The organism is Amphritea atlantica (genome assembly GCF_018860855.1).
Lineage (GTDB): Bacteria > Pseudomonadota > Gammaproteobacteria > Pseudomonadales > Balneatricaceae > Amphritea > Amphritea atlantica_A.
On the sequence record NZ_JAHKQE010000012.1, the window covers coordinates 1 to 57,671 of the forward strand.

At 49.3% G+C, this 57,671-nt stretch carries 56 protein-coding genes and 1 tRNA gene (1 of these 57 running past the window's edge); 34 read left to right on the forward strand and 23 right to left on the reverse strand.

Annotation, left to right across the window (positions count from 1 at the left end):
- From KO512_RS04380 to KO512_RS04390, 3 genes are all read left to right on the forward strand, one after another.
- Window positions 1-180: hypothetical protein (locus KO512_RS04380; RefSeq protein ID WP_215951129.1), on the forward strand; the 180-nt coding region annotated here is incomplete at its 5' end.
- A complete protein-coding gene (locus KO512_RS04385) occupies window positions 177-353 on the forward strand; it encodes a hypothetical protein (RefSeq protein WP_215951130.1) in 177 nt (58 codons plus the stop codon). The genes KO512_RS04380 and KO512_RS04385, both read left to right, overlap by 4 nt.
- Before the next feature lie 8 nt (window positions 354-361).
- A complete protein-coding gene (locus tag KO512_RS04390) occupies window positions 362-502 on the forward strand; it encodes a hypothetical protein (RefSeq protein ID WP_215951131.1) in 141 nt (46 codons plus the stop codon).
- A 16-nt stretch (window positions 503-518) separates the two neighbouring features.
- On the opposite strand, the gene KO512_RS04395 is transcribed toward KO512_RS04390, so the two are convergent.
- Window positions 519-2,126, reverse strand: coding sequence for an NAD(P)/FAD-dependent oxidoreductase (locus KO512_RS04395; RefSeq protein ID WP_215951132.1), 1,608 nt, complete (start codon window positions 2,124-2,126; stop codon window positions 519-521).
- A 316-nt stretch (window positions 2,127-2,442) separates the two neighbouring features.
- On the opposite strand from KO512_RS04395, the gene KO512_RS04400 reads away from it, so the two are divergent.
- The 5 genes from KO512_RS04400 to KO512_RS04420 all read left to right on the forward strand — a co-directional run bounded on the left by KO512_RS04400 (window position 2,443) and on the right by KO512_RS04420 (window position 10,507).
- Window positions 2,443-6,420, forward strand: coding sequence for a CHASE domain-containing protein (locus tag KO512_RS04400; RefSeq protein ID WP_215951133.1), 3,978 nt, complete (start codon window positions 2,443-2,445; stop codon window positions 6,418-6,420).
- A 132-nt stretch (window positions 6,421-6,552) separates the two neighbouring features.
- Window positions 6,553-7,521, forward strand: coding sequence for a diguanylate cyclase (locus KO512_RS04405; RefSeq protein ID WP_215951134.1), 969 nt, complete (start codon window positions 6,553-6,555; stop codon window positions 7,519-7,521).
- Entirely contained in the window at window positions 7,514-9,703 is a 2,190-nt protein-coding gene (locus tag KO512_RS04410; RefSeq protein WP_215951135.1) for a two-component system response regulator, read from the forward strand. Before KO512_RS04405 ends, KO512_RS04410 begins: the two co-directional genes overlap by 8 nt.
- 3 nt (window positions 9,704-9,706) lie before the next feature.
- A complete protein-coding gene (locus tag KO512_RS04415) occupies window positions 9,707-9,916 on the forward strand; it encodes a hypothetical protein (RefSeq protein ID WP_215951136.1) in 210 nt (69 codons plus the stop codon).
- Window positions 9,917-10,507: a dimethylsulfonioproprionate lyase family protein gene (locus tag KO512_RS04420; protein ID WP_215951137.1), complete on the forward strand. Its 591-nt coding sequence runs from the start codon at window positions 9,917-9,919 to the stop codon at window positions 10,505-10,507.
- A gap of 13 nt (window positions 10,508-10,520) precedes the next feature.
- On the opposite strand, the gene KO512_RS04425 is transcribed toward KO512_RS04420, so the two are convergent.
- The 6 genes from KO512_RS04425 to KO512_RS04450 form a co-directional block, all read right to left on the reverse strand.
- Complete coding sequence (locus tag KO512_RS04425) at window positions 10,521-11,459, reverse strand: LysR family transcriptional regulator (RefSeq protein ID WP_215951138.1); 939 nt, start codon at window positions 11,457-11,459, stop codon at window positions 10,521-10,523.
- 237 nt (window positions 11,460-11,696) lie between these two features.
- Window positions 11,697-12,452 carry a hypothetical protein gene (locus KO512_RS04430; protein WP_215951139.1) on the reverse strand — a complete coding sequence of 252 codons (756 nt, stop codon included), beginning with the start codon at window positions 12,450-12,452 and terminating at the stop codon, window positions 11,697-11,699.
- A 555-nt stretch (window positions 12,453-13,007) separates the two neighbouring features.
- Window positions 13,008-13,083 (reverse strand) — tRNA-Phe (locus tag KO512_RS04435).
- Between the two features lie 117 nt (window positions 13,084-13,200).
- Window positions 13,201-13,473 (reverse strand): oxidative damage protection protein, encoded by a 273-nt coding sequence (locus tag KO512_RS04440; RefSeq protein ID WP_126157021.1) that lies wholly within the window; start codon window positions 13,471-13,473, stop codon window positions 13,201-13,203.
- Window positions 13,474-13,518: 45 nt separating this feature from the next.
- Window positions 13,519-14,571 (reverse strand): A/G-specific adenine glycosylase, encoded by a 1,053-nt coding sequence (mutY, locus tag KO512_RS04445; RefSeq protein ID WP_215951140.1) that lies wholly within the window; start codon window positions 14,569-14,571, stop codon window positions 13,519-13,521.
- Window positions 14,571-16,724: an AsmA family protein gene (locus tag KO512_RS04450; protein ID WP_215951141.1), complete on the reverse strand. Its 2,154-nt coding sequence runs from the start codon at window positions 16,722-16,724 to the stop codon at window positions 14,571-14,573. Before KO512_RS04450 ends, mutY begins: the two co-directional genes overlap by 1 nt.
- A gap of 293 nt (window positions 16,725-17,017) precedes the next feature.
- On the opposite strand from KO512_RS04450, the gene hisB reads away from it, so the two are divergent.
- Genes hisB through hisF form a run of 3 tightly spaced genes read left to right on the forward strand, consistent with a single transcriptional unit; the run spans window position 17,018 to window position 19,074 of the window.
- Window positions 17,018-17,611 (forward strand): imidazoleglycerol-phosphate dehydratase HisB, encoded by a 594-nt coding sequence (gene hisB, locus KO512_RS04455; RefSeq protein ID WP_215951142.1) that lies wholly within the window; start codon window positions 17,018-17,020, stop codon window positions 17,609-17,611.
- On the forward strand, window positions 17,612-18,259 hold the full coding sequence (gene hisH, locus KO512_RS04460) for an imidazole glycerol phosphate synthase subunit HisH (RefSeq protein ID WP_215951143.1): 648 nt from the start codon (window positions 17,612-17,614) through the stop codon (window positions 18,257-18,259).
- Window positions 18,260-18,300: 41 nt separating this feature from the next.
- Window positions 18,301-19,074 (forward strand): imidazole glycerol phosphate synthase subunit HisF, encoded by a 774-nt coding sequence (gene hisF, locus KO512_RS04465; RefSeq protein ID WP_215951144.1) that lies wholly within the window; start codon window positions 18,301-18,303, stop codon window positions 19,072-19,074.
- A gap of 82 nt (window positions 19,075-19,156) precedes the next feature.
- Here hisF and KO512_RS04470 read toward each other — a convergent pair whose 3' ends face one another.
- Window positions 19,157-20,137, reverse strand: a complete 981-nt coding sequence (locus KO512_RS04470; RefSeq protein ID WP_215951145.1) for a DMT family transporter — start codon at window positions 20,135-20,137, stop codon at window positions 19,157-19,159.
- A 146-nt stretch (window positions 20,138-20,283) separates the two neighbouring features.
- Here KO512_RS04470 and KO512_RS04475 point away from each other — a divergent pair, with 146 nt between their 5' ends.
- Complete coding sequence (locus KO512_RS04475; RefSeq protein ID WP_303491909.1) at window positions 20,284-21,228, forward strand: LysR family transcriptional regulator; 945 nt, start codon at window positions 20,284-20,286, stop codon at window positions 21,226-21,228.
- Window positions 21,229-21,244: 16 nt separating this feature from the next.
- Here KO512_RS04475 and KO512_RS04480 read toward each other — a convergent pair whose 3' ends face one another.
- From KO512_RS04480 to KO512_RS04510, 7 genes are all read right to left on the reverse strand, one after another.
- Complete coding sequence (locus KO512_RS04480; protein WP_215951146.1) at window positions 21,245-22,420, reverse strand: GGDEF domain-containing protein; 1,176 nt, start codon at window positions 22,418-22,420, stop codon at window positions 21,245-21,247.
- Window positions 22,421-22,642: 222 nt separating this feature from the next.
- On the reverse strand, window positions 22,643-24,382 hold the full coding sequence (locus KO512_RS04485) for a putative bifunctional diguanylate cyclase/phosphodiesterase (protein WP_215951147.1): 1,740 nt from the start codon (window positions 24,380-24,382) through the stop codon (window positions 22,643-22,645).
- A 101-nt stretch (window positions 24,383-24,483) separates the two neighbouring features.
- Window positions 24,484-25,137 carry an isoprenoid biosynthesis glyoxalase ElbB gene (gene elbB, locus KO512_RS04490; RefSeq protein WP_215951148.1) on the reverse strand — a complete coding sequence of 218 codons (654 nt, stop codon included), beginning with the start codon at window positions 25,135-25,137 and terminating at the stop codon, window positions 24,484-24,486.
- Window positions 25,138-25,373: 236 nt separating this feature from the next.
- Window positions 25,374-25,916, reverse strand: a complete 543-nt coding sequence (locus tag KO512_RS04495; RefSeq protein WP_215951149.1) for an IS630 family transposase — start codon at window positions 25,914-25,916, stop codon at window positions 25,374-25,376.
- A complete protein-coding gene (locus KO512_RS20450) occupies window positions 25,917-26,042 on the reverse strand; it encodes a winged helix-turn-helix domain-containing protein (RefSeq protein WP_354667733.1) in 126 nt (41 codons plus the stop codon).
- Window positions 26,043-26,498: 456 nt separating this feature from the next.
- On the reverse strand, window positions 26,499-27,944 hold the full coding sequence (locus KO512_RS04505; RefSeq protein WP_215951151.1) for a YiiX/YebB-like N1pC/P60 family cysteine hydrolase: 1,446 nt from the start codon (window positions 27,942-27,944) through the stop codon (window positions 26,499-26,501).
- Window positions 27,941-28,282 carry a hypothetical protein gene (locus KO512_RS04510; protein ID WP_215951152.1) on the reverse strand — a complete coding sequence of 114 codons (342 nt, stop codon included), beginning with the start codon at window positions 28,280-28,282 and terminating at the stop codon, window positions 27,941-27,943. The genes KO512_RS04505 and KO512_RS04510 overlap by 4 nt, the downstream gene beginning before the upstream one ends.
- Before the next feature lie 244 nt (window positions 28,283-28,526).
- Between KO512_RS04510 and hemB the strand changes: the two genes are divergently transcribed.
- The 6 genes from hemB to KO512_RS04540 all read left to right on the forward strand — a co-directional run bounded on the left by hemB (window position 28,527) and on the right by KO512_RS04540 (window position 35,187).
- Entirely contained in the window at window positions 28,527-29,537 is a 1,011-nt protein-coding gene (gene hemB / locus KO512_RS04515; RefSeq protein WP_215951153.1) for a porphobilinogen synthase, read from the forward strand.
- A gap of 152 nt (window positions 29,538-29,689) precedes the next feature.
- Window positions 29,690-31,816 carry a polyphosphate kinase 1 gene (gene ppk1 / locus KO512_RS04520; RefSeq protein WP_215951219.1) on the forward strand — a complete coding sequence of 709 codons (2,127 nt, stop codon included), beginning with the start codon at window positions 29,690-29,692 and terminating at the stop codon, window positions 31,814-31,816.
- Window positions 31,817-32,102: 286 nt separating this feature from the next.
- Entirely contained in the window at window positions 32,103-32,876 is a 774-nt protein-coding gene (locus KO512_RS04525) for an ABC transporter ATP-binding protein (RefSeq protein WP_215951154.1), read from the forward strand.
- Window positions 32,877-32,915: 39 nt separating this feature from the next.
- Window positions 32,916-33,677: an ABC transporter substrate-binding protein gene (locus KO512_RS04530; RefSeq protein ID WP_436792263.1), complete on the forward strand. Its 762-nt coding sequence runs from the start codon at window positions 32,916-32,918 to the stop codon at window positions 33,675-33,677.
- 68 nt (window positions 33,678-33,745) lie between these two features.
- On the forward strand, window positions 33,746-34,438 hold the full coding sequence (locus tag KO512_RS04535; protein ID WP_215951155.1) for an ABC transporter permease: 693 nt from the start codon (window positions 33,746-33,748) through the stop codon (window positions 34,436-34,438).
- The gene (locus KO512_RS04540) at window positions 34,435-35,187 is read left to right on the forward strand and encodes an ABC transporter permease (protein ID WP_215951156.1); all 753 of its coding nucleotides are present in this window, start codon (window positions 34,435-34,437) and stop codon (window positions 35,185-35,187) included. The genes KO512_RS04535 and KO512_RS04540 overlap by 4 nt, the downstream gene beginning before the upstream one ends.
- Before the next feature lie 9 nt (window positions 35,188-35,196).
- Here the strand turns inward: KO512_RS04540 and KO512_RS04545 are convergent, their stop codons facing one another.
- Complete coding sequence (locus tag KO512_RS04545) at window positions 35,197-36,051, reverse strand: SDR family oxidoreductase (RefSeq protein ID WP_215951221.1); 855 nt, start codon at window positions 36,049-36,051, stop codon at window positions 35,197-35,199.
- A gap of 62 nt (window positions 36,052-36,113) precedes the next feature.
- Between KO512_RS04545 and KO512_RS04550 the strand changes: the two genes are divergently transcribed.
- The 4 genes from KO512_RS04550 (at window position 36,114) to KO512_RS04565 (ending at window position 40,688) form a co-directional block, all read left to right on the forward strand.
- Entirely contained in the window at window positions 36,114-37,019 is a 906-nt protein-coding gene (locus KO512_RS04550) for a hydrogen peroxide-inducible genes activator (protein ID WP_215951157.1), read from the forward strand.
- 1 nt (window position 37,020) lies between these two features.
- Window positions 37,021-39,099 (forward strand): ATP-dependent DNA helicase RecG, encoded by a 2,079-nt coding sequence (gene recG / locus KO512_RS04555; protein ID WP_215951158.1) that lies wholly within the window; start codon window positions 37,021-37,023, stop codon window positions 39,097-39,099.
- A gap of 75 nt (window positions 39,100-39,174) precedes the next feature.
- Complete coding sequence (locus tag KO512_RS04560) at window positions 39,175-40,143, forward strand: succinylglutamate desuccinylase/aspartoacylase domain-containing protein (protein WP_215951159.1); 969 nt, start codon at window positions 39,175-39,177, stop codon at window positions 40,141-40,143.
- A gap of 32 nt (window positions 40,144-40,175) precedes the next feature.
- The gene (locus tag KO512_RS04565) at window positions 40,176-40,688 is read left to right on the forward strand and encodes a DUF501 domain-containing protein (RefSeq protein WP_215951160.1); all 513 of its coding nucleotides are present in this window, start codon (window positions 40,176-40,178) and stop codon (window positions 40,686-40,688) included.
- Between the two features lie 112 nt (window positions 40,689-40,800).
- Here the strand turns inward: KO512_RS04565 and KO512_RS04570 are convergent, their stop codons facing one another.
- A complete protein-coding gene (locus KO512_RS04570) occupies window positions 40,801-41,049 on the reverse strand; it encodes a YfhL family 4Fe-4S dicluster ferredoxin (RefSeq protein WP_215951161.1) in 249 nt (82 codons plus the stop codon).
- 35 nt (window positions 41,050-41,084) lie between these two features.
- Window positions 41,085-41,564, reverse strand: coding sequence for a pantetheine-phosphate adenylyltransferase (coaD, locus tag KO512_RS04575; protein WP_215951162.1), 480 nt, complete (start codon window positions 41,562-41,564; stop codon window positions 41,085-41,087).
- A 186-nt stretch (window positions 41,565-41,750) separates the two neighbouring features.
- Between coaD and KO512_RS04580 the strand changes: the two genes are divergently transcribed.
- Complete coding sequence (locus KO512_RS04580; protein WP_215951163.1) at window positions 41,751-43,010, forward strand: M48 family metallopeptidase; 1,260 nt, start codon at window positions 41,751-41,753, stop codon at window positions 43,008-43,010.
- A gap of 482 nt (window positions 43,011-43,492) precedes the next feature.
- Here the strand turns inward: KO512_RS04580 and rsmD are convergent, their stop codons facing one another.
- Both rsmD and KO512_RS04590 read right to left on the reverse strand, forming a co-directional pair.
- The gene (gene rsmD, locus KO512_RS04585; protein ID WP_215951164.1) at window positions 43,493-44,104 is read right to left on the reverse strand and encodes a 16S rRNA (guanine(966)-N(2))-methyltransferase RsmD; all 612 of its coding nucleotides are present in this window, start codon (window positions 44,102-44,104) and stop codon (window positions 43,493-43,495) included.
- 40 nt (window positions 44,105-44,144) lie between these two features.
- A complete protein-coding gene (locus tag KO512_RS04590; protein ID WP_215951165.1) occupies window positions 44,145-45,374 on the reverse strand; it encodes a hypothetical protein in 1,230 nt (409 codons plus the stop codon).
- Window positions 45,375-45,539: 165 nt separating this feature from the next.
- Here KO512_RS04590 and ftsY point away from each other — a divergent pair, with 165 nt between their 5' ends.
- From ftsY to trmB, 9 genes are all read left to right on the forward strand, one after another.
- Window positions 45,540-46,853 carry a signal recognition particle-docking protein FtsY gene (ftsY, locus tag KO512_RS04595; protein ID WP_215951166.1) on the forward strand — a complete coding sequence of 438 codons (1,314 nt, stop codon included), beginning with the start codon at window positions 45,540-45,542 and terminating at the stop codon, window positions 46,851-46,853.
- Window positions 46,854-46,896: 43 nt separating this feature from the next.
- On the forward strand, window positions 46,897-47,559 hold the full coding sequence (gene ftsE / locus KO512_RS04600; RefSeq protein ID WP_215951167.1) for a cell division ATP-binding protein FtsE: 663 nt from the start codon (window positions 46,897-46,899) through the stop codon (window positions 47,557-47,559).
- Window positions 47,549-48,568: a permease-like cell division protein FtsX gene (ftsX, locus tag KO512_RS04605; protein ID WP_215951168.1), complete on the forward strand. Its 1,020-nt coding sequence runs from the start codon at window positions 47,549-47,551 to the stop codon at window positions 48,566-48,568. The genes ftsE and ftsX overlap by 11 nt, the downstream gene beginning before the upstream one ends.
- Window positions 48,569-48,579: 11 nt before the next feature.
- Window positions 48,580-48,756 (forward strand): hypothetical protein, encoded by a 177-nt coding sequence (locus KO512_RS04610; protein WP_215951169.1) that lies wholly within the window; start codon window positions 48,580-48,582, stop codon window positions 48,754-48,756.
- Window positions 48,757-48,850: 94 nt separating this feature from the next.
- The gene (rpoH, locus tag KO512_RS04615) at window positions 48,851-49,708 is read left to right on the forward strand and encodes an RNA polymerase sigma factor RpoH (protein WP_126157049.1); all 858 of its coding nucleotides are present in this window, start codon (window positions 48,851-48,853) and stop codon (window positions 49,706-49,708) included.
- A gap of 121 nt (window positions 49,709-49,829) precedes the next feature.
- Window positions 49,830-50,207 (forward strand): DUF423 domain-containing protein, encoded by a 378-nt coding sequence (locus KO512_RS04620; protein ID WP_215951170.1) that lies wholly within the window; start codon window positions 49,830-49,832, stop codon window positions 50,205-50,207.
- A gap of 19 nt (window positions 50,208-50,226) precedes the next feature.
- Window positions 50,227-50,427, forward strand: a complete 201-nt coding sequence (gene thiS / locus KO512_RS04625) for a sulfur carrier protein ThiS (protein ID WP_215951171.1) — start codon at window positions 50,227-50,229, stop codon at window positions 50,425-50,427.
- 60 nt (window positions 50,428-50,487) lie between these two features.
- Entirely contained in the window at window positions 50,488-51,285 is a 798-nt protein-coding gene (locus KO512_RS04630; protein ID WP_215951172.1) for a thiazole synthase, read from the forward strand.
- A 120-nt stretch (window positions 51,286-51,405) separates the two neighbouring features.
- Complete coding sequence (gene trmB / locus KO512_RS04635; protein ID WP_215951173.1) at window positions 51,406-52,140, forward strand: tRNA (guanosine(46)-N7)-methyltransferase TrmB; 735 nt, start codon at window positions 51,406-51,408, stop codon at window positions 52,138-52,140.
- An 84-nt stretch (window positions 52,141-52,224) separates the two neighbouring features.
- Here the strand turns inward: trmB and KO512_RS04640 are convergent, their stop codons facing one another.
- Both KO512_RS04640 and KO512_RS04645 read right to left on the reverse strand, forming a co-directional pair.
- The gene (locus tag KO512_RS04640) at window positions 52,225-53,646 is read right to left on the reverse strand and encodes an aldehyde dehydrogenase family protein (RefSeq protein ID WP_215951174.1); all 1,422 of its coding nucleotides are present in this window, start codon (window positions 53,644-53,646) and stop codon (window positions 52,225-52,227) included.
- A gap of 89 nt (window positions 53,647-53,735) precedes the next feature.
- The gene (locus KO512_RS04645; protein WP_215951175.1) at window positions 53,736-55,415 is read right to left on the reverse strand and encodes a thiamine pyrophosphate-dependent enzyme; all 1,680 of its coding nucleotides are present in this window, start codon (window positions 55,413-55,415) and stop codon (window positions 53,736-53,738) included.
- A 159-nt stretch (window positions 55,416-55,574) separates the two neighbouring features.
- On the opposite strand from KO512_RS04645, the gene KO512_RS04650 reads away from it, so the two are divergent.
- Together KO512_RS04650 and KO512_RS04655 are read left to right on the forward strand one after the other, a co-directional pair.
- Window positions 55,575-56,525, forward strand: coding sequence for a LysR family transcriptional regulator (locus KO512_RS04650; protein ID WP_215951176.1), 951 nt, complete (start codon window positions 55,575-55,577; stop codon window positions 56,523-56,525).
- 55 nt (window positions 56,526-56,580) lie between these two features.
- Complete coding sequence (locus tag KO512_RS04655; RefSeq protein ID WP_215951177.1) at window positions 56,581-57,105, forward strand: gamma carbonic anhydrase family protein; 525 nt, start codon at window positions 56,581-56,583, stop codon at window positions 57,103-57,105.
- Window positions 57,106-57,143: 38 nt separating this feature from the next.
- Here KO512_RS04655 and KO512_RS04660 read toward each other — a convergent pair whose 3' ends face one another.
- Window positions 57,144-57,671, reverse strand: partial view of an efflux RND transporter permease subunit gene (locus KO512_RS04660; protein WP_215951178.1) — the 3' portion only. 2,562 nt of this gene lie beyond the right edge of the window; only the last 528 of its 3,090 coding nucleotides appear in the window; its start codon lies off the right edge, out of view — the gene reads right to left on this strand; the stop codon is at window positions 57,144-57,146.

Sequence of the window (57,671 nt, forward strand, 5' to 3'; positions counted from 1 at the left end):
GGTGTTGGCGTTGTCTTCGGCGGCGATGGCTGCTCGGGTGTGTTGGTGGGTTTATACCTCACTCGTAGGGTGCTTGGTGAGCTTTGCGAACCGCACCATCGACATCAGCGCCAGCTGCATTATTGTCAATGGCACCAGCGATGCGATGTATTCTTCATTGTCACCAACGGTGCTTGGTGAGCTTTGCGAACCGCACCATCGACATCAGCGCCAGCTGCATTATTGTCATTGGCATCAACGATGCGATTCATTCTTCATCGGCACCCTATGGGGAGTCCGCTGAAGATGTGGGCGTTGTCTCCGGCGGTTATGGCTGCTCGAGTGTGTTGGTGGGGTTTATACCTCACCCGTAGGGTGCTTGGTGAGCTTTGCGAACCGCACCATCAACATCAGCGCCAGCTGCATTATTGGCATCAGCGATGCGATTCATTCTTCATTGTCACCAGCGGTGCGATTTATTCTTCATCAGCACCCTACGGGAAATCCGCTGATGGGTATGTAGCGGCTAGTTACCGTTCTTAGCTTTGCTGCTCATTTATGCTCAATGCGATCGCTTCGGCGATTTTAATACCGTCGATGGCTGCCGACATGATGCCGCCGGCATAACCTGCGCCTTCACCGGCTGGGTATAAGCCGCGGGTGTTAATGCTTTGCATATCGTGGCCACGTTTAATCGAAATCGGTGAGGACGTGCGGGTTTCGACGCCGGTGAGCAGGGCGTCATCTTTGGCGAAGCCTTTGATCTGTTTATTAAACTCGGGGATCGCTTCGCGAAGTGCTGCAATACAGAAATCCGGCAGGGCTTTAGATAGATCGGTTAGTTTTATGCCGGGCTTAAATGAGGGTTGAACGTCGCCAAGCTCTTCTGAGGATTTGCCTTTTAGGAAATCGCCCACTTTTTGTGCCGGAGCGTCGTAGTTTTCGCCGCCCATCAGGTAAGCGTTGCTTTCCAGTTGCCGCTGAAAATCGACACCCGCTAAAGGGTTGCCGGGGTAATCCGATGGATCAATACCAACCACAATTGCGCTGTTGGCGTTGCGCTCTTGGCGGGAATATTGGCTCATACCGTTTGTCACGACACGGCCCTCTTCTGATGAGGCTGCCACTACGGTGCCGCCTGGGCACATGCAGAAGCTATACACCGAACGACCACTCTTACAGTGATGTACCAATTTGTAATCCGCCGCACCGAGAATAGGGTGGCCGGCGTTTTTACCGAAACGGGCGCGATCGATCAGTGATTGTTCGTGTTCGATACGAAAACCCACCGAGAACGGCTTGGCTTCCATATAGACGCCTTTATCAAACAGCATCTGGAAGGTATCACGAGCACTATGGCCGATCGCTAGGGCGACATGTTTTGAATGAATGGTTTCGCCGCTAGATAGGGTGACGCCGGTTACTTGGCCGTCTTCGATATGCAGATCATCAACCCGGGCGCTGAAGCGGATCTCGCCGCCCATCTCAATAATTTTGGCGCGCATTTTTTCCACCATCGATACCAATCGAAAAGTACCGATATGGGGCTTACTGACATACATGATCTCTTCTGGGGCTCCGGCTTCAACGAACTCGGTCAGCACTTTGCGGCCATACTGTTTGGGGTCTTTAATCTGGGTCGATAGCTTGCCATCGGAAAAGGTACCCGCTCCGCCCTCACCAAACTGAACGTTGGATTCCGGGTTGAGCTTTTTTTGTCGCCAGAAACCAAAGGTGTCTTTGGTACGGTCGCGTACGGCTTTACCTCGTTCGATAATGAGTGGTTTATAACCCATTTGAGCCAATACCAACCCGATTAGCAGGCCACAGGGACCAAAGCCGATCACCAGTGGGCGTTCCTGCAAATCGGTAGGCGCTTGAGCCACAAACTTGTATTCCATATCCGGCGTTAGGCGGATTGATTGATTACCCGCGTGTTTTTCCAGTAAGGCGTCATTGATGGTGGTGTCGATATCGAGGGTATAGATCAGAAAGATAGTGTTCTTTTTACGTGCATCGTAGCCACGCCGGCGGATCTCAACGGTGGTTAGTTGGTCAGCGGTAATATCGAGGGTGGTTAAAATCGCATCGGTAAGGGCCTGCTCATCATGATCAAGGGGCAGTTTAATATTTGAAACACGTATCATTTGATAAAAATCCGGAGTTAAGAGCAGCGCCAACAGCTCAGTGGTTACTTAGTTATAGTAAAGGAGGCATTTTACTGTATTTTGGAAAGTGATGCCGAACAGTTTACTGGCTTGAATCACTGCTTAAAGAAGTGCTTAATTTTGATCATTAAGCTGACATCGCTCGAGTTTATGGATAACTTGTTAATGTGTTCTAGTCTTAAAATGGTATATGTATTGACTCGACCTTTTAATCTCAGCGAATAGGTTAGGTATCGAGCGTTTTTATCGTGAAATCGAAGGTTAGGGCCTAGTGTCCATTTAGGAGTCATCGTCTATGCCAACAGCCTCGCCAGCCAAATCGCGCATCAGTATCCGCCAGCTTTTAGAGCATCGTCCTACCATCGCTTGGGTTATCCTCTTTGTCTCTTTGTTATTAACCGCGGCGGCTTGGTATATCTCGGATAGTGCCGTAAAGCAGCGTGCCGGTGAACGGTTTTCGTTTCAGGCGCAGGATGTGCGTAAAGCGATGGAGCAGCGAATGGCCGAATATGCGATGGCGCTGCGCAGTGGTAGCGGACTATTTAATGTTGCTAATGATTTGGACCGCGGTGACTGGAAAGCCTTTACCGAGACGCTTGATTTACAGGAACACTTCCCCGGTATTCAGGGGTTAGGTTACTCGGTTATGGTGACGCCGGAAGATCTTAACGCACATCAGAAAGCGATTCGTAGTGAGGGTTTTCAAAACTACAGCATCAAACCACCAGGCCCAAGAGACCTCTATAGTGCGATTGTTTATCTTGAGCCGTTTGATTGGCGTAATCAGCGGGCGTTTGGTTTTGATATGTACTCGGAACCCACCCGTCGACAGGCTATGAATATCGCCCGAGATACGGGTAAGCCGGCGGTGTCTGGTCGGGTAACGCTGGTGCAGGAGACAGAGACCGATACGCAATACGGTTTTGTGATGTATTACCCGCTGTATCGTAGCGGAGAACCCGTGGAGACGCTGGCACAGCGGCGAAAAGCCATCTTCGGTTATGTTTTTAGTCCTTTTCGGATGGGCGATTTTATGCGTGGACTCTTAAGGGCCGATCAGGATTATATCGACTTTGAGATCTACGATGGTTCAAAAGCCTCTGCTGGAAATATCCTCTATAACAATCGGGCGGATATAGCGCCTAAATACGGGGCCAAAGAACATGCCCCCGAGTTTGATGGCCTGTATGTACTGGATATGGGCGGTCATAATTGGAGTCTTTATCTCTATAGCCAGCCAGGTTATCTCACGGGGGCTGAAGCGAGTCAGCCGATCATTGTTGCGATCTGCGGTTTGGTGGTTGATTTATTGCTGTTTTGGATTGTCGCCAACCTGTCTTTCTCGCAAAAAGCCGCTCAGCGTTTAGCTCGGGAGATGACCGATGAGCTAAGTGTCAGTGAGGAACGGCACCGTTTGTTATTCAGCAATGCGGGAGTGGCCATGCTGTTAAGTGATCCGGCGGATGGCAGTATCTTCGATGCCAACTTAGCGGCATTGGAGTTTTACGGTTATGACATCGCTGCCTTTAAGCGGATGACCTTAGATAGTCTGATTTCGACGAAAAAACTGTTGCCCAGCAATCAGGAAAAACTGATTCGTCTGACCCACGTCTTGGCAAATGGCGAAGAACGTATTGTTGAGCTGCGTAACGGCAAGATCGAGATGGCACATCGGACCTTAATTCTCTCGATTATCATCGATGTTACCCGACGCCAGCAGGCGGAAGAGGCCCTCAAAGCGAGTGAGCGGCGTTATCACGAAGTCTTTGAACTAGCGCCGGTACCGATGATGCTGCTCGAACGCGCCAGCGGTCAGTTTTTGATGATCAACCATGCGGCGGAAGTTCACTATGGCTATAACCGTGATGAATTCACAAACATGATGCTGAAGGATGTGGCGGTAGATGGCTGCACCTTACTCTCATTAACCGCTACGGACCAATCTCAGGAATCGGTGCATCGCAAAAAAGATGGCAGTGAGATTCGTGTCGAGCTTACCGCTCGGCCGATTATCTATCAGGATCAAGAGGTGATTATTGTCGCGGTAGTTGATGTGACTGAGCGGGCGAAAGCGTCTGAAATTCTTGAGCAAGCACGGCAACAAGCGGAGGCTGTCAGCCAAGCGAAAAGCGAATTTGTGGCGAATATGAGCCACGAGATCCGTACACCCATGAACGCCATTGTGGGCCTGAGTCAGTTGCTGACAGAGTTTGATCTACCCGATACGGCGCGTGATTACATTATGCGCATGTTTAATGCGTCTCGAGCACTGCTTAGTTTGCTTAATGATATTCTTGATTATTCAAAAATGGATGCCGATCGACTGGAGCTGGAGCATACGGAATTCATGCTGGAGGAGGTGGTCACCCGTTCAATCGACCTGTTTGCTATTGATGCCCATGAAAAGGGTTTACGCCTCTATCTCGATCTGCCGGCTTACCTGCCTGCACGAGTGATCGGTGACCCACTGCGGCTGGGGCAGGTATTAAATAATCTGATTGGTAATGCGGTGAAATTTACCGCGCACGGTGAGATCGTACTCACGGTTGATGCCGTCAGTGAAGCTGACCACATCCGGCTTAACTTCCGTGTTAGTGATACTGGCCCTGGCATGCCGGAAGATCAGATTCACTTATTATTCGACTCCTTTTCGCAGCTGGATGCGTCAACTACGCGCAAATATGGCGGCACCGGGTTGGGGTTGGCGATCTGTCGTTCGTTAGCGGAGTTGATGGGCGGCAGTATTGAGGCGAGCAGTGATTTTGGCAAGGGCAGTGAATTTCGTTTTAGTGCCATCGTTGGCCGAGTGCCCGAGAGTGAAAGTTTACTTGAGGGAGAATTGAGGGGCGTGACGGTGTTGATGGTTGATGCTCAGCCTACCGGTCAGCGTATCACCTGCAATCTACTCAGCTCACTGGGGGCGAACGTGACGGTTGTCAGCAGCGAAGCCGAGGGGCTTGATTCACCTGAGCTACTGCAAGCTGATCTGATTATGTTTGATAGTAGTAGTCGAAGTCATTGGCCCGCGTTGTCTGCTGAGCTTGAGCAGCGCGGCAGGGCACGGCATGTGTTGCTAATGATTAATTCAGATGAGAGCGCGGCGGAATTAATCGGCAATACTTCACAGCCGGATGCGGTGATCATCAAGCCGGTTACTCCCCGAAGGCTTTATAACGGAGTACTCCGTAGCTTAGGGCGGGGACCTAAACCGCTGGCTGTTAGTCATGTCGATCAGGGGCAAACGCTGAAGGGTAAAAAAATTCTATTGGTGGAGGATCAAGAAACTAACCAGCTAGTGGGTAGCGCCATGCTGAAAAAATTAGGGGTGACCGTTGATCTGGCAAGTGATGGGCTGCAAGCGTTGGATCGCTTAGCAACAGAGCAATATGACTTGGTGTTGATGGATTTGCAGATGCCAAATCTCGATGGCCTAGCGGCGACCAAACGTTATCGCGCTTCGGAACCTGATGGACAGCACCTACCTATTATTGCGATGACCGCCGCTATTCTCGATGAGGATAAAGCCGCCTCAGCTAAGGCGGGTATGGATGGTTATATCACCAAGCCGATTGAACTAATGCAGCTTTCCTCCACGCTGCAACGCCATATCAAAACGCCTGAAGCGGTCGCTTCGGACCCCGTCTCGACTGCAGAGATTCCGCAGGACTGTAGCCAAACGGAGCAACTTTGGATCGATTTTGACAAACTGCAGCAGCGCCTTGGCAATGATCAAGCCTCGCTGCAGGGGTTGTTGCGGGCGTTCAATGATGATCTACGTAAGCTGGATGGCCAATTGCTACCGGCGGTTGTCGCTGGCACTTCGCTTAGTCTGCTGCGGCAAACACTGCACTCGCTAAAAGGGATCGCAGCTAATGTTAGCGCTCTCCCTCTGGAGCAGGAAGCGGCTGCGCTAGAGCTGCAGATAGTAGATCTGAACCACTTTGATGCCGCATCATTGGAGCAGTTACAGCAGGTAATTAGCTGCACCCTTGAATGTTTACAGCCCTATTTGAAACAGCCAGAAGCGAATAATAGTGACGAGCTTAGCGAGGACGATGCGGCCGAGCTGGAGTTGTTATTACAGCAAATGGCCGACCTAGTCGACCGGCACCGGTTAGTCCCCGCAGAATTGATCGCTAAACTGGACGGCTATAAACAGTTTAATAGTAATCACTGGTTGCAGGGTTTGATTCGAGCGATTGATGGTTTTGATTATCCGAATGCGCAGCAGATAATTGAGACCCATTGGAAGCGAAAAAAGGACGTTGAATAGAAGACTAGAAGCTAAGGCGAAAAGCGCGGAAAATCATGTGCTTTGTAAACGGCCACTGGGCTGCTAAAGTGGTTGTTGCACGTAAAGAACAGTCCTAACTTCATGGTACGCGTACGGGTAGAGTAGAATTATATGGTTAAATCGTTTATTCAGGCAGGGTATCAACAGCAAAACCAGCCTGATTCGCCGGCTAGGGTGCTCGTTGTTGATGATGAGCTGACAAACCTGCGGTTGATGGGCGATCTGTTAAACCCTCACTATGAAGTATTGATTGCTCGAAGTGTCGCTGAGGCGAGAGAGGTGTTGAGCGCACAGATTCCCGACCTTCTCCTGTTGGATGTGATGATGCCAGAGGTGGATGGCTTCAGTTTTTGTCGTGAGCTTAAAGAGAACGACGAGACCCGTGATCTACCGGTTATCTTTGTTACCGCTTTGCATGAAGAGATCGATGAATTGAAAGGGTTTCAGATAGGCGCTGTGGATTTTATCCATAAACCCATCTCTTCTCCTATACTACTAGCAAGAGTGCGGACTCACTTAGAGCTTAAGCGTCGCACCGATATGTTGGAACAGCGCACGCTCATTGACGCCCTTACTGGGGTTGGTAATCGGCGTGCTTATGATCTTATTTTGGCGGCAGAATGGCGGCGTTTGCAGCGTAAAGACAGTTGTTTGTCCATGTTGGTCGTGGATATTGATCAGTTTAAGTTATACAACGATTTTTTCGGTCACCGACAAGGTGATGAGTGTTTGCAGAAATTGGCTGCTTCTTTGAGTAAATGTATCAACCGAGCATCTGATCAATTAACGCGCTACGGCGGTGAGGAGTTTGTTTTTTTGCTCCCACATACCCCGCTAAAGGGTGCTGTGGCGGTGGCTGAAAAGTTAATGGCTGATATTCGGGCATTAAACCTTCCTCAGTCCCCTGATGCCGACCATAACCAAGTGACGGTTAGTGTGGGTGTTGCCTGCCTGCAGCCAAATAACCAACACCCCCCTGAAACGCTGTTTCTGTTAGCAGATAAGCAATTATATGAAGCCAAAGGCTCTGGTCGTGACCGAGTCTGCTTTAGCGAAGAACCACGGAGTTTTGATGAATAGGACGTTATCAACCGCAAGACCACTGTTATTGATGGTTGATGATGTTCCAAGCAATATTCACGTGTTGGCGCAATCGCTGCAAGCTGACTTCGATATTATGATTGCTACCGATGGCCCATCAGCTCTCGCCTTGATTCATAAAGAGCGGCCAGATCTTATCTTACTCGATGTGATGATGCCCGGTATGGATGGTTATGAGGTTTGTAAGCAATTGCAGCGAGATAGCGCAACCAGTCATATTCCCATTATTTTTGTCACCGCGAAAAGTGAAGTCACTGCCGAAGAGTACGGTTTTAAGCTGGGGGCGGTGGATTATATTACAAAACCCTTCACCGTCTCGCTCGTAAGGGCTCGGGTGAATACCCATTTGAAACTGAAAAGCCTGATAAGACAGTTAGAAGAGGCTAATCAGCGGTTGCATTACAAGCTATGCCTATTAGAGAAACAGCACACCCAGATGCTCAATTATTCGACTGAGCTGGAAGAGGTGCGTGAGCGTCAGAAGCTATTCTCTCAAGTGTTTGAAAGTACCAACGATGGAGTGATGATTACCGATCCTAAGGGTAATATCATCGCCGTAAACGGTGCTTTTACTCGGTTTTCCGGTTACTCCGAAGAGGAGGTATTGGGGCAGCCTCCACGAATACTCAGGTCAGAGCGCCATGATGAATGCTTTTATCGCGAGATGTGGCAATCCATCAAAAGTACAGGCCACTGGACAGGTGAGGTTTGGAATAAAAACAAGAGCGGTGAACTGTATCTCGAATTGTTGACCATCAGTGCGGTCCATGATGAGAATGAGACAATTAAATGTTATATCGGTGTGTTTAGCGATATCACTCAGTTGCGTGAAGTCCAGCAACGGATGGATTTTCTGACGTGGCACGACCCATTAACCTCACTCCCTAATCGACTTTTGCTGACTGATCGTCTATCTCAACTGTTGGGTAATACCTGCCGGCAAGAGGGCTTTGGAGCACTCTTGGTTTTTGGGCTACAGGGGTTTAGTAATCTCTGTGTGACTCGAGGTTCGGCCTTGGGTGATAAAGTTCTGGCTGATCTGTCACAAGTGCTGATCGGTTCTCTAGCGGATGGTGATTCCCTCGCTCGACTGGAGGGAGATCAGTTTGCGATGTTGTTGTCCCAAGTGCATGAGCGTTCTGAGCAGGCTAGTGACGCCGCACACCAACATGCAGATGGTATTCGGGCGCTGGTTGCTCAGTTTTCAGGGACCATCGAAAGTGATCTGTTTCAATTACGGGCCGCCGTGGGCGCTGCGATCTATCCGGATAGCTCGGAAGAGGCGGTTTCTTCAGTGATCAGTCGCGCTGAAACCGCTTACTTTCGGGCGAAAAACACCGGCAGTGATGGAGCGGTGGTCTTCTTTGAAACCCATATGGGCGAACGTATTGAACAGCGTCTTACCGATGAGCACCGTTTACGCTTAGGTATTCAGCAGGGGCAGCTGCGTGTTTATCTGCAATCACAGGTTTATTCCGACGGTCAGGTGCATGGTGCAGAAGCATTAGTGCGTTGGGAACATCCCGAAGAGGGTTTAATTAGCCCCGCAGCTTTTATTCCACTCGCGGAGGGATCTGATCTGATTGTTCAGATCGATCGCTGGATGATTGATCAAGTCACTGCTCTATTAGGTCCATTGCGAAAGAGTCATCCCAAACTCAAATTGTCGGTCAATGTCAGTTCCCGATGTTTTCAGTGTGATGACTTTGTTGGTTACACGGAGCAATGCCTACAGCGATACAACGTGGCACCTAGTCAGCTCGTGATCGAAGTGACCGAAAGCACGATGCTGGATAATATTGATCGGGTGGTTGGCAAGATGATTGCGCTAGCCGACTCCGGCGTTAGCTTTTCCATCGACGATTTCGGCACAGGTTATTCCAGCCTCTACTATCTTAAAAGCTTGCCTTTAACCGAGCTTAAGATAGATCAGAGTTTTATCCGAGATATGCTCAATGATCCGAACGATGCTGAGCTGGTTAACGTGATTATGCAGATCGCTTCTCGTTTTAAACTGAGCGTGGTGGCCGAAGGGGTTGAGACAAAAGAGCAAGCCGATTATCTACGCGAGAATGGTCAGCCATTGATGCAGGGGTATCTATTTTCGATACCAGAGCCGGCAGCTCAGTGGCTTAAGCGGATTGAACCTAGGAAAGGATAAACATTGAAAAAGTTTGAATTACATCTTGATGCGTTGATCGTCATTGTCTTACTGTTTGTTTTATCCTTAGGGGTGAATTTCGTTCTTTATAAACTTTATTCCAGTGAAGCCAAAGCCAATGTGAAAATGCAGGTTCAGAGTCAGGTGGATCAGCTCAACTTGGCATCGATGGAAGCCTACATCAAAAAAATTGAGAGGGTTGAGAATAAATAGGTGCACGATTCAGACGACGTTATAGAGGCGCTGCATTATTTTCGTACTCAGTTGCGGCAGTTGTTAACCACCACTGGTCTGTCTGATCAGGGGATCAAGGTGGCTGAGGATATTCAGCAGCGATTGATGGTGCAAGGGGTTCCATCTCGACCCGCATCATCGGCTCGTTTGTGTGCTTTGCGCGATGAGCTGATCGCAACGATTCCTCAAGTGCCGCCGGCTTTCGGTTCATTAGTTGATGCTTGCTTTACGCTTGTTGACCATCTGTTCTGGTTTCAGCGTTCGGCACCGCATCGGCCTGATTTTATGGCGGGTCATGTTAATGCCGAGATTATCGGTCCTCGGGGGCTAGAAGTGCGTGATGATATAACGATCGGGATAAGCTTGATGCGCCCCGGTCTAATCTATCCGGACCATCACCACCTGCCTGAAGAGATTTATATTGTTTTGAGTAAAGGTCTTTGGCGTCAAAATGATCATCCTTGGTGGTCACCCGGTATCGGGGGCTATGTCTACAACCCATCCCATATCGTTCATTCAATGCGCGCTGTCGACACACCCCTATTGGCACTCTGGTGTTTGAAGCATTAATCGACTGTTTGGCTTAACGGTTGGCCGTTAGCTCGGTATCTAACGCGGGCTGATCCAGTGTGCGGCATAAGTTAATGATCTGCTCGCGTAACCATTGATGCGCCTTAGAGTGATGGGTCATTTTGTTCCAGTACAGGTAGAGTTCAAAATGACAGTCAAAGGGTGGTTTCTTAATCGACATTGAGCCGCCAATCAACTGTGCTAAGCGTTCCGGTAGTGTCATCACTAAATCCGTATTAGCGATGACCGGGATGAAATTGGCGATGCTTGGCAGCCCCAGTGCGATATTTAAATTGACGCCCTGTAGTTCTGGAACGCTTAGATACAACGGTTTCCAACCACCTTCATAGCGAACCTCTACATGCTTCGCCGCTAAATAATCGGTCCGCTTAAGTTGTTGTTTGGCCAGCGAGTGTTCTGCCGACATTAGACAAACATAACGATCATTAAATAGTTTCCGTTGATAGAGTGCCTCGTAATTCCCAACCACTGGGGAGAGCAGTAGATCACACTGGCCGCGTTGCAGTTGCTGGTGGCCATTCACTTGGGATTGAATAAAGGTCATGCGAATATTTGGGGCTAGAGTGTTTAACCGCTGAACCAGCGCGGGCACGATCACCTGAAGTTCATATTGGTTGCAGGAGAGGGTGACATCCAGCTTGGCATCGGCCGGATCAAAGTCCTCCGGCTGGAGTAATTCGGCCATCCCCCTGAGCAAACTGTCGACTTCCGGCATGATCTGATGACAACGGTGGGTTGGTGCTACGCTGCGGCCCGAGCGTACAAACAGTGGATCTTGCAGCGTGACACGCAGTTGATCGAGGGTGTAGCTTACGGTTGGTTGGTTTTGCCTCAGCTCAATGGCGGCGGCCGTTAGCGATCCCAAATCATAGATCAGCTTTAAGGTTTTGAGGCTTTTGAAACTTAGCGCACTGTAATCAATATTTTCCATAATAGGTATCAAGTTTATCGACTAAATCAATACTATTGATAACGCTATAGCTCGGTCAACAATAGATCTAAAAGGTAAGCAACACAGCACAGCGAAACCTGGCTGTACCGAGTAAGTTGATAACTTTTACATCGTGTTCTCTGTGGTCACGAATCCAACAACAATTCCAACAATAATTCACCACAGAGAACCTAGAGATAAAACACTTAACGAAAGAACGAGTCCTTTGTTAGTTTTTTAATCGTGTGCAAATCTGGCATTCAGCCCGTAATAGCGACGAATGGACTTCTCATATTCGGGATCGCTGAACATTTCTGCTGAGAATAGCGGACTGTCTTCAATTTTTTGAGTACTTAAATTAACGGTAATGGAGCGGTCAGCCCAATTGATTGCTTCTATGGATTCATGGCTGATCAGTACTTTTCGGCCACCGGGAAGCCAGTTGTTGGTATCGATAACGATATAGGGAATCGTCCAGTTGTCATCATCAACAATGAAGTCGTCAATATGACCAAATTTGGTATCGCTGGATTGAATCCCGTACCCTTTGACCGCCTCTGCTGAGCGTAAATGCCGGTCTTCCGGTTTAAGGTTTGTGGCATCTTCAAGGACGTTGTCATCGACTAAAGGGGTTGGCCGCGGATAGGTTCCCCACAAACCATCGCCCGTCCAGTAGAAACCATAGCCGTAGTATTTAAACAGTTCCGATTCATATTGATGGGATATAGGTTGATGATCGTCGAGCGAAGGGCTGTTCTCAACCTCTTCCCGGGTTAGGTTGACGGGAAATCGATTCTGCTCCCAATCAGGCTCGCCCACTGAGATTGGGCTAATCAGCACCTTGCGTGCACCGGGTAGCCATTTGTTGGTGTCCGCCACGAGGTAGCGTATAACCCAGCACTGATCTTCAAAGAGAAAATCTTGGCACTGGCCTATCTCTTCATCGGTGCCCTGTAATTGAAACCCCGATATATCATTTAAACTTCGTAACATGGTCATAACTCCTTTTAATTTAACCGTTTGCAGAAATTTAGAAGCGGTAGCAGGCGCGTATCAAAGCCTTGTTCGTTCATTCTGAACGAGCATTCGACCAAGGGGCATCCAAGATGCTTTTCGTTCCAAAAGAGCAGTGCTTGAATTGCGGTCTACAGTTCCGCTCGAATAGTCTATCTATAAAATACACCTTTACGGCCGTTCTTGCTGTGTTGTAGGTAGTATTAAACGCCTTCGGTGAAGATTTACAGTAGAGGGTACCGAGGGCAGAGAGGTAGAGTTAGAGCCTGAAAGGTTTGATAAAAGCGCTGCGATAGTCCAGACGCAAAAAAGCCCCACTATGAAGTCAGGCTTTTTCAACTAAATAAATGGTGCCCGGACTCGGAGCGATGGCCGAAGGCCATAACAACATCGCCGCTTTTAGGCGATGGCCCGAAGGGAGAGGAGCGTAGCGACGAATAATCGAACCAGGTTCGTGTTCCGAGCTGCGGTAGCCCAGACATAAAAAAGCCCCGCTTCTCTTAACGAGATGAACGAGGCTGATTTATTCTTGAATGGTGCCCGGACTCGGAATCGAACCAAGGACACGAGGATTTTCAATCCTCTGCTCTACCGACTGAGCTATCCGGGCAAACAAGAGGTGCGTATTAAACTGATTTCAGGTCGCGCTGTCAATCATATTGCGGCATTAAATCGGTTATTTTTGCTGTTTCTATCTCTTTGTTTATTTTATGTACTGATGTTGTGCTTATTTCGACGGTGGAACATAGCCTTCGGCTTTTTCGTAGTCGTCGCCATCCATAAATTTCTGCATCTCTTGCTGAAGAAACTCACGGGTCGATGGGTCCATTAGGCTGAGGTGTTTTTCGTTGATCAGCATGGTCTGGTGGTTGGTCCACTCGGTCCAAGCTTTTTTCGATACGGTATCGAAGATCAACTGGCCCTTGGCACCCGGATAAGGGGGCTTATCGAGTCCTTCCAGTTCCTCTTTGTATTTGCGGCACATTACGGTGCGGGTCATGGTGTTCTCCAAGGTTAGTCTGATCGTTTGCTTTGAGACCGGTATTTAGCTCGTTTTTAGTTTACCCAGTAGCTTTTTTACTGGGGCGGCCAGACCGATCTTCTGTGGCTGGCGTAAGTTATACCAGAGAGTGGCGGGCTGTTCCATGACACTGTTTGTAAGGTCTTTATCCCGCAGCTCAATGTGCACTGGGGTGATATCGAGATGGAAATGGCTGAAGGTGTGACGTACAGGCGATAGGGCTGAGGCGCTGTCAGCATCGAGAGGCAGGCCCGTTTCCTGTTCGGCATCACGTAGGTCAGATGTTTCCGGAAGGCTCCATAGACCGCCCCAGATGCCGCTAGGGGGACGTTGGCGGAGCAATATCTGTCCCTCTTCATTCTGAATCAACAACATCATGGTCTGTTTAACGGGAATGGCTTTTTTCGGCTTAGAGATAGGCAGCTGGTTCTCGCGCCCCTGCTGATGGGCCTGACAGCCGGTTACCAGAGGACAGAGTAAGCAGGCTGGTTTGCTGCGCGTACAGAGGGTCGCGCCCATATCCATCATCGCTTGGGTGTAATCAGCAACTCGCTGATGGGGAGTGTTGTGCTCGGCAAACTGCCACAGTTGCTTCATGTTTTCGGTGGTACCGGGCCAGCCTTCAATGGCGTAATAACGGGCCAATACTCGTTTGACGTTGCCATCGAGAATCGCGGCTCGCTTGCCGGTAGAGATCGATAGAATTGCCCCAGCGGTGGAGCGGCCAATACCGGGTAGCTGCTCCAGCGCATCGACGCTGTCAGGAAATTGACCACCAAAATCATGACTGACGATCTTAGCGGTTTTATGTAGGTTGCGGGCGCGGGCATAGTAGCCAAGGCCGGTCCAGAGGTGCAGCACTTCATCTTGCTCTGCTGCCGCAAGATTCTCCACCGTGGGAAACTGCTCTCGAAAACGCTCGAAATAGGGGATCACCGTGCTAACCTGAGTCTGTTGTAACATGATCTCAGATAGCCAAGTGAAATAGGCTGTTTTGTTAGCCTGCCAAGGCAGGTCATGACGGCCGTGCTGATCAAACCAATCGAGCACGGCGGTGGAAAACTGATCGGTGGTCATTAGCTTCCAAACAGTCCTTTCAGTAACTTTTTAGCGCCTTCGACTTTGCTGTCTCCATCGTCGCCGCCGAGTTTTTCCATCAACTTGCTTTCGAGTTCCTTCTTCGCTTTTTGTTTCAGCAGGTCTTTTAGCACACTCGTATCGGGGCGACACAGTTGTGCCGGTGGCGTATCGAAGCTTCCTTTACAGTTAACGGGCCACTCAACTCCTTCGAGGCTGTTATTCACCGAGCAGGTTTTCTTAAACAGGTTTTCTTCAATGGTCAGCCCAAGGCGGTAATCCATATCCTGAGCGGGTAGGCTGACGTTACCTTTGCCTCGTAGGGTAATGGCATCCAGCTTGGTAATCAGATCCTGATTGCTGATTACGCCGTTAGTGAATTTGAAGTTGCTGCTAAGGTCGGCAAAGGGTGTGGAACGATCAACCTGATCGGTGTCAATACCGAGAGAGCCAACATTGTTAAACCCTTGGCAGATTGTCTGGGCAATATCGATCCCTTTGACGGCGCCATCCGGCATGGTGACTTTCGCGTAACCGTTCAGGCTGTTGATGATGGAGTACACCGATTCACCCTGGGCGGTAACCTTGCTCTGGGTGTTGAAAGTACCGGTTAGGCGATCAACCTCGGCCATATCCATCAGTAGGTCGCCGATCTGGATATTGCTGATATTTTCAGTGATGGTCAGCTTGGTGGGTGACTTGCGGGCATCGATGATCGCTGAGTTACGCAATGTTCCGCTATACATATCCGCATTGAGCTTGCTGATGTTCACCAAACCACCGTGGGCGCTGGTAGCCAGCTGTAGGTTAGTCAGGGTAAGGTTATTGATCAGCAGTTTTTGCAGCCCCAAATCAACATCCATATTTAGCCCTTGGAGCAGCTCAACGGGAATAATAGCTTCTTTAGAATAGCCAGTAGATTTAGTTTTCGTCTCCGAAGAGGCTTGGGCAGGCTGCTCTGATGCGGGTGGCAGATAGCGGTCGGCATTGAGTTCATCACCCGTTAGGTTAAAGGCGATTGAACCGGTAGCCAGATTCATTGCGAAGCTGCCATTGAAGTTGGTGTCATCCAATTTCAGGCTCATCTTATTCAGCCCGAGGGTGTTGGCGGCACCGCCGAGTTGAGCATTGAAGCTGATTGCCTTGAGTACATCGGAATCGGTGGTTTCGATTGCCGGTTGGCCCAGTGCTGCTAGTAACTCTTGCAGGCTAAATTGGGCAACATTGAGATTGCCGCTGATAACGGGTTTGCTAAAACTAGCAACCGAAACATCGCCGTTGGCAACTAGGTTAGCTGCGCTCAGGCTCATGCCTTTCAGCGTGGCGGTTTCGTTGGCCAAGTTAGCTTCGATGTCGCTATTCAGTTTTACCTGTACTGTTTTGTCATTGAAGGGCACACCACTGAGGCCTAAGGTGCTCTCTAGTCCCTTGATATTGTATTGCTGGTTAGCTAAATCGAGGAAAAATTCAGCAGTTAGGGCTGCGTCGACGGTTAGCTGTTTTTGATCTGCTTGATATTGTTCCGCTTGAAAGCTTAGTTCAGCGGGGAAGTAGGCACCGGTAGTGACTTTGCCCGAGGTCATGGTGAAGTTTTTCAATAGCACTTTGCTGCCGGTGGTCGTATCGGTATAGCTGATATTACCGTTGGTGATCGCGATGCTTTCGATATCCAGCGCAATGGCGGCGCCGTCACTGGCTTCGGCTTCGGCGGCTTCGGCGGCTACGGGTGTTTCCGTGGAGGCCTCACCAGAGGCGGGTTGCGCTGCGCTAGCGAGGGCCCAGTTGCTACCCTGTTTGCTTTGTTCAAGGTTTAGCGTCAGGCCATCCAACAAAATGCTACTCATTTTTACATTGCCGGAAAGCAGTGCAGGGAGTTCAACCGAGACCTGTGCTTGATTAAGCTCAGCCAGTTGAGGTTTGCCGGGATAGTTCACCTTAATCTGGTTGATTTCGATGCCGAGCCATGGGAAGACTGACCAGCCTAGATCGCCATTGATCTGTAACTGAACACCGCCTTTTTCAAGGGCTAGCTTTTGGATTTCAGGTTTGTATTCGTTGGGATCAAAGAACATCCCCAGTAGGACTCCGCCGGCAACCACTACGATGAGTAGTAGAGCAATCAGGCCACCAAAAATCTTTAACAGCGTTTTCATGTCTTCTCCTTGGATCATGCATCGGTAACAGATATATCAATACAGCAGATCTGTTAGTAAAACATGCCATTTGTGTCACATGTTTTTGTAAAGTTAATTATTAACAGCATAGTAGCAGATCGATTTTACAGACCCTAGATTAACCGTAAATGAAAACAGTAAGTTGGTCAGGGCTTTTTACGCGGCTAATCGCCCTGAATGCTACGCATTAAGGTGTTATTGGTTGTATAATGGCGGCTTATTTTTACGAATGTTTTTACAAACAGTTCTGTTAACTCATCGCGGAGAAGATCATGGCCGAACGGAAAGCCACCGTCACCCGTAATACCCTGGAAACCCAGATTACTGTTTCTGTGAATCTGGATGGCAGCGGTAAGCTGAATGCTGACACCGGCGTCCCTTTTCTTGAGCACATGCTTGATCAAATTGCTCGTCATGGCCTGATTGATTTGGACATTGTTGCCAAGGGCGACAATCACATCGATGATCACCATACGGTCGAAGATATCGGTATCACGCTTGGCCAAGCTTTTGCGCAGGCGGTTGGGGATAAAAAAGGTATTTTGCGTTATGGCCATGCCTATTGCCCACTGGATGAAGCGTTGTCCCGTGTGGTGATCGACTTTTCCGGTCGTCCAGGGCTGGATATGAATGTTGAATTTACCCGTGGCAATATTGGCCGATTTGATACTCAGCTGTTTTGGGAGTTTTTCCAAGGATTTGTTAATCATGCCGGCGTGACGCTGCATATCGACAACCTGAAAGGCTTTAATGCTCACCACCAAGCCGAGACTATCTTTAAAGCTTTCGGTCGGGCGGTGCGGGGCGCGTTGACGATTGATCAACGGGCTGCAGATCAGATGCCATCGACTAAAGGGTCGCTGTAAATGAGTAGTGTGGCAGTCATTGATTACGGTATGGGCAACCTGCACTCGGTTGCTAAAGCGTTAGAACATGTAATGCCCGATGTTGAGGTGTTGGTCACCGCCGATCCTGAACAGGTGCGTAATGCCGACCGGGTATTGTTGCCGGGTGTGGGTGCGATTCGCGACTGTATGGCTGAAATTCGCCGCTTGGGCGTTGATCGTGAAGTTGCCGAAGCGATCAGTTCGGGCAAGCCTTTCTTGGGTATCTGTGTTGGCTATCAGGCTTTAATGCAGCGCTCTGAAGAGAATGGTGGCGTTGATTGTCTTGGGCATTTCGACGGCACCGTGCGCTTCTTTGGCGATGACCTTAAAGAGACCGATGGCGAGCGCCTTAAAGTGCCACACATGGGTTGGAACGAGGTGCATCAGCGCTTCGATCACCCTCTCTGGCACGGCATTGATGATGCTAGCCGGTTCTACTTTGTCCACAGCTATTATGTTGATGCGGTGGATAAATCGCTGGTAGCGGCCGGTTGTCACTACGGTGTCGATATCGATGTGGCCATTGCCCGAGATAATGTTTTTGCTACACAGTTTCACCCCGAGAAGAGTCATACGGTGGGGCTGCAGTTGCTGAAAAACTTCCTTAATTGGGATGGCAAACGTTAATCTGTTTAATAGTTGTATATGAGTTCTTATAGGTAAAAATCATGGCACTGGCAAAACGTATTATCCCCTGTCTGGATGTAGAGAACGGCCGCGTTGTAAAAGGGGTTCAGTTTGTCGATATCCGCGATGCCGGTGATCCGGTGGAAGTGGCCAAGCGTTACGACGAACAGGGTGCCGATGAGATCACCTTCCTAGATATTACCGCGACCCATGAGGGGCGGGATACCATGGTGCATACGGTTGAACGGATGGCCTCTCAGGTGTTTATTCCGCTGACGGTGGGCGGCGGTATTCGTACCGTTGAAGATATTCGCACCATGCTCAATGCTGGCGCGGATAAGGTGTCTATCAACAGTGCGGCGGTTTTTAATCCTGACTTTGTTCGCGAAGCGGCCGATAAGTTTGGCTCTCAGTGTATTGTGGTGGCTATCGATGCCAAAAAAGTCTCTCAGCCAGGTGAAACCGATCGTTGGGAAATTTTCACCCATGGTGGACGTAAGCCAACCGGACTGGATGCGGTTGAGTGGGCGAAAAAGATGGTGCAGTTAGGTGCCGGTGAAATTTTGCTGACCTCAATGGATCAAGACGGGGTGAAAAACGGCTATGATCTAGGCGTTACTCGGGCGATCAGTGAGGCGGTGAATGTGCCGGTGATTGCGTCAGGCGGCGTAGGTAATCTGGATCATTTAGTGGCGGGCTGTATTGAAGGTAAGGCGGATGCGGTATTGGCGGCGTCTATCTTCCACTTTAATGAATACAGTATTCCCGAAGCGAAGCAGTATATGAAAGAACGGGGTATTGAAGTGCGGCTATAAGTAGTTCGCCTCTCCGTTTGAGCCGGCACTTGCTACCGGCTTTATGAATCCGCTATCAGTCTCTGATAGCGGATTTTTTATTTCAGTCGTTAGTTAAGGGGGGTTTTAGGACTGAAGCTTGTTCTAGCCTTGATTGATGGCGCTTTGTCAGAATCGGGCTGAGTAGTTGTACGGTGATGGCCGCCGCGATGACTAAGGCCATCCCCAGTAAGCTTAGTTGATCGGCTTGGGCCGAGAAAATCACCTCACTGAAGAGCCCATAAGCGACACAAACCTCGGAGAGTATAAAGGTGACCACCGGTGTCATTGCTACACAGGCGCTTACCTGTACCGTCTGCCAATACCGCATTGCTTGCGCGAACGCGCCGTAGGCGACAACGGTGTTAACACAGCAGAACAGTGCCACCCAGTAATCTTGGCTATTCAGTTCTAGCAATGTTGCTGGGTGAGCAAAGGGTAGCATGATGATCAGCGCATAAAGGTAGATGCTCAACAGAATATTAGAGGGTGATAGCACCTTAAATAATGATTTTTGTATCAGTGCATAGGCGGTCCAGCCGAGGGCCGAGACCTGAACAATTAAAAAGCCGATACCGGTGAGTCCGGTACTGCTTTCAATCGCCGGGTGAAAAAACAGCAGCATGCCACTCGCCATCAGCGCAAAGCAGGCCCAGTGTTGCCAAAACACCCGCTCTTTGAGAAACCACCAACCGCCCAGTGTTAGAAACAGCGGTGCTAGCTGAAAGCTAAGTTGTGCCGCACCGGGGTGAAGGTAGCTTAACCCCCAGACCATAAAGGTGTAGTTCACTATCAACATGGTGCCGGCGATGAGCAGGCTGATGATATGTTTTCTTGATAGATGGCGAAATTCAGCCAGTTTTCCTCTATTTAACTGCCATAAGAGCATCACGATACCGGCAAAGGTAAACCGTAACCACGTGAGGGTGATCGGGTCGATAAAGCCGGTGGAGAGCTTTAGCGCAATCGGTAGCATGCCCCAGAACATCAGGGTGATGCAGCAAAAAAACAGGCCATATAAAAAGCGGCTACGATCCAGTGTCATATAAGTGCTCGTGAGTGAAAATAGCAGAGCCTCTAGCATGGCGTTTATTCTATTCTGTTTCCAATGCATAATAGTTCATATCTTTATGCATAAATCGGGTAATGGTTTGAAAGGATTCACGAGAGTAGGACGAATGAGGACGAGCGGTGAATAATTTGGTATTGCCGGGGCAGTTTCAACAGTTAGATATTAAGAGTCTTACGGGACTGCTATATCTACTGGAGGAGCGCAATGTCGGGCGGGCCGCAGACCGCTTGTTTATTAGTCAGTCGGCGATGAGTCGAGTCTTGCAGCGTTTGCGTGAAGCCTTTGCTGACCCGTTGTTTGTCCGTACGGCCAGAGGGATGCTTCCGACCTCAAAGGCTATTGCACTTGAAAACCCCGTGCGGCAAATGTTGGAACAGATTGCTAATGTTATGTCGGCGCCACCGTTTGAACCACAGCTGAGCGATCGTACTTTCCGTTTGCAAACAACCCATTATCAGGCTCAGGTATATGTGCCAAGTATCGCGGAACGCTTTTATCGTGAAGCACCAAATGCGTCTCTGGATACGACGACGGTGACTGAAACCAGCTTATTAGAGGAGCTTGATCAGGTCTGTGATATGACCCTGTGTAGTAGCTTTATCAGGATTCCCCATCACTTTGAACGGTTGCTGCTTGGGCGAGAGAAATATGTCCTGATTATGGCCAAAGATCACCCTTTGGCGGCACAGGCGGAGGTGTCAATCGAGGATTATCTGGCTTACTCTCACGTACTGGTCAACTTGGGTGGACGGGCCAAGCTGCCCGGTAATGACCCTTTGGGTAAGCTAGCGAGAGAGAAGCATTTTGCGCTGCGAACACCCTATTTCATGGCGGCTTTAGAGGCGGTAGGGCGAACACAGTTGTTGTTTAGTTCCAGTGGTTTGCTGGCATCCCGTTACGCCGAACGGTTTGGCTTAACGATTAAACCGCTTCCCTTTGAATCAAAAGATACCGATTATTATTTAGTTTGGCCGAAAGCGGTCGATCAAGATTCGGGCAGTATCTGGCTGCGTAATTTATGTCGTGATGTGGTGAAAGAGCAGATCCCTTTTCCCGCCGATTAAGTGTGTTGTCAGAGACTTAGGTCGCTGCAGGCCATAATAGTTTGGTTTGAGTGACCCCAAGACTACGGGCACGCCCTTGAGTTTTCGCGGTATACATTCGGTGATCTGCCAGTTCGATCATCGCTTTCCAATCATTAACGGCATCGGCCTGAACTTCTGCGACCCCAATGCTGGCGGTTACGGGCGCGCCATCAGGGCGTAAACCGAGCCCAGCGTGCATCAAGCGACGAATTACATCATCGGCTTCGCTAGATTCTGCGGTCGGCAGAATGACAATGAACTCTTCGCCACCCCAGCGAATCACGCTATCCCCCTTACGTACCAGAGCGTTGAGCTGCTGTGCGGCGGTTCTGAGTACAACATCACCAGCATCATGACCATACACATCATTGATGGTTTTAAAGTGGTCGAGATCCAGATAAAGAATCGATAGATTGGCGCCGCTCATGGTGGATAAACGAAACTGCAGATCCAGCATTTCGATGCCTGCTCGGCGGGTCAGCAAACCGGTTAACACATCATAACTGGCGCGGTTGACCTGCGAGAGCATATAACGCAGTTGATTCAGGGAGGCGAACATTGCTACGCCGAGAATCAAAGAGAAGAGCCAGATAGTGGAAACTGCTTGAGGAATATCACTGTTAACCTGAGGAAGGGATGAGAGCACCACCACGGCCAACATCGGTGTGGCAAACAGTAGTAGCTCTTTTAGGGTTAATGGAAACAGCGTTAACCCAGCAATCATCACAAAAGGCAGCAGGGCGTAGAGTTCGGCGATGACCTGTTCGGTGCCGCTTAGCTCATAGGCTTGTAGCCAGTGATCGGAAACCAGATAAAACAGCGGTGTTATCGAGAGCATCCCCGCGAGTAGCCAGCGGGCGCGCTGTAGATCTGGTTCTTTGCGTGCTTGCCAAGCCAGTAGCGTAAACGCGGCGGCCGAGAGCATGCGGATTAAGAGCAGTTCAGCCCAGAGCGTGCGGGGTAAAAAGAGCAGATCGATCAATGACCAAGTGGGCACTAAAACGGCAAAAATAGCACAGAAGAAGAATACTCGGCTTTGCATGATAGCTGCACGATGGCGGGAGATCGGCATGCTGTGTTGTTTGTTAGTGAATAGCTCATAGAGTTGATCCGGAGTATAAATGCCCAGCGATTCACTTAATGAGATATACATAGCGGTTAAGTATTTCATCCTGTTGCTTCCGGTTTTGACCACGGACCCAATTGCACAATATAAGAGGATCTTCAGGAATCACGACTGTTATTTGGAAAAACTGGCACAGAGCTGATGCAGGTCAAAAAAGTTACAGCCGCTGTTATCCACAGGCTATTTGGCGGCGGTTTGTCTGAGTTTGGTCGGCTGAAAGTGACTCATTCGTTGTTCTGTATAACGCTAGCAGCCGGACTACTTGGGTTAATCTTGTGGCGTCAAGGAGAGGTCTGGTGCGACAGGCTGGTGCTCTAAATATTCTCTAAGTTGATCGATAGAGAGTGCTTCTGAGAAGAGGAACCCTTGGGCAAATTTACACCCTAGACGGGTCAGTGATCGTTGCTGCTCAATGGTTTCTATGCCCTCGGATATGGTTGAGAGGTTCATGGTACTCGCTAGCGCGAGAATCGCCTCAATCACCGGTTTTGAGTGATCAAAGTCACGGATAAAACTACGGTCAATTTTTACTCCGTCAATGGGCAGTCGAGCGAGGTAGCTTAGAGATGAGTAGCCCGTCCCAAAATCATCGATCCAGATATGGTAACCCGCGGCTTTCCACTGCATCAGCAGAGGTAGGGTGTTGTCGATGTTCTGCATCAGACTGGTTTCAGTGATCTCTAAATATAGTTGATGATTGGCGTTTCCCACCCGAAGTAGGGCTTCATTCACCCGCTGTACCCGTTCTGGTTTATTAAAGATGGCTGGCGATATATTGATCGAAAACTTGCACGGCTTTGACTGACGCTGCAGCGTTTTGAGCTCAGCAGCCACGGTGTCGATTAGCCAGACGGTTAAGGCACCGATTTGATCGGACTCCTCGATGATGGGGATAAAGGCTTCTGGCCCGAGTCGGCCTCTTTGTGGATGCTGCCAGCGAATCAGGGCTTCAGCACCAATCAGTTGATGCTGTTGTAGGTCGACAATGGGTTGATACTCAATAAATAGCTGATGGCTGGCAATGGCGGTACTGATGCCCTGTTGAATCATGACCCGTTCTTCTACCTGGCGGTGCATTGCCGGGAGAAAATAGCGGGCCCGATTACGGCCTGCACGTTTGGCTTCATACATGGCAATATCGGCGTGTTTTAACATCCGTTCGGCGCTGTTAGCGTCATCTGGGTAGAGGGTGATGCCGATACTGCAGGACAGCTTAAACGCCTTATTGTTGATGCTATAAGGCAGTTGTAAAGCCTCGATAATCCGGTCACTGAGCTGCTCGGTTTCATCGACATGCAGAATATCGGGGAGCATCACCGCAAACTGATCACCGCCGAGGCGGGAAACTAGTAGCTCCTCAGGGAAGGGTAGCTGCTGCTTCTGGGTTTGTACTTTGATCACATCGAGCAATCGTTGGGCGATGATTTGCAGTACCTGATCGCCATAGGCATGACTGGATGAATCATTGATCTGCTTGAAATGATCGAGGTCGATATACAGCAGCGCCATCCGGCTCTCCTGTTTACGTGCCCAGCGAATCAGTTTGCTTAACTCCTGATGTAACCCGAGGCGGTTATTGAGGCCGGTTAAGGCATCTCGATAGGTCATCCGTTGCAGCTGAGTATCGCTGTCACTGAGGCGTTCCTGCATCTCTTGCAGGGCTGTGCCGAGTTCACTAAATTCGTTATCGCTGTGTAGTTCAAAATTGACCGGCGGGCCTTCGCGGTTGTAGGTCCGAGTTTTCTCAGTGAGTTGATAGAGAGGCTGTAGCAACTGTTTACTCAGTTGTCGGGCAAGTATGAGCGTCGGTATGAGTAAGAGAAGAAAACCCGCCAGCCACAGGCCTAACAGGTTTAAGGGGTTGGCGCTGTGCTGCCAGAGTTGAATAATTGAGACGTGATGAATGAGGTTAATCAGATAACCACCGAGCAACAGCAGGCTGGTGGTTAGTACAATAGATAGAAGTGTGATGCTGAAGCCGATACGGCGTGATAGTGAGTGAGCCATTAGTCGCTCTGTGCTGGCAAGGTTAAACTGGGGCAATTGATAGACAACATAACCTTACTCACTACCCGCTTACGTATTCTGGGCGCCAATCATAACAGCGATTAGGAAAGTTGCAGCACCTTATTTACTAGCTTATTAATACCGCTAGCGGCTTCACTGATGCTGCCCGCGAGCATATACGCTGGGGTTGTCACTAGATTGAATTTCTCATCAAAGACAATGTTGTCAACATCACAGTCTTGATGTTGACCGCCCATCGCTTCAATCGCAGTGACGGTTTCTGGGTCATTGCCGATGGTGCAGGTGGCGCCTTCGCCGAATAGTAATGGCGTCATCGCGGGTGCAATACAGATAAGGCCGACCGGTTTGCCACTCGCATGGATCGCCTGAGTGAAGGCGAGTAGATCGGGATTAACTTTTGCTGTGGCACCGGCAACGGCGAAATCGCTGAGGTTTTTGGCTGCACCAAAGCCGCCAGGGATGATCAGAGCATCATAGTCGGCTGGGTTGGCGTCGGCGAGATCGATAATCTCCCCGCGGGCAAGACGGGCCGCTTCGGTGAGGACATTGCGCTGCTCGCCAGCCATCTCTTCACCACTTCGATGGTTGATGACATGCATCTGATCAATATTAGGGGCCATACACTGGTAGCTGGCGCCGCCCTGTTCAATCGCTAGTAATGTCAGGACAGATTCATAGATTTCAGAACCGTCGTAGACACCGCAGCCGGATAATACTACTGCAACTTTTTTCATTATGGGTACCCCTTATAAGGTAAAGATTGAAAGCGGCTGAACCTTACCGCACAACGATTGGACCAGCAATTTCACTCGGTGTTTCATGGTGTTTAAAATACTTAGATTTGCCGTCGAGTATCATACCGACGGGGTTGAGTGTGTTAACCATTCATTATTTCAGCCATTTATAATCTAGGGAACCTATGGTTAAGTAACCAAGTTTTACTGATTAAACTGGCGGGTAAATACATCAACTAAGCTGCATATTTTATATGTTGAGAGTTTAAGTAACTTTTGACTCTCATCGGTCTTCTTTGAAGCGTCAGCATGCATGAGCGTAGCTCCTTCACATTTCGAACTGCGGCACCACTGTGCAGCATGTTCTTCAAATCACAATTTAGATACTCGTCCGGGTTGAGTTCTGGGGAATGCGCTGGCAAAAAGAAGACTTCCAGATAGCTCTTAACTGTTTGGTTTGCCAACCATCGTTTAGCTTTCTTAGCATGGTGTACGCGCAGATTATCAAGAATTAGGAGTACTTTACCGGGCGTCGATTCAATTAATTCACGTAAGAATATAATGAGCACTTTTGCATTCATCGTTGACTCATACAGCATAAAACGAACTTCTCCTTGGTTTGCGATAGCGGAAATCATATTTAACGATACACGCTTGGCTGGAATAGGTTGCACCGGCGTTTTGCCTTTGGGTGCATAGCACCTGCCGTGCTGCTTCGTGTTCTTTATACAGGTTTCATCGCCCCAGAATATCGTTGCATTCTCTTGCTTTACACGCACTTAATCTGTGGATATTTCTCCTTCAGCCTTTACAGGGGTCTGTTCCCACGCCTTTTTGACAGGCTTTTGAGGCGTGAGTCCCCAGCGTTTAAGGTAGTCACCCATGGTGCGTACTGGGATTTCTATCCCCCAGAGCTACTTAAGTCAGTTGCGCCACCAACCGCCGCGTCCAAGGCGCAAAGCCAAGCTTGAATTGGTCTGGCATATTATCCTATAATTTTTTGTTCTTGAGCCTTGGTGAGTCGACGAGGTTTATTTTTTTGCCCTTCTTACGAAATGTGATGGCTTGCTGCCGTAAAAATTCTTGTTGCTCTGTGCTGAGCTTGCGTGTATCTGTAATCATAATTACATTATATTAGATGTAAAACTTCACCGGATTAATGGCCCGCCAGTTGCTGCGTTTGTAGATAGGGTTTATTGATCGTTTACCCTTAGCTTCTATTTTTAGCTCCGGATAAAAAGGAGGATTATCGTTACATCGCAGATTTTTTCAAAATGAAGGAATTATTCGCAATTCTCTTACCAGCGTTGTAGTTCGATTTTATATATCAAATGTCGAATTAATCATATGAAAAGTGTTGCTTAAAGGGATAAGGTTCGAGTTTCTTTTACGCATTTCCTTCTTTTTGCAAAGGGTCCTTTTCTATTTATTCTATGAGAATGAATGCATTTTTTATATCGTTGAACATACGACCCATTACTTAATCTAGAAAAATTCATTAAATCTCCAAATTCTTCTTTAGTCAGAAATTTAGCTCCATTTGAGCTATTTCCTATAACCGATGTAATGTATTCAACTGGGGAGTTATCATAAAAAACAGCTTCAGCGATTAGACTTGGAGTTATTATCCTTCTGTTTAATATGTAATCTAAAGGCCAGCTTATATCTCCATAAGCAAAATAAACAATTTCAGCACAAGTGATTCTTGATGCAGAGTCTACATCAAATGAAAAATCATATTTTTTATCAATCTGATCAGCAAGTATTTTATATATTTTTAGTAGCTCTCTGTTTGAGCGCATTTTAATGTTTTTCACTCTGACTTGAGCGAAGTTATCTAAATTCATCCATTTTTGATAAGAGGCAAAGGTTATACCCTTTCGTCTCACGTCAAAGATTGAATTTCCGCTTTCTATTTGCTCTCTAAATGGTTCTAGTTCTTTTGCTTTCCATAAGCCTCTTTCAAGTAGTTGCTGTTTTGTTCCAAGCCAAATAGCATTGTGTCCCCAGAAACCAGGAATGACATAGTTTGTTAATTTATAAGACTTTTTTTCAAAAATTATGTCTAGAGGTTGAAGGTTGCCCAAAATTCGACCTGCTGCTTTATGGTCATCATTTAATTGTCCATTGTCTCTCCAGTGAATTGGCCCAGCAATAGCACCAAAAACGGAGCTTAAGCCTGAAGTGGCGATTGATAATGCACTATCAAAATGATCACTAAAATAGTGATTTGTATTTACAAAATCAGAGATGTCTTTGCCTTGTGCTCTATGCTGTAAAATTACTGAGCGGCTTTTATTAAATGAACTTAGAGTTGCTGTTTTGTTGACTATAATAAAAAGTGTTTTTTTTGTTTTTTCCGTTAGAACTTTATTAAATAATGTGGCTATTTTTTTTCTAAAACTAAGAGGTTGCCGAAGAATTAATTTTCTTAATTCTGGGTTTTTCATATAAATATCATATAGTGCTTGTGTTCTTTCAATTATAAACAGAGCGTGAAGTGATTCAGTCGCTGTTGCTTTGTTATTTGATGATTTATCTAATTTATTTATTAGTGGTTGGCTTTCGTCTATATATTTTAGCCAGCTCTTTTTGAATAGTTCTAGAAATAATCCATTCCCTTGAGATTTTTTTTGTAGTTTTTTAAGACTGTATATGCCTAGATTTAACGTATGTTGATAGACAATAAGATGTAGATCTTGAGATTTTTTTGTTGAAAATATGATGTCTATATTTTTGTCAAAACGAGCTAGCTCAGTGCTTAACGCATTTGTAGATATTATTAGTAGGAGTAATATTTTTTTCATTTTTTATTATTGTTGGTTTTTAATTTTTTACTGAAGATGGTGTAAGCTCTATTTGATATTAGTGGTTTTATAGGTGTATTAATGTGGGATTGCTCTACGAAATTACTATTTTGGAATTTCACTGGGCTAGAGCTGATGATATCTTTTTTTAGTTTAATGGTGAAGTCGTAAGTGCTGAATGCCGTGTGGTGTTGATCGCTCATACGAGGGAAGAGCATGCTTTGCTGACGGCCAAGTTTCTTATGCGATGGCTGATAAGCCTTATCGATACTTGAATAGTTACAAATGTTGCGATCAGAGAAGATTGCTGTGCTCCTTGCTAGTATAACTGAAACCATTTTGCTTTCTTTCTCTATAAAAAGAGTCCGTTGCTTGTGGTCTGATCAGTTCCTTCATTTTGCATCTAAATTGGAATATTTTACATTTTAATCTTGATTTAACGGCTGAGTCATTAAAAATTTACGCCACTTGTAATCTAGGTCACTAAGTATGATGCTTTATCTATAGTCGTCAGTAAGCGGCTTCTGTCATAATAATGTCATTGTTTTCCGGTCCAATACCCGCTTCTAAAAGGAGTTTTCTGTGTCATTTACTAATAGTCAGCGTTTTTTCCCTGAAACCCGCATGCGTCGTATGCGTGCTGATGATTTTTCCCGTCGTCTGATGCGTGAAAATGTTTTAACGCCCGATGATTTGATCTACCCCGTGTTTGTTATTGAAGGCACAAACCAGCGTGAAACCATCGCCTCAATGCCGGGTATCGAGCGGATGAGTATCGATCTGCTGGTTAAAGAGGCCCGTGAGCTGGTGTCTTTAGGCGTGCCTGCGGTGGCGCTTTTCCCGGTAACGCCTGCGAGTGCTAAGTCGGAATTTGCTGAAGAAGCTTATAACCCAGATGGTTTGGCTCAGCGTGCGGTCAAAGCGCTGAAAGATGCCTGCCCAGAGCTGGGGGTGATTACCGATGTTGCGCTGGACCCGTTCACGACCCACGGTCAGGATGGCATTATCGATACCAATGGCTATGTTTTAAATGACCGCACAGTGGATACGCTGGTTCGTCAGGCGCTGTCCCATGCTGAAGCGGGTGCCGATATTGTTGCTCCTAGCGATATGATGGATGGCCGTATCGGCAGTATTCGTGAAGAGTTGGAGGTGAACAACCGAGTGAATACCCGCATTATGGCCTATTCTGCGAAGTATGCGAGTGCCTACTACGGTCCTTTCCGTGATGCTGTGGGATCATCTGCTAATCTAGGTAAGAGTAATAAGTTTAATTACCAGATGGATCCAGCCAACAGCAATGAAGCGTTGCATGAGGCGGCTCTGGATCTAGCTGAGGGTGCTGATATGGTCATGGTGAAGCCTGGCATGCCTTATCTGGATATTGTTCGTCGAGTTAAAGATGAATTAAAAGTGCCTACGTTTGTTTATCAAGTGAGTGGTGAGTATGCGATGCATATGGCGGCATTCCAAAACGGTTGGTTGGATGAGCGCAGCGTGATGATGGAATCGCTAACCTGTCTTAAACGGGCCGGTTGCGATGGCATTTTGACCTACTTTGCGAAACGGGCTGCACAAGTATTGAATGAGTGATATTCAGCCGTGATGGAATAAATTGATAAAAAGTTAAGGGGGCGGTAATGAGCGAACAGATTCAAGAACAAGGAACGGAAGAGGTTGCTGAACAGGGTGTTGTGCAAAGTACCTTGTCAGATACTGAGCAGGAACAAACCGCTGAACTAATGATGGACGCCGATGAGGCCTCTATCGCATTGGTTGAAAGCCGAGAGGCGATCGCGGTGACGGAGCCGGTTGAAGAACCGCCGCTCGATTTGAAAGCCCCCGAACTCTATATCAACCGAGAGTTGAGTCATCTACAGTTTAATATTCGGGTGCTGGAACAGGCCTTAGATGAAACCCATCCGCTGATGGAACGGTTGATGTTTCTGTTGATCTTTTCCAGTAACTTGGATGAATTCTTCGAGATTCGTGTCGCCGAGCTGATGGCGCAGTTGAAGTATGGCCGTGAGTCGGTTGGCCCTGATGCGATGCACCCTCAGGTGGTGATGAACCGGATTGGTGAGATCTGTGGTGCGCAGGTTGAACGGCAGTACAAAATTCTTAATGAAACGATCTTTCCGCAGTTGGAAAAAGAGAACATCCATTTTAAGCGTCGGCGCGATTGGACCGATGAGCAGAAAGAGTGGATTCGCGTCTTCTTCGAAGAGAAAGTGCAGCCTGTTGTCAGCCCTATCGGGTTGGACCCATCACATCCATTTCCTCGCTTAGTCAATAAAAGCCTTAACTTTATTGTCGTGCTGGATGGTAAAGATGCCTTCGGTCGTGAAAGTGGCTTGGCGATCATTCCTGCCCCTCGTTCTCTACCGCGTTTGATTCGTCTGCCGGATGAGCTTTGTGAGGGTGGCGATAACCTGATCTTCCTTTCATCGGTTATTCACGAATATGCCGATGAGCTATTTCCAGGTATGACAGTGGAAGGCTGTTATCAATTCCGCATTACCCGAAATGCCGATCTGACGTTTGATTCAGAAGAGGTTGAGGATTTGGCTCGCACGCTGCTGGGTGAATTGCACTCCCGTAAATATGGCGCGGCAGTTCGCTTGGAAGTGGATCAACGGACCCCAGAGGTGTTGATCCGTTTTCTATTGCGTGAGTTTAACCTCGACGAAGCCCATACCTATCGGGTCGATGGTCCGGTTAACCTGACCCGTATGATGGCCTTGCGCGACTTAGTCGATTGCAAACACCTATGCTGGAAACCCTTTACACCGGGAATGTCTGGACGCTATAAGCAGAAAAATATTTTCGATGTGCTGCGCCATAAAGATCAACTGTTGCATCATCCGTTTCAATCCTTTTCGCCAGTCGTCGATCTGTTGCGGCAGGCGGCGAAAGATCCGAAAGTATTGGCGATTAAGCAGACGCTTTATCGTACGGGTGTTAACTCCGATATTGTTGATGCGCTGGTGGATGCGGCGCGCAGTGGTAAAGAGGTGACCGTGGTAATCGAGCTACGGGCGCGTTTTGATGAAGAATCTAACCTGCAACTGGCGGGGCGGCTTCAAGAAGCGGGTGCACTGGTGGTCTATGGTGTGGTTGACTTTAAAACCCATGCCAAAATGATGCTGGTGGTCCGCCGTGAAGATAATAAGTTGGTGCGTTATGCCCACTTAGGCACGGGTAATTACCATTCCGGTACGGCACGGCTCTATACCGACTATAGCTATATGACCAGCGATGCGGATGTCGGCGAAGATGTGCATAAAATCTTCCACCAGCTAACCGGCATGGGCAAAATTCTGCGGCTGAAAAAGCTGCATAATGCGCCGTTTACACTGCATGCTCGAATGCTGGAGATGATCGAGCGAGAAGCTAAGCATGGTAAGCATGGTCATATCATCGTTAAAATTAACGGTTTAACCGAACCGCAACTGATTCGGGCGCTATATCAGGCGTCTCAGCGCGGCGTGAAGATCGAGTTGATCGTGCGGGGAATGTGTCGTCTGAGACCGGGTATTGTCGGTATTTCAGAGAATATCTCGGTGCGCTCAATTATTGGTCGTTTCTTGGAACATACTCGGGTCTATTATTTTGGCAACAAAGGTAAGCCCGATGTGCTGTGTGCCAGCGCTGACTGGATGGAACGTAATATGCTCAATCGCGTAGAAACATGCTTCCCACTGACCGGTAAGCTGGCCGATCGCGTGAAGAGCGACTTGGATCTTTATCTCGCCGATAACTGCCGTAGTTGGGTATTGCACTCCGATGGTAGTTATACCCTCAACAAGCCAGCGGAAGGTGAAGAGCCCGTGAGTGCGCAGGAATCGTTATTGCGACAATTTAGCAGTTAATATGAGTTGTTCGTCGCTTTTGAAAATGGTCCTTCGGGGCCATTTTTTGTGTCTATTCCGCGGCTATCTGATGTTTACCTGTCACATTGGGCGCTATTTTTTGTTTGCTTCCACTGGCATTTTGTGGAAAATTGCTAGATTGTATGACGTTTCTGATAGGAAACATGCGGATAGCAGCAGACGATCCTGCCGGCTTGCCTCGTTAGAACGATTAATAGGCGAACGCTATCTTTCACTTTATTAGCCGTTATCAGCGGAACAATAAATACCAGATGGAAGCCTGATCATGGCGAATGCCCCAACAGCGTTACTGCTGAACGATATTCATAAGTCCTACGGTGATCTTGCCGTTCTTAAAGGGGTCTCACTGACTGCTTATGATGGTGATGTGATCTCCATTCTTGGCTCCAGTGGTTCCGGTAAAAGTACTCTCTTGCGTTGTATCAATCTGCTGGAACACCCTAGTCAGGGTGAAATTACCGTTGGCGATGAACGGCTTAAACTGAAGCCGGGCAAAGATGGCAATCTGGTGGCCGTCAATCGTAAACAGTTAGAACGGATGCGAGCCCGTATCGGTTTTGTGTTTCAGAACTTCAATCTCTGGCCCCATAAAACTATTCTAGAAAATATTATCGAAGCACCGACTCAGGTGTTGAGACAATCGAAAGCTGACGCCATCGCTCGGGCTGAACAGTTGCTGGAAAAAGTCGGTCTTGCGGATAAGCGTAATGCCTATCCAGATAACCTATCGGGTGGCCAGAAGCAGCGGGTTGCCATTGCGCGAACGCTGGCGATGGATCCTCAGGTGTTGCTGTTTGATGAACCAACGTCTGCACTCGATCCAGAGCTGGTCAATGAAGTATTGGCGGTGATGAAGGAGTTAGCTGAAGAGGGTAGAACGATGCTGATCGTGACCCACGAGATGCGTTTTGCGAAAGATGTCTCCAGTCAAGTGGTGTTTTTGCATGAAGGCCAGATCGAAGAGATAGGCCCACCAGAGCAAGTATTTAATAATCCGAAATCTAAGCGTGTGCAGGAATTTATGGCAAGCCATAGCTAAGTTTTCAACTAATAAGACATAATATTGAAAGGGAAATAGATGATGAATATGCGTAAATTGTTTGCCACAGTAGCCCTCGTTGCTGGAGGTCTAATGGCCGCTCAGGCAGCGACTGCTGGAGATAAAATCCGTATCGCAACAGAGGGTGCGTACTCACCTTTCAATATGGTCGATTCTAGCGGTGAATTGATTGGTTTTGATGTTGAGATCGCCAAAGCGCTTTGTGCTGAAATGGCAGCGGACTGTGAAATCGTAGCGCAGGACTGGGATGGTATTATTCCCGGTCTTCGGGCAAAAAAATATGATGCCATAATCGCCTCTATGTCGATCACCGAAGAGCGTATGCGGGTGGTGGATTTCTCTGAAAAATATTACTCCAATGTACTTGCCTTTGTTACTCCTGAAGGTAGCGACATTGAAGTGACTAAAGCGGGTCTGAAGGGTAAAACTGTTGGTGCGCAGCGGGCTACCATTGCCGGACAATACCTAGAAGATAACCTCGGTGATGTGGTTGATGTAAAACTGTATGACACTCAAGACAACGCTTATCTGGATCTAGCTTCGGGTCGTCTGGACGCTTTGCTGTCGGATAAATTCCCAGCCTATGACTGGTTGCGTTCTGAAGAAGCTAAAGGTTTTGCTTTCAAAGGCGAAGATATCGATATTAACGATGAGATCGGTATTGCTGTACGTAAAGGTGATGCTTTGAAAGATAAGTTTAGCGCTGCGATTAAAGCGATTGTTGCTGATGGTACCTACGCTAAAATCAATGAAAAGTACTTCCCATTCTCAATCTATTAATGGTGAGTGGTTAACCATTTTTATCACAGAGGCCGGCTTTGACCGGCCCGTTTTTTTAGGCGTATTTCATGGACCTGCAAGGCTTTGGTCATCTCCTTATCTCCGGTACTTGGGTCACGATTCAGTTAGCACTGGCTAGCTTAGTTGTGGGGCTTGTGTTTGGTTTGTCAGGTGCAGCGGCGAAACTATCAAAAAATCGTTTTGCTCGCTGGCTGGCAACCGGCTATACCACGCTGGTTCGCGGACTCCCCGAACTCCTATTAGTGCTGACAATCTATTTCGGTGGCTCGCAGTTGCTAATGTGGATCGCCAGTAGTTTTGGTTATGATGACTATATTGAGATAGGGCCTTTTGTAGCAGGTGTTGCCGCATTATCCATTGCCTTTGGTGCCTACGCGACCGAAGTGTTTCGCATGGCGATGATGGAAATTCCTGATGGGCAGTGGGAATCGGGTCTGGCCTGTGGCATGAGTACTCGACGGACCTTTTTCCGGATTATCCTGCCACAGGTGTGGCGTCTGGCGATACCGGGCTTGGGTAATCTATTTCAGGTGCTACTCAAGGATACCGCGTTAGTCTCGGTGGTCGGTCTCAACGATATTATGCGTCAGTCGCAGGTGGCTATTAGCGCCACTAAAGAGCCGTTTACCTTCTTTATGGTTGCTGCTTGTATCTATCTGCTGCTAACCGCCGCTACCACAGGATTTACTATGTTTATGGAAAGGCTTGCTAATCCTGCTGCTCGGGAGAGTCGAAGATGACTTGGGAATGGGATGTGATTTGGCAGTACTTTCCTCGGTTATTGGAGGGTGCTTGGCTAACCATGGAGTTGGTGTTGGTATCGGGTCTTATTGGTATCACTATAGCGATACCCCTGTCTTTAATGCGAGCCTCAAAACTGCCTTGGGTAAGGGTGTTTCCCTTTATCTATATCTATTTTTTCCGCGGAACGCCGCTGCTCGTACAGATCTTTCTGGTCTATTATGGCGCTTCACAGTTTGATGCCGTACGGTATTCGATTTTCTGGCCAATTCTTAAGCAGCCCTACTGGTGCGCGATTATCGCTTTTAGTCTGAATACGGCGGCCTACAGTGCCGAACTGTTCCGCAGTGCGATTCAGGCGATACCGACCGGTGAGATCGAAGCGGCGGAAGCGATGGGAATGAGCAAATCAGTGCAGGTGACGCGAATTATTATCCCCCGAGCTTTCGGTATCGCTTTGCCCGCGTATGGCAATGAAGTGATTCTAATGCTTAAGGGTAGCGCTCTAGCCAGTACTATTACCCTGCTAGATCTCACCGGTATGGCGCGCACGATTATCGCCCGCACCTATACGCCGTTGGAGATGTTCTTAGCCGCCGGTATGGTGTATCTGGCGATCAGTGCCGTGATTATTGCGCTGTTCCGCTTTATGGAATATCGCTTTAATCGCTATCAGTATTATCACCATACGGATATGCCAAAAAACCTAGATCCACTGCTGCGTGACCCGCATATCGATCAGAAGTAACCTCTGCAATTATTGGCGAAAAGCATCGATTAATTCAGGGTATCCGCTCTGATAGTCCGGATATTTGAAGCGATACCCCGATGCTTTTAACGCCGTATTACGGCAGCGTTTGCTGCCTATGGTACGCCGTGCTGACCTTTCTGTGATCTCGACTTTGAGTTGTTTGGCCAGCCAGTCACCAACCTCGTGCAATGGCGCGGGGGCATCATCGCTGGCGAGATAGAGCGGTTGCAGTGTTTGTTGATGGGAGAGTTGGTAAAGATGTTCCAACACGCCGACACAATCGTCACGGTGAATCCGATTGCTGTAGCGTGGCGGCGTATCAGGATAGCCTATGCCGCGATTAACCTGCCCGAGCATATAGTTGCGTCCCGGCCCGTAAATCCCGCTGAAACGTACCACTGTCGCGGCTAGGCCGCTCTGAAGAGCGATCGCTTCCGCCGCGAGCATGATCTGGCCGGAAAAGTTGTCTGGCTCGGTAGCCGACTGTTCATCTATCCATTCATCATGGTGTTGATGGTAGACTGCTGTGCTGGAGATAAAGAAAAGTTGTCGCGGGCGAATCGACTGTTGCTCTAGGGCGTTCAGCAGATTACTGAGGCCTTGGGGATAAGCCTGTTGATAGACGGTTTCATCCCGTTGGCCGGCGGCAACGATATAGAACAGGGTATCTAGCGGTTGTGGCAAGCCCTGAAGCGTGTCAGGCTGACTTAGGTCAGCGGCTATCCCTTGGATACCGGTGGGCAGCTGGTTTATATTACGGCGCAGGCCGAACACTTGATGCCCTTGGGCGGCGAGTTTCAGTCCTAGCTGACTGCCGACATCACCGCAGCCGGCGATTAGAATCTGATCCCTGTTTAACATATGCTTCACAGTACTTATCCTGTATCAGGTTGAGTCCGTATCATAACAAAGGAAAGCCGCGTATGACTCTTACCGAGTTACGTTACATCGTTACCCTGGCCCAAGAGCAACATTTTGGCCGTGCCGCCGAGCGCTGTTTTGTCAGCCAGCCAACCTTGAGTATTGCGGTTAAAAAACTTGAAGACGAACTAGGCACCGCACTGTTCGAGCGCAGTAAACATGCGGTACGGGTAACACCGGTAGGGCAGAAAGTCGTGCGTCAGGCGCAAACGGTGCTGGAGCAGGCTGAGTCGATCAAAGATCTCGCTCAAGAAGGTAAGGATCAGCTGGCTAGCCCATTGCGGGTCGGTGCGATCTATACCATCGGGCCATATCTGTTTCCGCAACTGGTGCCGGAGTTGCAAAAACGTGCGCCGAAGATGCCGCTCTATATCGAAGAGAATTTCACCGAAAACCTGCGGCCTAAGATTCGTAATGGTGAGTTGGATGCCATTATCGTGGCGCTGCCATTCGATGAGCCCGATATACTCACCCGGCCGCTCTATGATGAGCCTTTTATGATGTTACTGCCTAAGGATCATCCTTTAGCCAGTAAGGATCAGATCGATAGCCAGACGCTGCACGAGCAAGATCTATTGCTGCTTGGCGAAGGCCATTGTTTCCGTGATCAGGTGTTGGAAGCCTGTCCAGCTCTCTCCCATGGTTCTGATAAGCACACCATCACCGAGGGTAGCTCGCTGGAAACCATTCGTATGATGGTCGCTTCAGGACTAGGGGCCAGTGTGATCCCTAAATCGGCGACTGGCGGCTATTATCAGTCGGATATGGTCGTGACTAAACCCTTTAAATCGCCACCACCGGTACGCACCGTAGGGCTTGCTTGGCGGGCCAGTTTCCCTCGGCCGCAGGCGATCGATCTGTTGATTGACGCGCTTAATAGCTGTGCCGTCGCGGAAAATAAACACTGATATGCATACCGCCCTTGCGCAACTACCGGTAACCGAGCTGAAAGGTGTTGGGGCGGCGTTGCAGCAGAAGCTCGAAAAGCTGGATATTCGTACCCTGCAAGATCTGCTGTTTCACCTACCGCTGCGCTATCAAGATCGCACTCGCATTATGCCGATTGGCGGCCTGCGGCCCGGTGATGAAGGGGTGGTTGAAGGTGAGATCAAAGGGGCAGATATTGCGATGGGGCGACGACGCAGCCTCGTGTGTCGACTACAGGACGGTACGGGCACCATTACTCTGCGGTTCTTTCATTTTTCGGCGGCGCAGAAAAATAGCTTGAAGCCAGGCACACGGTTGCGTTGTTTTGGTGAAATTCGCACCGGAGCTAGTGGGCTGGAGATCTACCATCCGGAATATCGACGGGTGGATGATACGGTGATTACCCCAGTAGAAGAGAGTCTGACGCCGATCTATCCCACCACCGAAGGGATTAATCAGGCCCGTATGCGCGCTTTAACCGATGGCGCGCTGGCCTATCTAGCCAACGGTTCGCTAACGGAGTTAATTCCCGAACATCTACGGCAGCAGTGGCGCTTACCTTCGTTGAATGAGGCGGTTAGCTACCTGCACCGTCCGCCAGTGGATGCCGACCAAGAACAGTTACTCGATGGTTATCATCCGGCGCAGCGCCGACTCGCCTTTGAAGAACTATTGGCACATCATCTGTCGCTGATCAAACTACGCCAGCGGGCTCGGCAGTCGGGTGCCCCTGAACTGGTGGCCAGTCGACAGTATCAAGATGCGTTTTTACAACAACTCCCTTTCCCATTAACGGGCGCCCAGCAACGGGTCAGCCAAGAGATTAGCGCCGATCTAGCCGAACCCTATCCGATGCTACGACTGGTGCAGGGTGATGTGGGTTCGGGTAAAACCGTGGTGGCTGCATTGGCGGCTCTGCAAGCGGTTGAAGGTGGCTTTCAGGCGGCGATCATGGCGCCTACCGAGATTCTGGCCGAGCAGCATTTTATTAGTTTTACCCAGTGGTTAGAGCCGTTAGGACTTAAAGTGGCGTGGTTGGCGGGCAAGTTAAAAGGTAAAAAACGTCAGGCCCAGCTAGAGGTGATCGGTGATGGTTCGGCGCAGGTGGTCGTGGGCACCCATGCGTTGTTTCAGGATGAAGTTCACTTTGCCAACCTTGGGCTGGTCGTGGTTGATGAACAGCACCGCTTCGGTGTGCATCAGCGCCTAGCCCTGCGCGAGAAAGGTCGAACCGATGATCGGGCGCCTCACCAATTGATTATGACGGCCACACCGATTCCCCGTACTCTGACCATGAGTGCCTACGCCGATCTTGATTGCTCTATTATTGATGAGCTGCCGCCGGGCCGCACACCGGTGAATACGGTGGTGATCTCCGATCAGCGTCGTCCTGAAGTGGTTGAGCGGGTGCGCGATGCTTGTGGTCAGGGCCGACAGGTCTACTGGGTCTGTACCCTGATTGAAGAATCTGAGGCGCTGCAATGTCAGGCTGCTGAAGTGACCGAAGCCGAGCTAAAAGAAGCGCTTCCTGAATTGCGTATCGGATTAATTCACGGACGCATGAAGCCCGCTGAGAAAGCTGCCATTATGGCTAGTTACAAAGCCGCCGAACTCGATCTGCTGGTGGCCACCACGGTGATTGAAGTTGGCGTGGATGTACCGAATGCTTCGGTGATGATTATCGAAAACCCTGAGCGGTTAGGGCTGGCGCAGTTACATCAGTTGCGCGGTCGGGTGGGCCGAGGCTCGGTCGAGAGTTTCTGTTTGCTGATGTATCATGCACCCCTATCACAGCAGGGACGCGAGCGACTAGCGGTCATGCGTGAAACCACCGATGGTTTTAGGATTGCTGAAAAAGATCTTGAACTGCGTGGGCCGGGTGAAGTGCTCGGCACCCGTCAGACCGGTGTGATGTCTTTTAAAGTAGCCGATCTGCAGCGGGATGCGGATCTGTTGACTCGAGTGAAGCAGGTGGCTGGGCAGATCATGGCTGATCCACAGTTGAGTGATGCGATTATTCAGCGCTGGCTCGGACGTGATGAGCAATATGCCAGTGTTTAGCTGTGATTCGTTATCTCCGCCTTACTATCGGCTCATGCGTAAAAATATTCCATTGATGAAGCTTGTGAGTGCTCTATGACTGTACCGCCGTGTCGTTTTTCTATTGCTGAATCAGATGCCCCGATTGAAATGTTGCCCCGCGATTTGAGTCATTGGCAGCAGGGCAATTGCGGTGTTGATTATGTTCACCGGTTTGATTCAGGTTGTGCAGGGCCAGAGCTCGTGGTTCAGGCGCTCACCCATGGAAATGAGATTTGCGGTGCTAACGCTCTGTTATGGCTGTTAGAAAATCAAGTTCGGCCGATAAAAGGGGCGTTAACACTTATTTTCGCCAATGTTGGAGCCTATCAGACGTTTGATCCGCAACGGCCGTTTGCCAGCCGTTGTCTCGATGAGGATATGAACCGTATCTGGTTACCCTCGCGTTTACATAGTCCTGATACTCACGAAACCCATCGTGCGGTTGAATTGCTGCCCTATATTGAGAATGCCGATAGTGTCTTGGATCTGCATTCAACCACCTTCGCTGTCGCACCGATGCTGATCTATCCGCAGACGTCAGGGAATACGGACTTTGCCGACCGCTTACAGTTTCCTTTCCCGCATCTGTTGTATGATCCCGGCAATTACCATCAAGGGATTTTGATTTCCGAGCATCAGCGCCATGCCACTGAGGGTGTTTCATTGGTCGCTGAGTGTGGTCAGCACTTTGCAAAATCCACCTCTGAGCAGGCATTGGCGGTGACTCTACGCTTTATTGCGCAGCATGATATGTTAGCTAGCGCGGTGGACGTTCCCGCGTGGGGTTATGCCGCGGATGATCTGGCGGGCCATTACCGGATCGATCGGGTACTTAATGCACAAACGGAACACTTTCGTTTTACAGAGTCCGTGAGTGGTTTTGAGCAGTACAATAAAGGGGAGTTGATTGCCACGGATGATCAGGAACTGATCGCTGCACCTTTTGATAACTGCACCTTGATTATGCCCGCGAGAGTGCCGGTTGCCGGTGAAGAGGTGGTGACACTTGCTGAACGGTTATAATAGACAGATGAATATATTGAGTTGGAGTTCCTATGGTTGCCTCTGAGCAGCAGCTTGCGCTGATTGAACGACAGTTAGGGCGTGAGCCCCGTGGGCTGGTCGATATCGCATGGCAGAGCGCACAGGGCGTGCCAGCAGTGCTGCAGATGCGTTCGCTGGTGGATGATCAGCCATTTCCTACCCTCTATTGGCTGAGTTCCAAAGATCTCTATCAGGCGATTGCCGAGATTGAAACCGGGGGCGAGGTGAAACGTATTGAGCAACAACTGCAAACGGATGATGACCTGCGGGCAGCGCATTTAGCGGACCAGCAGCGCTATGTGGATTTGCGCTGGAAGATGATGGCGGACAGTGATCGTCAGCGTATTGCCGAGCTAGGCTTTACTCAACTGTTTGATAGCTATGGTATCGGCGGTATTCGTCACTGGGATAAGGTGCGGTGTCTGCATATGCAGTATGCCTATCACCTAGCGGTAGGAGGGACAGCGATTGGTTCTCTACTGGATCAACGTTATGAGTTGGATAAACGCCCACTGTCACTGTGATTTAGCGGGTTTGAGGTTATTGCAGACACAAAAAAGCAGGCCCATGCCTGCTTTTGTACGTTTTGACTAAGCGTCAAACCGCGGCGTGTTAATAAGTGCTAGTACTCAGTACTTATGAACCGGTCAGCTTGTGGTATTTTTCCATCAGCTGTTCTTCATTTTCAACGTGATCTGGATCCTTAGGAATGCAGTCTACAGGACAGACTTCAACACACTGAGGTGTGTCATAGTGGCCGACACATTCGGTACATTTATTCGGATCGATCTCGTATATTTCATCACCGGGAGCAATCGCCTCATTAGGACATTCCGGCTCACATACGTCACAGTTAATGCATTCATCTGTGATAATTAATGACATTGTGGCTACCTCACTGACTCGTATTTACTTAAATATTAGTGTCCGAAATGATCTTTCAGCACTGTATTGACTGAAGGGTGCACAAACTGTTCTACATCACCGCCGAGGCACGCGATCTCACGTATCAGGGTGGATGAAATATAAGATAAGTGCTCTGCCGGCGTCAGAAAAATACTTTCTGTCTTCGGCGCTAGTTTACGGTTCATATTGGCGAGCTGAAATTCATACTCAAAATCAGAAACCGCACGAAGGCCACGCAGAATAATATTGGCATTATGCCTGCGTACCAGTTCTGCCAATAAACAATCAAAGCCAATCACTTCAACATTGTCTAGGTGCGATGTTACCGTTTTAACCAGGTGAACCCGCTCTTCTAGTCTCAATAAGGGCTCCTTATTAGGACTAGATGCAATGGCAACAATGACTTTATCAAACAGCTTAGAAGCCCGCTCAACAAGGTCGGCGTGTCCATTTGTTATAGGGTCAAATGTACCCGGGTATACTGCAATGTTCATTATGAGTTCACGTCTACTCTGCTTGAATGAATATTAGCAAATCCGCAAGGGCGCGATATTAGCTGAATTGCAAGGCTATCACAAATACAATAATGGAATGTATTGATCTTTAGTGGTTATAAGAAGAATTTTTTTAATTACAATAAAGAATATACCTGTAAGTGCAAATGATTAAAAGGTAATCAGATGAAGATAAGTCGGCGTTTTGTTCCATTTCTCATTATAAGTGCTGCTGCGTTGCTCAGTGGCTGTACGGCGTTACAGAGCATTGATAAGGGACTGTATAACGTTGCGGAGTCGATTACTGAAACCGATCGAGTCACCGGCGAGCGCACCCTAAGTGCTGCCGACCGCAGTGCTCAGATTCAACAGGGTAATGCCGCCGTTGAGCAATTGTTGGCGGCGGAGAAAAAAGCCGGCCGTAAAGTCGACTCTGCTTTAGATCGGCAGCAATATCAGCGTTTGGTGCGCATTTTTGATCGCGTTCATCAGGTGAGTCACCTGAGCCAAGAGCGTTGGCAGCCGATATTGATCGATCGGGATTCATTTAACGCCTTTACCACGGGGGGCACCTATATCGTTGTCCATCGCGGACTCATGCAGCAGCTGAATGATGATGAGGTAGCGGCAGTGATGGGTCATGAAATTGCCCATACAGTGGCTAATCATGTGGGTGAGCGTCAGACGACACAGCAGATTAGCTTGCTGGCATCGAAAACAGCTCGACAAGAGGGTTATCAGGCGGCGTATACCCATGAATTAGAGCGGGAAGCCGACCGTATCGGTGTGTTGTACAGTGCACTAGCTGGCTATGACCCTTATGCCGCTACTCATATTTGGCAGCGACAATATCAGCAGCAGGGTAATGCTCGTAGTTTGTTTGCCCACGATCACCCCGTTAATGCCGAACGCGCCGCCGAAACGAAAGCGCTGGCGGATAAGGTAAAGCAGTATTATCAAGCCGGACGAATCAATCCTAATGCAGCAGCTTTGCGCGACGATAATAGTTTGTGGCAGAAGCGCGATAATAATGATCAGGCAACCGCAGGAGAGGGTGGTGGCGTATCCGCTATTTTATCCACAGCTTTAGGGGCTTATGTTGATCACCAGCAAGCCAAACAGGAGGCGGTGCGCCAAGCGCAATATGCACAGTTTGTGCAGGCGGTGGAACGTTATATGAAACTGGAACAGCAGCGTCGTGTCAGCAACACCAGTTGGACAACCCATTGGTATTATTCGGGAAGTCGGTCATTAAAAGGGGTGGTCATGGGCTTTATGGCGCAGGACAGTGAAGGCAAGCTATATCGCTATGTGGCTCATCAGCTGGGCATCGTGCGCCCCGGTCAGCGTTTTAGCCTGACCTTTAAAACGAATGACGGAGTGTCGCTGAAACAGATTGAGCAGATGAAGGCGCGGTATTACGTCGATGATGCGTTGCCGTATTAGCACCAGTGGTGCGATTCGCAAAGCTCATCAGCACCCTACGGGTTAACGATGTAGGGTGTCGATGAAGAATGAATCGCACCAAGGGATGTGATGATTTCACGGTATCCAGGGTTAAGGGGGCGGTTCGCAGGCTCACCGGCACCTTACGGGTTAACGATGTAGGGTGCCGATGAAGAATGAATCGCACCAAGGGGCGTGATGATTTCACGGTATCTACGGTTAATGGTGCGATTCGCAAAGCTCATCAGCACCCTACGGGTTAACGATGTAGGGTGTCGATGAAGAATGAATCGCACCAAGGGGCGTGATGATTTCATGGTATCCACGGTTAATGGTGCGGATCGCAGGCTCACCGGCACCTTACGAGGGTTAGGTGGTATGTTCGTAGGGTGTCGATGAAGAATGAATCGCACCAAGGACATGATGATTTCACGGTATTCAGGTTAAGGGTGCGGTTCGCAAGCTCATCGCCCCCTTACGATTTAAAGGGCTCTTTTATAAAGCCGATAGGTAACCTGTCCGGCAGTTTTCTCACGATGGAGCTGCCAGTTATCGGGCACCAGCGGGTTGGTGAGTTCTTTTTCGGTTTCTAGATAGATCATGGCGTTACTGGTGAGCAGGTTGTTCTGTTCCAGCAATTGGCAGCAGATGGCTGATAGGTCTTGATGGAATGGCGGATCGAGAAAGACCACATCGAACTGTACTTCTAAATCACCACTGCGGGTTTCTAGCCATTCGGTGGCGGAGCCGGTGATCAGTTCCGCATGTTGGGTTTTCAGGTCTTGAATATTTTGCCGTAGCTGACGAATCACCATGGATGAGTTGTCGATCATGGTGACGTGGGCCGCCCCACGGGAGAGAGCTTCAAAACCCAATGCGCCGCTGCCGCTGAACAGGTCGAGGCAGCGACCGCCGGGGATATAAACCGATAACCAGTTAAACAGGGTCTCTCTTACTCGGTCAGGGGTGGGCCTTAGCCCTTCAACTTCAGGAAAGCTTAGCTTGCGGCCGCGCCAGTCTCCGCCAATAATTCGCAGTTGCTGGTTTCCAGAACTGATTTTCTGAGAGGTGCGCTGTGGGCGACGTCTGGCCATGTTAATTCCTTAAAACTTAAAAGTTGAACGCTGTATTAAATCAATAGGCGGGTAACGTGAGCTGATAACGGTCTGGGCTGGTTAGAAACAGCGTGATCAGCTTTTTGACCTCGGCGTTATCAACCTGATTTAGCTTCTCTTCGAAGTCATTCAGGTAGTCTAGCGGCAATTGATAGAATGCAATGGTATCGAGCAGACTCAGCTGAGATTCGATCGCTTCCATCTGAGTCTGGTAGTTATTCCGCAGCATGTCTCGTGTGTCGTTGATCAACGGGTCATCGAGTTGTGCCAGCAGTGTTTGCATCAATGGGTCTAGATTTTCATTGGCGTTGATTTTCGAGCCCTGCAGAATCATAGCGACAAAACCCTGCTTGTCCAGTGATTTCCAGACTAATCGGGCGGTGAGCTGAGACTGTTGTTGCAGCAGCTGTTGCAGGGTGCGGATCGCTAACAGTTCAGTGGCAAACTGGGGCTGCTGTCGTCCGGGAAGAGCAATGCCGGATAGGCGATAGGTTTGATTGCCCTGCGGTGACAGCCGTTGGTGACGAGGGCTCAGGGGTTGGTTGATACGGGTATTGTCGCTAGAGGCTATTAATAGTGAGCTGAGTTGCTCTGCCAGTGGCTCGGTATCTGGCCCTTTAAGGGTCAGGGTGACGGCTTCCGGGCGAACGCTGTGATGGAAAAAATCAGCAAAGCGTTGCAAAGGATGAACCGAAACCGGGCTGTTGATAAGGTCGCCAAAGGTGCTGAGTAGGCGGTTTTCTGGATCTTTTAGATTTAAATACTGGGCGGCTTCCAAGTGTGCCCATCGTTGTTCCAGATCGGTGTCGGGATGATAGGCTCTTAAACGTTCTAGTAGTTGTTTCGCCATCGTTTTTAGCGTGTCAGCCTTGGCTTGTTTGGCCGGTAAGGTGATCGATATTTGTAGCTTGTCGGCGGATATACCGGCACTGAGGGCCGCGTTCATTGTGCTAAAGGGCTGCTGGTTAGTTAACTCAGCGAGTTGCTGTTCGGCCTGCTGTAGAAGGAGTTGTTGCAATAGTTGTTGTTCACTATTGATGGCGACCCCTGTGCGAAAGAGAAAGCTGAGTTGCAGAGTCGAGTCGTCATTATCGACATAGTACAGCGGTAGATCTGGGTATTTATGGATGCGGATAAAGTCCGAGTTGCTGTTCTGCCTTGCCGTGAGGAAGACGATAGCGATGGCGACGATCCAGATAATAATCTTCAGGTATGTGCGGTTGAACAGCGGTGGTTTAACATCCGACATTAGTTATTCCTGGTGATTTTGTGGCACTGTTTTCAGTGCCCCAGTTGGGCTTTACTATGGTAAGATATTCGGCCTAAATGAAACATACAGGACGACTCGCGGATGGAACAGGGATTACCTTGTTTTTTCGCACCTTTTGCGCCTGACATCGGACAGTAATCAAGCATGTTTAAGAAGCTTAAATCAATTTTCAAGTCTGAGAAAGATGATACTCAGAAAGATTCAGTTGAAGCGGTCGATCTGCCAGCTGAAAGTGCCGATCAAGCGGTTGTTACAGCGGACGCTGCCGAAACGGAGACTATTACCGCGGCACCGACGCAGCCGGTCACGTCGGATGCACCTACCGATGTGGCTGAAACCGCGATTGTCGAACAGGAAGCGGTGATCGAACTTGAAACCCCAGCGAGTCCCGCAGAGGAAATCGACGTTGTAACGGTTGCACCTGTTGAGCCGATGATTGAAACGGTTGAGTCTGTTGTGGCGGCAGAGGAATCTGTAGCGGAGGTTATTGCTGAGCCCGAGGCTATTGCTGAAGCCGCTCCAGCCCCAGAGCCAAAACAGAAAACCGGTTTTTTCGGCCGCATTAAAGCGGGTTTGAGCCGCACTAAAGGTAATCTAACCGAAGGTTTGGGTAATCTGTTTCTCGGTGCTAAAGAGATCGATGACGATCTGTTTGAAGAGATCGAAACGCAACTGTTGCTGGCCGATGTTGGTGTTGAGGCAACGACGGAGATCATCGACAAACTGACAGCCCGTGTGAGCCGTAAACAGCTAGCCAATGCCGATGCGCTCTATACCGCGCTAAAAGAAGAGCTGGCAGGATTGCTGGATCAGGTAGAGCAGCCGATCGACTTCAGCCAGAGTAAAGGCCCCTTTGTCTTATTGATGGTCGGGGTTAATGGTGTGGGTAAAACCACCACGATCGGTAAACTGGCGAAAAAATATCAGGCGGAAGGTAAATCAGTGATGCTGGCGGCGGGTGATACGTTCCGTGCAGCCGCTGTTGAGCAGTTGCAGGTCTGGGGTGACCGGAACAACGTTCCCGTAGTGGCGCAGCATACTGGGGCCGATTCGGCATCGGTGATCTACGATGCGTTGCAATCTGCTCAAGCCAAGAATATTGATGTGTTAATTGCCGATACGGCGGGCCGTTTGCAGAATAAAGATCACCTGATGCAAGAGTTAGAAAAAGTCGTGCGGGTAATGAAAAAGTTAGACCCCGATGCGCCCCATGAAGTGATGCTGGTGCTAGATGCCGGCACCGGTCAGAACGCGATGAGCCAGGCAAAACTGTTTAAAGAGGCGGTGGGCGTAAGCGGTCTCAGCCTGACGAAGTTAGACGGCACCGCGAAAGGCGGTATTATCTTTGCTATCGCGAAACAACTGGATCTGCCGATTCGCTATATTGGCGTCGGTGAGCAGGTTGATGACCTGCGTCCCTTTAAAGCGAAGGAATTTGTCTCGGCACTGTTTGACTAGCCAACTTTCAGCAACGGTTTAACGTCATGTATCGAATATATCAATGATCAGTTTCGACAATGTCACAAAGCGCTACCCCAATGGTTATGATGCCCTGAGTCAGGTCAACTTTAGCCTTGCGAGTGGTGAAATGGCTTTTTTGACCGGCCATTCTGGTGCCGGCAAGACTACCTTGCTGAAATTGCTGATGCTGATGGAGCGACCCTCGAATGGTCGGGTCTTGGTGGGTAATCAGGATCTGGCGACCTTGGGTAACCGGCAGATTCCCTATCATCGCCGTCGTGTTGGGGTGGTGTTTCAGAATCATCAACTATTATTCGATCGATCCGTGTTTGAAAATATTGTCTTGCCGTTGCGGATCTGTGGTTTCGATCCCGCCGATGCAACCCGCCGAGCACATGCGGCACTGGATAAGGTTGGCCTGTTAGATAAAGAGAAGCTCAATCCGGTGGTACTGTCCGGCGGTGAACAGCAGCGGGTGGGTATCGCTCGGGCGATTGTGCATAAACCTCAGGTGTTGTTGGCGGATGAGCCGACCGGCAACCTTGATCCCAAGCTGTCTGAAGAGGTAATGCGCTTGTTTCAGCAGTTTAATCAGGTCGGCACGACGGTGCTTATTGCCAGTCACGATCTAGGCTTGATTGCGCGGATGCCGCATCGGGTGATTACCCTCAATCGGGGTAGGTTGGTCAGTGATGGAAAATAATCAACGTCGCAAAGGGGCTGTTCGGGTTGAGCCGAATCCTAAACGGGATGCCAAAATACACCGAGGTGCTGAACACCATCGATTGAAGATCGGTGATAAAGGGCGCAGTTATCTACGGCATAATCTTGAGGTTGCCAAACAATCCTATTATTCGTTGTTGGCGCAGCCCCTGACCACCTTTATGACACTGGCTGTGCTGGCGATTGCCTTGGCGTTGCCTGGTGCTCTGTATGCGGGGCTAAAAAACCTACAACAGTTGGGTGATGGCTGGCAGGGCGATCCGCGGATCGCGCTTTATCTGAAGTTGACGGTGACTGAAGAATCAGCGGAGACTCTGAGTCGCGAATTATTGCTGCGAGATGATGTGGCCGGTACCGAGTTGATCACCGCCGAGCAGGGAATGCTGGAGTTTCAGGCGATGTCTGGCTTTGGTGATGTCTTTAGTTTTCTTGATAGTAATCCACTGCCCGCCGTGGTGATGGTGATGCCGCGGAATCTATCGGTGACTGAGGTGCCGCTGTTGCAGGCAAAATTACAGGCGTTACCGCAGGTGGATGAAGCGGTGGTCGATATGGAGTGGGTTCAGCGTTTGGCGGCCTTTGTGCGGCTGGCCGAGCGAATGGTCTGGGTGTTGACTGCCCTGTTTATCACGGCGGTACTGTTGGTTGTGGGCAATACGATTCGCTTGTCCATTGAAAGCCGGCGTGATGAAATCATTATTGCTAAGCTGGTGGGGGCGACCGATGCTTATGTTCGTCGGCCGTTCCTTTATGACGGTGTTTGGTTTGGTGTTGCTGGTGGCCTGTCAGCTTGGGTGTTGATTCAGCTGAGTCTATTGTTGCTCAGTAGCCCGGTTGAACATCTGGTGACGCTGTATAATAGTCAGTTTGAACTAGCCGGTTTGGGTTTTGTTGAAACAATACTATTACTTATAATTAGTATTCTATTAGGTCTGTGTGGCGCTTGGTTGGCGGTAGGGCGGCATCTTCGCGAGATTCAACCACAATAAGTGGCGCGGTCATGAATCTCTATAAAGTGATCAAATGTTGCGCTGCATCAAACCTGAGTGGCGAATTAAATGTAAATATAGGTAAAGTGGTTAAGGCGATACACTTGCCATCTGTTAATGTTGTCGTTATCTTTGTTGGTCCGTTAGGCATCCATAAGATTAAAGTGCCTGTGAATGGTTGTCGGTAGCGGGTTATATAGCTGGAACTAATCTGGCTGAAGAGTGTCATAGCGTTAACTTATATTGATACTCTTTGAAATGAATAAGTAATGAGGTTGAGAAATGGGCAAGAGCCTACGAGTCATTGAAGTATTATCTCCAGGTCAAAATCTGGAGGCATATATACGTCAGGTGACTGCGATTCCTGTTCTCACAGTAGAAGAGGAACGCGGACTGGCACAGCGACTGTATTTCGAGAACGATCTTGAAGCAGCGCGTCAGTTAGTATTATCTCATATGCGATTTGTGGTGCATGTTGCTAAGTCTTATTCTGGTTATGGCCTGTCTCAGGCTGACCTGATTCAAGAAGGCAATGTGGGCTTGATGAAAGCGGTTAAACGCTTCGACCCTACCATGGGCGTTCGTCTGGTATCTTTTGCGGTGCATTGGATTAAGGCGGAGATGCATGAATTTATTTTGCGTAACTGGCGTATCGTTAAAGTCGCGACCACTAAAGCACAGCGTAAACTGTTCTTTAACCTGCGTAGCAAGAAGAAAAATCTTGGTTGGTTGACCAATGATGAAGTCACCGCGATGGCGGGTGATCTGGGTGTTGATGAACATGTCGTCCGTGAGATGGAAGGTCGGATGAGCAGTGCTGATATGGCCTTTGATGCACCGGTAGGTGACGATGATGAGCGAGCTTATCAATCACCGGCTTATTTTCTTGAAGATCATAGCCAAGATCCTGCTAGCCAAGTGGAAGATTCTAACTGGGAAGCCGATTCTAACCAGCGCCTGAGTAAGGCGATGGAACAGTTGGATGAACGTAGCCGTGATATTCTGGTGCAGCGTTGGTTAGGTGAAGATAAAGCGACACTGCATGAGCTAGCGGCGCGCTATGAAGTCTCTGCTGAGCGGATTCGTCAGTTAGAAAAGAACGCCATGAAGAAAATTAAAGTCTCGATGTTAGAAGCCTGAAAATTCGGAATTCTGTTATGCGAGTAAAAAAAGCCGCCCTCTGTTGAGTGCGGCTTTTTTATTGCTTATCGCGACCGCTTTGCTTTGTTAGAATAGCTAACCTTATTTCTCGGAATCATTTATGTCTGCTCGCTTTGTCATTTTTTTCACCGCGTTGAGTGGTTTTATTACAGTGGGCCTCGGTGCCTTTGCTTCACATATGCTGCGCACGCAACTGAGCGAGCGGTTGTATGACGTGCTGCAAACCGGTATTCAATATCAAATGTTTCATACTTTAGCGCTGTTCGGTGTGGGGTTGTTGATGTTGCGTCAGCCTGATAAAGGTTGGAATCAGACAGCAATACTGTTTATGACGGGAATGTTTTTTTTCAGTGGCAGCCTCTATATGCTGGCGCTCACTGGACAGCACTGGTTGGGAGCAATAACCCCTCTGGGTGGTGTTTTGTTTTTAGCTGGTTGGTTAAATCTTGGCCGAGTTGCATTTCGGCAGTTAAGTTAATAGAGGTGGATCAAGCTCAATGTTGATACAGGTAAATGGTGACAATCTAGAGATTCAGGAAGGCGCTTCGGTAGCGGATCTGATTGCGCAACTGGAATTAGGAGAGCGTCGTGTCGCTGTCGAGCTGAATTTAGAGATCGTGCCTCGCAGTCGACACGCTGACACAGCGCTTAGCCAAGGTGACCGAGTTGAAGTGGTTCATGCGATTGGTGGCGGTTGAAGAACCGCAGCTGGATGCATGCTTTAGAGAATATGACAGAATCTAACTGGGTAGAACACAATGTCTGAACAACAGAATGATCCATTGATTATTGCAGGTCGTAGCTTTCAGTCTCGTCTTTTGATTGGTACTGGCAAATATCGCGATCTGGAAGAAACTCGTTTGGCGATTGAAGCCAGTGGTGCGGAAATTGTTACGGTAGCGGTGCGACGTACCAACCTTGGCCAAAATCCGGATGAACCTAATCTTTTAGATGTTATCTCCCCAGACAAATACACTATTCTGCCGAATACCGCCGGTTGTTTTAACGCTGAAGACGCTATTCGTACCTGTATGTTGGCCCGCGAGCTGATGGATGGTCACGATCTCGTGAAGCTTGAAGTTTTGGGTGATCAGAAAACCCTCTACCCTAATGTAGTGGAAACGATTAAAGCGGCCGATGTATTAGTGCGGGACGGCTTTAAAGTAATGGTTTATACCAGTGATGATCCGATTGTTGCTAAAGAATTAGAATCACTGGGTTGTGTGTCTATTATGCCGCTGGGATCGATGATTGGTTCTGGGTTAGGGATTCTCAATCCACACAACATCAATGTGATTATGGAAGATTGTAAAGTGCCAGTCTTAGTGGATGCCGGTGTTGGTACTGCCTCTGAGGCAGCCTTTGCGATGGAGATGGGTTGTGAGGCGGTGTTGATGAACTCGGCAATTGCAGGCGCCCGTAACCCTATGCTGATGGCGTCCGCAATGCGTAAAGCCATTGAAGCGGGTCGTGAGGCATTCCTCGCCGGACGGATGCCGCGTAAGAAGTATGCAAGTGCGTCTTCACCAATGGAAGGTACTATTGTCTCTAAGTAAGTGTTGCAGCTAACTTATTGATTTAAATCGACGGCTGCTATGACGTAGCCTGAAAAATGAAAGATTACAGCAGCCTGATCCGCAGATCAGGCTGTTTTGTTTTAATAAGAGTCCAGATTGATGTCAGAAGATAAAAAACCTGAACAGCAAACTCCAGAGCAGGCGACTGGGGAAAAATATATGCGCACCGTCAAAAGCTTCGTATTGCGTGCCGGTCGGATGACCGAAGGCCAGCAGAAAGCAATGGAGACCGTATGGCCCGAAATGGGCCTAACGCTGGATCAGGGAATGCTCAATCTGGCAGAGGTGTTTGGTCGTGAGGCACCGGTGGTGTTGGAGATCGGCTTTGGTATGGGTGATTCGCTGATCGAGATGGCCAAAGATCAACCGGAAAAAAACTATATCGGCATCGAAGTACACCGTCCCGGCGTGGGTCGCTTGCTGAGCAATGTCGAGAAAGAAGGCCTGACCAATATTCGTGTGTTTTGTGATGATGCGATCGAAGTGCTGGCCCAATGTATTCCTGATGAAAGCCTGAGTACATTACAGCTGTTTTTCCCTGATCCATGGCATAAGAAAAAACACCATAAACGTCGTATCGTACAGTTATCCTTAGCCGAAACATTGCGTAAAAAGTTGAAGGTAGGCGGTCAGTTTCATATGGCGACGGATTGGGAAAACTACGCTGAGCATATGATGGAAATCATGAGTGCTGCGCCGGGCTACCGGAATGTAGCGGGTGAACAGGCTTACTCGCCGCAGCCAGAGTGGCGACCGGTGACTAAGTTCCAGAAACGCGGTGAGCGTCTGGGGCATGGCGTGTGGGATCTTATGTTTGAGCGGACTGCCGATTAAGGCTTGGTTGCTTGAGAGTTACTTGATTGCCAAATACTCCCCGATATCCTCTTGCGCGGATATCGGGAGTGTCAGTTAGGAGGCTTATTTCTGGATTTTAAGCGTATGCAGAGAGGTGTATTCTGCTAAGCCATGGGCACCGAATTCAACTCCGAACCCTGATTGTTTTATCCCGCCAAAGGGCGCATCCGGTTGTACCGCACCGTGGGTATTAACCCAAGAGGTGCCACACTCCAACTGCTGTGCTATCGCCTCGGCTTGTTGAATATCGGCAGACCAGACCGAGCCACCTAAACCATTGGGATTATCATTGGCCAAAGCAATGGCGCTGTCGATATCGGTGTATTTAATCACCGGCAGAATCGGCCCAAATTGTTCCTCATCCACCAATTCATCACCATTGCTCAGCCCAGCAACAATGGTCGGTTCAAAGAAAAACCCTTGAGTGCCAATACGTTTGCCGCCTGCGAGAATCTGTCCTCCTGCTTTGTTGGCGCTGGCAGCAAGCTTTACAACAATGCTGAGCTGCTCTTCGTTCTGTAGTGGGCCTAATTGACTGTCGGGGTTGAGCGCATCGCCAACCACCACGGCTTTGGCCTGTTCTGCCAATGCCTGACAGACCTCATCATAGATGGATTCATGTACATAAAGCCGCTTTAGGCAGGCGCAGGTTTGGCCGTTGTTGTGGAAGGCCGCGCCAAACAGCTGTGGCACGACGCTATCAATATCGATATCTGGCAGCACGATGGCCGCATCGTTACCGCCGAGTTCGAGGGTGAGTCGTTTCAGACTGGTGGCCGCCGATGCCATAATCGCCTTGCCGGTAGGGGTGGAACCGGTGAAAATAATCTTGTTTACCTCAGGGTGGGCGACCAACGCGCCGCCTACATCACCATAACCTGTCACGATATTCAGAACGCCTTTAGGCAGCACTGTATTAGCCAGCTCGACGAAGCGCAAGGTGGCCAATGGCGTCTTCTCCGATGGTTTGATCACGACGGTGTTGCCGGCCCGCAGAGCAGGGATAACATGCCAAATGGCAATCATCAGCGGCCAATTCCAAGGGGTTATCGAAGCGACCACACCTAACGGCTTGCGATAGGCTTTGACGAACAGTTCGTCGTCATCCTGAATGATCTCATCGGCTAAGGTAATATCGGCGGTGACGTGGGTCCAGCCAATCGAGCCCATCAGTTCCATCGTTGCGCCGACAAAATTCAGGCCGCCACGGGGTTTGCCGGTTTCCTGACAGATGAGCGTTTCCAGCTCTTCTTGATGCTGCTCCAGTAACTGACCTAGCTGATGGATCAGCCCACTGCGGGCTTCATCTGAGGTGGCGCTCCACTGAGGAAAGGCGCGGCGCGCAGCATTCACTGCTTGATCGACTAACGCAGGGTTGGCCAGCGGGCATTGGGCGAAGAGTTCGCCTGTTGAGGGGTTAATCACATCGAGTGTGGCACCGCTATCGATGGCCGCACCATCGATGGTGAGGTTGAATTCGGACATAGGGCTTCCTTACTTATTTTTTTGTTTCATCATTGGCCAGTAACACCGAGCGTCAAATGATTAACGTCTGGGTGCTGAAGGTCACCGTATCAGCTGTTTGGCTGGGATAGCCGCTGTTGCATGTGGATAAACTCCCAAGGCGAGCTCTCTTCGCCACGTTCACACACCACTTCGATCAGTGCCGGTGCGTTGTTATTGATACATTTTTCCAACACAGGTTTCAGTTCGGCTGGGGAGGTTACCCGGTAGGCGTTCACATGGCAGCTTTCCGCCAGTTTAATAAAGTCGGGGGTGAGTAACTCGGAGCCACTGTAACGGCTGTTATAGTGCATATCCTGATCGCGGCGCACATTGCCGTAGGCATTGTTGTTGAAGACCAGAGTGACCAGACCGATATTATGTTCTGCGGCGGTAATCAGCTCTTGCACGCCAAACATAAAACCGCCATCACCACAGACAGACACCACGGCTTTATCAGGGTTGGCGACCTTAACGCCAAGCGCAGTGGGGAAGCCATATCCAAGGGTGCCCTGAAAACCGCCTTCAATAAAGGTGCGAGGCGCGAGTACCGGCAGTCCTCCAATCCAGGTGGTGAAACCCATCTGTGACAGTTCCGGCACATAGAATCCATCGCGTGGCAGCACATCCCGGATAACCGAGAGGTAGGACATCTGCGGCTGTACCTTCTGGATCGCTTGCCAAGCGACAACTTTAGCGGTGGCGATCTCATCGAGGCGGTTTTTATCGGGGGATACCTGTGTTTCTAATTGTTCGATCAGCAAGCGGCAAGCGGCGGCTGAATCGGCAATGATGCCCAGATCCGGAGCAAAAATCTCCATCTGGGCGGGGTCGATATCGATACGGATCAGTTTCGGGCCGGAGGTCGGCGCCTGCTGATATTCCATATAGTTACCCCAGCGCATATAGGGCATTTCCAGCCGTGAGCCGATACCGATTAGTAGATCGGTATCATCCCAGAGTTCACGGGCGGCAACGGGCGGAACACCTAACGGATGGTCTTCGGCGACGATGCCTCGGCCACTACGGAAGCCGGTCACCGGTGCATTCAGGAGTTCAGCCAGCGCCTGCACTTCGACGGACGCATATTGGGCGCCGGCGCCACACATGATCATCGGCTTCTTCGCTGCGCTGATCAGCTTAACGGCTTCTTGAATGGCATCGAGGTTGATGGTTGGCGCGCTGGGAGTGGTATTGGGAACCGTGATGCTGGCATCCTGTTGTTCTGCCATCACATCCCAGCACATCTCAACCGTTACTGGGCCGGGGCGGCCACTGCGTGAGGTGGTAAAGGCCTGATTGACCTTGTCGGACACACTGTCCTGCTGATGGATGGTGACCGCATCTTTGATAATCGTCTTGAGTGTGCCCGCTTGGTCTGACAGTTCATGCAGATGGCCGCGTCCCTGTCCCATAAATGAGCTAGGCACCTGACCGGTCAGACCGACAATAGAGCTACAGTTAGCCATGGCGGTACATAATGCCGCGGTGGTATTCAGAATACCGGGCCCCGGCACCACCGAGAAGACACCGGTTTTGCCGGTTGATTTAGCATACCCCATGGCCATATAGGCGGCGCTCTGCTCATGGCGGGGAACGACCAGATCGATAGAGCTATTATAAATGCCATCAAATAGGGGGTAGATCTGTGCGCCGGGAATGCCAAAAATAGTCTCTGTTCCGTTGGCTGCAGCGGCAGCAATAATTGCTTCGCCGCCGCTCATTCGAGTTGTATCTGTCGCGTTGCTCATCTTGTCGGCTTCTTATAATTAGGTGCTTTAACAAGATAGTAGAAAAGCGATATCTATAATAAAACTATAGATAATGTTTATAGGCTATAATTAATTTATTATAGATAAGGGGTTTAGCCGTCGTCATTAAGCCGGTAGGCAGCCGATCTTGGGTCCGTTATGAATATTAAACAGCTGCAGTATTTCCTGAAAGTGGCAGAGATGAAGAGTATCGCAGCGGCGGCTCGGCAACTGGATATCGCCCAGCCGGCGTTGAGTTTGCAGATCTCTAAGTTAGAACATGAAGTGAAATCGCAGCTGTTTTCGCGTGGGATCAAAGGGGTACAGCTCACCGAATCGGGCCAGCTATTTGAAAAGCATGTGCAGATGGTGGTGGGACAGCTAAACCGAGCGGTCAGTGATATTTCAGAGCTAGAGGGCAGCCCCAAGGGCAAACTGGTTATCGTGATGAACCAGGCGGGAGTTAATCTGCTGGCGATGCCGGTGTCTCAGGTGATTGAGAACGCCTTCCCCAATGTTGAGCTAGACCTACGTATGGGACTGTCCTATCAGGTGGTTGAACAGCTTGCCAGTGGTGAAGCTGATCTAGCGATCACCTATGAGGAGGGCGCAGATAATAAGAGCATCTCTAGGGAGTTGTTGATCCGCGAAGATCTCTATTTTACCACCCAGCTGAATGATCAAAACCGAGAGCTCGATACGATTCGTTTTAAAGATCTGGCCGACTATGAAATTGTTACTACCTCGGAAAAAGAATCCTTAGGGCGTAAGATTCGCGAGTATGAAAAACGTGAAGGGATCGAGCTAAAGAAAAAAATGCCCTATGGTCAGTTGCTCACCAGTCTGCGGTTTGTCTGTGAGGGGCACTGCAATATGATTTTGCCCTCCTCGGCCTTTTTTCATCTGGAGCAGGCTGGGCAGCTGAAAGCATTAAAAATTATAGAACCGGCAATGACCCGCAATGTGTATCTGGCCATTAATCACGAGCGCCCAGTGCGTAATATCACCCTCAAAGTGATTGAGCTGATTACGCAGTGTGCTTACCAAGAGCACCTGACGGGGAATTGGCGCGGGGAGATGAGCAGGTCGGCCATCGATAAGGCGGTTTAGAGCGCAGTAAGGCCTAGGTTCTAGCGCAATAATATAACAACAGGAGAGAGCAACGATGGCGATTTATGAATTTGATGGTCAACAGCCGCAAGTGGATGCAGATACCTATGTGGCCGATCAGGCGACGGTCATTGGTCATGTGATCTTAGAGGCGGGTGCGAGTATCTGGCCGCAGGCGGTATTGCGTGGGGATAACGAGCCGATCGTGATCAGTCAGGGGAGTAACGTGCAGGAAGGCGCGGTGCTGCATACCGACCCGGGTTATCCATTGATGGTTGAAGAGCGGGTAACCATTGGCCATCAGGCGATGTTGCACGGTTGTCATATCGGAACGGGGTCGTTGATCGGGATTCAGGCGGTTGTGCTAAACGGCGCGGTGATTGGCAAAAACTGCTTGGTCGGAGCCGGTGCGGTTGTGACCGAAGGTAAGGTCTTTCCCGATAACTCACTGATTCTGGGTGTGCCTGCGAAGGTGATTAAAGAGCTGAGTGCAGATGCTATCGCGAATATGCATAACAATGCGGATAAATATGTTGAGAATGGCCGCAAACATAAGTCATCACTGAAGAAGCTGAGTTAAACCGGACGTTGCCGGTTTAACGGTTACGGCCTAGATTTTTACGCCTTAGATGAGCGGCGATAATTAACCAGATGGTAGGTCACGGGAATCAAAACGAGGCTGACCAGCATTGAGAAGCTAAGCCCCCAGATCACGGTGATCGCCAAGGGTTGTAGCATTTCGGCACCATCACCCCAGCCGAGTGCGAGGGGCAGCATACCGGCAACGGTACTCAGCGTGGTCATGATAATCGGCCGTAGCCGAAGTCTAGCCGCTTCGAGAATCGCTGTAGAAATATCGCTGCCTTTATCACGGGCGATCTCGACATATTCCACCAATAGAATCGCGTTATTCACCACGATGCCGGTTAGCATAATCATGCCTAACCAGACCGGCATCGACAGCGGAATGGCGGTTAGCCAGAGCCCACCGGCCACGCCGATAGCCGCAAAGGGCACGCTGAAAATAATGATTAACGGATTACGCAGTGATTCGTATTGAATCGCCATCACCACAAACACCAAAAACAGGGCTAACCCCAGCAACATCGTGGTGAGTTTGTTTTGCTCTGCCAGCACCTTTTCTGA

Coding starts and splice junctions, on each gene's coding strand:
- KO512_RS04395 (WP_215951132.1), bottom strand. CDS start 2,126: ATGATACGTGTTTCAAATATTAAACTGCCCCTTGATCATGATGAGCAG.
- KO512_RS04400 (WP_215951133.1), top strand. CDS start 2,443: ATGCCAACAGCCTCGCCAGCCAAATCGCGCATCAGTATCCGCCAGCTT.
- KO512_RS04405 (WP_215951134.1), top strand. CDS start 6,553: ATGGTTAAATCGTTTATTCAGGCAGGGTATCAACAGCAAAACCAGCCT.
- KO512_RS04410 (WP_215951135.1), top strand. CDS start 7,514: ATGAATAGGACGTTATCAACCGCAAGACCACTGTTATTGATGGTTGAT.
- KO512_RS04425 (WP_215951138.1), bottom strand. CDS start 11,459: ATGGAAAATATTGATTACAGTGCGCTAAGTTTCAAAAGCCTCAAAACC.
- KO512_RS04430 (WP_215951139.1), bottom strand. CDS start 12,452: ATGTTACGAAGTTTAAATGATATATCGGGGTTTCAATTACAGGGCACC.
- KO512_RS04440 (WP_126157021.1), bottom strand. CDS start 13,473: ATGACCCGCACCGTAATGTGCCGCAAATACAAAGAGGAACTGGAAGGA.
- mutY (WP_215951140.1), bottom strand. CDS start 14,571: ATGACCACCGATCAGTTTTCCACCGCCGTGCTCGATTGGTTTGATCAG.
- KO512_RS04450 (WP_215951141.1), bottom strand. CDS start 16,724: ATGAAAACGCTGTTAAAGATTTTTGGTGGCCTGATTGCTCTACTACTC.
- hisB (WP_215951142.1), top strand. CDS start 17,018: ATGGCCGAACGGAAAGCCACCGTCACCCGTAATACCCTGGAAACCCAG.
- hisH (WP_215951143.1), top strand. CDS start 17,612: ATGAGTAGTGTGGCAGTCATTGATTACGGTATGGGCAACCTGCACTCG.
- hisF (WP_215951144.1), top strand. CDS start 18,301: ATGGCACTGGCAAAACGTATTATCCCCTGTCTGGATGTAGAGAACGGC.
- KO512_RS04470 (WP_215951145.1), bottom strand. CDS start 20,137: ATGACACTGGATCGTAGCCGCTTTTTATATGGCCTGTTTTTTTGCTGC.
- KO512_RS04480 (WP_215951146.1), bottom strand. CDS start 22,420: ATGAAATACTTAACCGCTATGTATATCTCATTAAGTGAATCGCTGGGC.
- KO512_RS04485 (WP_215951147.1), bottom strand. CDS start 24,382: ATGGCTCACTCACTATCACGCCGTATCGGCTTCAGCATCACACTTCTA.
- elbB (WP_215951148.1), bottom strand. CDS start 25,137: ATGAAAAAAGTTGCAGTAGTATTATCCGGCTGCGGTGTCTACGACGGT.
- KO512_RS04505 (WP_215951151.1), bottom strand. CDS start 27,944: ATGAAAAAAATATTACTCCTACTAATAATATCTACAAATGCGTTAAGC.
- KO512_RS04510 (WP_215951152.1), bottom strand. CDS start 28,282: ATGGTTTCAGTTATACTAGCAAGGAGCACAGCAATCTTCTCTGATCGC.
- ppk1 (WP_215951219.1), top strand. CDS start 29,690: ATGGACGCCGATGAGGCCTCTATCGCATTGGTTGAAAGCCGAGAGGCG.
- KO512_RS04525 (WP_215951154.1), top strand. CDS start 32,103: ATGGCGAATGCCCCAACAGCGTTACTGCTGAACGATATTCATAAGTCC.
- KO512_RS04530 (WP_436792263.1), top strand. CDS start 32,916: ATGATGAATATGCGTAAATTGTTTGCCACAGTAGCCCTCGTTGCTGGA.
- KO512_RS04535 (WP_215951155.1), top strand. CDS start 33,746: ATGGACCTGCAAGGCTTTGGTCATCTCCTTATCTCCGGTACTTGGGTC.
- KO512_RS04540 (WP_215951156.1), top strand. CDS start 34,435: ATGACTTGGGAATGGGATGTGATTTGGCAGTACTTTCCTCGGTTATTG.
- KO512_RS04545 (WP_215951221.1), bottom strand. CDS start 36,051: ATGTTAAACAGGGATCAGATTCTAATCGCCGGCTGCGGTGATGTCGGC.
- KO512_RS04550 (WP_215951157.1), top strand. CDS start 36,114: ATGACTCTTACCGAGTTACGTTACATCGTTACCCTGGCCCAAGAGCAA.
- recG (WP_215951158.1), top strand. CDS start 37,021: ATGCATACCGCCCTTGCGCAACTACCGGTAACCGAGCTGAAAGGTGTT.
- KO512_RS04560 (WP_215951159.1), top strand. CDS start 39,175: ATGACTGTACCGCCGTGTCGTTTTTCTATTGCTGAATCAGATGCCCCG.
- KO512_RS04565 (WP_215951160.1), top strand. CDS start 40,176: ATGGTTGCCTCTGAGCAGCAGCTTGCGCTGATTGAACGACAGTTAGGG.
- KO512_RS04570 (WP_215951161.1), bottom strand. CDS start 41,049: ATGTCATTAATTATCACAGATGAATGCATTAACTGTGACGTATGTGAG.
- coaD (WP_215951162.1), bottom strand. CDS start 41,564: ATGAACATTGCAGTATACCCGGGTACATTTGACCCTATAACAAATGGA.
- KO512_RS04580 (WP_215951163.1), top strand. CDS start 41,751: ATGAAGATAAGTCGGCGTTTTGTTCCATTTCTCATTATAAGTGCTGCT.
- rsmD (WP_215951164.1), bottom strand. CDS start 44,104: ATGGCCAGACGTCGCCCACAGCGCACCTCTCAGAAAATCAGTTCTGGA.
- KO512_RS04590 (WP_215951165.1), bottom strand. CDS start 45,374: ATGTCGGATGTTAAACCACCGCTGTTCAACCGCACATACCTGAAGATT.
- ftsY (WP_215951166.1), top strand. CDS start 45,540: ATGTTTAAGAAGCTTAAATCAATTTTCAAGTCTGAGAAAGATGATACT.
- ftsE (WP_215951167.1), top strand. CDS start 46,897: ATGATCAGTTTCGACAATGTCACAAAGCGCTACCCCAATGGTTATGAT.
- ftsX (WP_215951168.1), top strand. CDS start 47,549: ATGGAAAATAATCAACGTCGCAAAGGGGCTGTTCGGGTTGAGCCGAAT.
- KO512_RS04610 (WP_215951169.1), top strand. CDS start 48,580: ATGAATCTCTATAAAGTGATCAAATGTTGCGCTGCATCAAACCTGAGT.
- rpoH (WP_126157049.1), top strand. CDS start 48,851: ATGGGCAAGAGCCTACGAGTCATTGAAGTATTATCTCCAGGTCAAAAT.
- KO512_RS04620 (WP_215951170.1), top strand. CDS start 49,830: ATGTCTGCTCGCTTTGTCATTTTTTTCACCGCGTTGAGTGGTTTTATT.
- thiS (WP_215951171.1), top strand. CDS start 50,227: ATGTTGATACAGGTAAATGGTGACAATCTAGAGATTCAGGAAGGCGCT.
- KO512_RS04630 (WP_215951172.1), top strand. CDS start 50,488: ATGTCTGAACAACAGAATGATCCATTGATTATTGCAGGTCGTAGCTTT.
- trmB (WP_215951173.1), top strand. CDS start 51,406: ATGTCAGAAGATAAAAAACCTGAACAGCAAACTCCAGAGCAGGCGACT.
- KO512_RS04640 (WP_215951174.1), bottom strand. CDS start 53,646: ATGTCCGAATTCAACCTCACCATCGATGGTGCGGCCATCGATAGCGGT.
- KO512_RS04645 (WP_215951175.1), bottom strand. CDS start 55,415: ATGAGCAACGCGACAGATACAACTCGAATGAGCGGCGGCGAAGCAATT.
- KO512_RS04650 (WP_215951176.1), top strand. CDS start 55,575: ATGAATATTAAACAGCTGCAGTATTTCCTGAAAGTGGCAGAGATGAAG.
- KO512_RS04655 (WP_215951177.1), top strand. CDS start 56,581: ATGGCGATTTATGAATTTGATGGTCAACAGCCGCAAGTGGATGCAGAT.